General features: G+C 71.1%; 34 protein-coding genes, 2 tRNA genes and 3 pseudogenes. 34 read left to right on the top strand and 5 right to left on the bottom strand.

The features are described from left to right. The 8 genes and pseudogenes from AB0D04_RS27855 to rodA form a co-directional block, all read left to right on the top strand. Nucleotides 1-205, top strand: a pseudogene (locus tag AB0D04_RS27855) (dihydrofolate synthase); the annotation flags it as partial. A 3-nt stretch (nt 206-208) separates the two neighbouring features. After that, complete coding sequence (locus AB0D04_RS27860) at nt 209-556, top strand: DUF4233 domain-containing protein (protein WP_362708575.1); 348 nt, start codon at nt 209-211, stop codon at nt 554-556. Between the two features lie 95 nt (nt 557-651). Next, entirely contained in the window at nt 652-1065 is a 414-nt protein-coding gene (gene ndk / locus AB0D04_RS27865; protein WP_362708578.1) for a nucleoside-diphosphate kinase, read from the top strand. Nucleotides 1066-1359: 294 nt separating this feature from the next. Next, nucleotides 1360-2379: a rod shape-determining protein gene (locus tag AB0D04_RS27870; RefSeq protein WP_003985182.1), complete on the top strand. Its 1020-nt coding sequence runs from the start codon at nt 1360-1362 to the stop codon at nt 2377-2379. A gap of 280 nt (nt 2380-2659) precedes the next feature. Further along, complete coding sequence (gene mreC / locus AB0D04_RS27875; RefSeq protein ID WP_362708580.1) at nt 2660-3592, top strand: rod shape-determining protein MreC; 933 nt, start codon at nt 2660-2662, stop codon at nt 3590-3592. A gap of 3 nt (nt 3593-3595) precedes the next feature. Continuing rightward, nucleotides 3596-4276 (top strand): rod shape-determining protein MreD, encoded by a 681-nt coding sequence (gene mreD, locus AB0D04_RS27880; RefSeq protein WP_362708583.1) that lies wholly within the window; start codon nt 3596-3598, stop codon nt 4274-4276. Nucleotides 4277-4389: 113 nt separating this feature from the next. Continuing rightward, on the top strand, nt 4390-6543 hold the full coding sequence (mrdA, locus tag AB0D04_RS27885) for a penicillin-binding protein 2 (RefSeq protein WP_362708585.1): 2154 nt from the start codon (nt 4390-4392) through the stop codon (nt 6541-6543). Next, on the top strand, nt 6540-7751 hold the full coding sequence (gene rodA / locus AB0D04_RS27890) for a rod shape-determining protein RodA (protein ID WP_362708588.1): 1212 nt from the start codon (nt 6540-6542) through the stop codon (nt 7749-7751). The genes mrdA and rodA overlap by 4 nt, the downstream gene beginning before the upstream one ends. A 15-nt stretch (nt 7752-7766) precedes the next feature. Here rodA and AB0D04_RS27895 read toward each other — a convergent pair whose 3' ends face one another. Next, nucleotides 7767-8228 (bottom strand): ATP-binding protein, encoded by a 462-nt coding sequence (locus AB0D04_RS27895; protein WP_362708589.1) that lies wholly within the window; start codon nt 8226-8228, stop codon nt 7767-7769. Between the two features lie 167 nt (nt 8229-8395). Between AB0D04_RS27895 and AB0D04_RS27900 the strand changes: the two genes are divergently transcribed. From AB0D04_RS27900 to obgE, 8 genes are all read left to right on the top strand, one after another. Further along, nucleotides 8396-9949, top strand: coding sequence for a CYTH and CHAD domain-containing protein (locus AB0D04_RS27900; RefSeq protein ID WP_362708591.1), 1554 nt, complete (start codon nt 8396-8398; stop codon nt 9947-9949). Between the two features lie 79 nt (nt 9950-10028). Then, nucleotides 10029-11954, top strand: a complete 1926-nt coding sequence (locus AB0D04_RS27905; protein WP_362708593.1) for a TIGR03960 family B12-binding radical SAM protein — start codon at nt 10029-10031, stop codon at nt 11952-11954. Nucleotides 11955-12069: 115 nt separating this feature from the next. Further along, nucleotides 12070-13407: a hypothetical protein gene (locus tag AB0D04_RS27910; protein WP_362708596.1), complete on the top strand. Its 1338-nt coding sequence runs from the start codon at nt 12070-12072 to the stop codon at nt 13405-13407. A 48-nt stretch (nt 13408-13455) separates the two neighbouring features. Next, nucleotides 13456-14256: a TIGR03936 family radical SAM-associated protein gene (locus AB0D04_RS27915; RefSeq protein WP_362708599.1), complete on the top strand. Its 801-nt coding sequence runs from the start codon at nt 13456-13458 to the stop codon at nt 14254-14256. A 218-nt stretch (nt 14257-14474) separates the two neighbouring features. Continuing rightward, complete coding sequence (locus tag AB0D04_RS27920; RefSeq protein WP_362708600.1) at nt 14475-18143, top strand: Rne/Rng family ribonuclease; 3669 nt, start codon at nt 14475-14477, stop codon at nt 18141-18143. A 231-nt stretch (nt 18144-18374) separates the two neighbouring features. Next, complete coding sequence (rplU, locus tag AB0D04_RS27925; protein WP_006605648.1) at nt 18375-18695, top strand: 50S ribosomal protein L21; 321 nt, start codon at nt 18375-18377, stop codon at nt 18693-18695. 14 nt (nt 18696-18709) lie between these two features. Next, entirely contained in the window at nt 18710-18964 is a 255-nt protein-coding gene (gene rpmA, locus AB0D04_RS27930; RefSeq protein WP_362708603.1) for a 50S ribosomal protein L27, read from the top strand. A 142-nt stretch (nt 18965-19106) separates the two neighbouring features. Continuing rightward, nucleotides 19107-20543 (top strand): GTPase ObgE, encoded by a 1437-nt coding sequence (gene obgE / locus AB0D04_RS27935; RefSeq protein ID WP_362708605.1) that lies wholly within the window; start codon nt 19107-19109, stop codon nt 20541-20543. Between the two features lie 145 nt (nt 20544-20688). Here the strand turns inward: obgE and AB0D04_RS27940 are convergent, their stop codons facing one another. Then, complete coding sequence (locus AB0D04_RS27940; protein WP_362708608.1) at nt 20689-22785, bottom strand: hypothetical protein; 2097 nt, start codon at nt 22783-22785, stop codon at nt 20689-20691. Nucleotides 22786-23177: 392 nt separating this feature from the next. On the opposite strand from AB0D04_RS27940, the gene proB reads away from it, so the two are divergent. From proB to AB0D04_RS27965, 5 genes are all read left to right on the top strand, one after another. Further along, a complete protein-coding gene (proB, locus tag AB0D04_RS27945) occupies nt 23178-24305 on the top strand; it encodes a glutamate 5-kinase (protein ID WP_362708610.1) in 1128 nt (375 codons plus the stop codon). Between the two features lie 284 nt (nt 24306-24589). After that, nucleotides 24590-25084: a hypothetical protein gene (locus AB0D04_RS27950; RefSeq protein WP_362708612.1), complete on the top strand. Its 495-nt coding sequence runs from the start codon at nt 24590-24592 to the stop codon at nt 25082-25084. Nucleotides 25085-25381: 297 nt separating this feature from the next. Then, nucleotides 25382-26650: a glutamate-5-semialdehyde dehydrogenase gene (locus tag AB0D04_RS27955; protein ID WP_362708615.1), complete on the top strand. Its 1269-nt coding sequence runs from the start codon at nt 25382-25384 to the stop codon at nt 26648-26650. A gap of 114 nt (nt 26651-26764) precedes the next feature. Then, nucleotides 26765-27382: a hypothetical protein gene (locus AB0D04_RS27960; RefSeq protein WP_362708618.1), complete on the top strand. Its 618-nt coding sequence runs from the start codon at nt 26765-26767 to the stop codon at nt 27380-27382. A gap of 125 nt (nt 27383-27507) precedes the next feature. Further along, nucleotides 27508-28641: a hypothetical protein gene (locus AB0D04_RS27965; RefSeq protein WP_362708620.1), complete on the top strand. Its 1134-nt coding sequence runs from the start codon at nt 27508-27510 to the stop codon at nt 28639-28641. On the opposite strand, the gene AB0D04_RS27970 is transcribed toward AB0D04_RS27965, so the two are convergent. Next, entirely contained in the window at nt 28604-29707 is a 1104-nt protein-coding gene (locus AB0D04_RS27970; protein ID WP_362708623.1) for a M48 family metallopeptidase, read from the bottom strand. The two genes, AB0D04_RS27965 and AB0D04_RS27970, sit on opposite strands and share 38 nt — an antisense overlap. A gap of 130 nt (nt 29708-29837) precedes the next feature. Here AB0D04_RS27970 and AB0D04_RS27975 point away from each other — a divergent pair, with 130 nt between their 5' ends. The 7 genes from AB0D04_RS27975 to AB0D04_RS28005 all read left to right on the top strand — a co-directional run bounded on the left by AB0D04_RS27975 (nt 29838) and on the right by AB0D04_RS28005 (nt 34164). Next, nucleotides 29838-29990, top strand: coding sequence for a hypothetical protein (locus tag AB0D04_RS27975; RefSeq protein WP_362708626.1), 153 nt, complete (start codon nt 29838-29840; stop codon nt 29988-29990). Nucleotides 29991-30107: 117 nt separating this feature from the next. Continuing rightward, nucleotides 30108-30269, top strand: coding sequence for a hypothetical protein (locus tag AB0D04_RS27980; protein WP_362708628.1), 162 nt, complete (start codon nt 30108-30110; stop codon nt 30267-30269). 52 nt (nt 30270-30321) lie between these two features. Then, on the top strand, nt 30322-30933 hold the full coding sequence (gene nadD, locus AB0D04_RS27985; protein WP_362708631.1) for a nicotinate-nucleotide adenylyltransferase: 612 nt from the start codon (nt 30322-30324) through the stop codon (nt 30931-30933). Between the two features lie 23 nt (nt 30934-30956). After that, on the top strand, nt 30957-32720 hold the full coding sequence (locus AB0D04_RS27990) for a LytR C-terminal domain-containing protein (RefSeq protein WP_362708634.1): 1764 nt from the start codon (nt 30957-30959) through the stop codon (nt 32718-32720). Between the two features lie 163 nt (nt 32721-32883). Beyond that, entirely contained in the window at nt 32884-33318 is a 435-nt protein-coding gene (gene rsfS, locus AB0D04_RS27995; RefSeq protein WP_362708636.1) for a ribosome silencing factor, read from the top strand. After that, nucleotides 33315-33968, top strand: coding sequence for a histidine phosphatase family protein (locus AB0D04_RS28000; RefSeq protein WP_362708646.1), 654 nt, complete (start codon nt 33315-33317; stop codon nt 33966-33968). Before rsfS ends, AB0D04_RS28000 begins: the two co-directional genes overlap by 4 nt. Nucleotides 33969-34091: 123 nt before the next feature. Beyond that, nucleotides 34092-34164 (top strand) — tRNA-Ala (locus tag AB0D04_RS28005). Here the strand turns inward: AB0D04_RS28005 and AB0D04_RS28010 are convergent. After that, nucleotides 34146-35061 (bottom strand): annotated as a pseudogene (locus AB0D04_RS28010) (helix-turn-helix transcriptional regulator). The gene AB0D04_RS28005 and the pseudogene AB0D04_RS28010 sit on opposite strands and share 19 nt — an antisense overlap. A 267-nt stretch (nt 35062-35328) precedes the next feature. Between AB0D04_RS28010 and AB0D04_RS28015 the strand changes: the two are divergent. From AB0D04_RS28015 to AB0D04_RS28025, 3 genes and pseudogenes are all read left to right on the top strand, one after another. After that, a pseudogene (locus AB0D04_RS28015) lies at nt 35329-36661 on the top strand (MFS transporter). A 55-nt stretch (nt 36662-36716) separates the two neighbouring features. After that, nucleotides 36717-36965, top strand: a complete 249-nt coding sequence (locus tag AB0D04_RS28020; protein ID WP_362708648.1) for a hypothetical protein — start codon at nt 36717-36719, stop codon at nt 36963-36965. 3 nt (nt 36966-36968) lie between these two features. Beyond that, nucleotides 36969-37202 carry a hypothetical protein gene (locus AB0D04_RS28025; RefSeq protein ID WP_004571982.1) on the top strand — a complete coding sequence of 78 codons (234 nt, stop codon included), beginning with the start codon at nt 36969-36971 and terminating at the stop codon, nt 37200-37202. Between the two features lie 248 nt (nt 37203-37450). On the opposite strand, the gene AB0D04_RS28030 is transcribed toward AB0D04_RS28025, so the two are convergent. Next, entirely contained in the window at nt 37451-38809 is a 1359-nt protein-coding gene (locus AB0D04_RS28030; protein ID WP_362708639.1) for a glycosyltransferase 87 family protein, read from the bottom strand. A gap of 152 nt (nt 38810-38961) precedes the next feature. Between AB0D04_RS28030 and AB0D04_RS28035 the strand changes: the two genes are divergently transcribed. From AB0D04_RS28035 to AB0D04_RS28045, 3 genes are all read left to right on the top strand, one after another. Further along, nucleotides 38962-39034 (top strand) — tRNA-Ala (locus AB0D04_RS28035). Between the two features lie 298 nt (nt 39035-39332). Further along, nucleotides 39333-41291, top strand: coding sequence for a S53 family peptidase (locus tag AB0D04_RS28040; protein ID WP_362708641.1), 1959 nt, complete (start codon nt 39333-39335; stop codon nt 41289-41291). Nucleotides 41292-41575: 284 nt separating this feature from the next. After that, entirely contained in the window at nt 41576-44500 is a 2925-nt protein-coding gene (locus AB0D04_RS28045; protein ID WP_362708644.1) for a class I tRNA ligase family protein, read from the top strand. Nucleotides 44501-44572: the final 72 nt, after the last annotated feature.

A 44572-nucleotide genomic window follows, 5' to 3' on the forward strand; every position in this document is an offset into this window, starting at 1 on the left:
TGCGTTGGATGCCGATGAGCTGGCGGCGGTCGCCGTGGAGGTCTTCGGCGCCGAGCGGGTCGTCGTCGAGCCGCGGCTCGACGACGCGCTGGAGGCGGCGATCACCCTCGCCGAGGAAGAGGGCGAGTTCTCGGGCGCGGGTGTGCTGGTGACCGGCTCCGTGATCACGGTCGGCGAGGCCCGACTGCTGCTGGGGAGGGGCTGAGCCATGCGGACCCTGTGTGCCAGTACCTTGATCGGCGAGTTCTTTGTGATCGGGTTCGCCGGGCTGGTTGCCATGCAGCTCAGCGATCTGTCGACGGTCGCCATCTGGACGGTCAGTGGCGTCGCGATGCTGGTCAGCATCCTGCTGTGCGGAATGATCGGCCGACCCGGCGGGGTGCAGATGGGCTGGGCGCTGCAGATCGCCCTCATCGCCAGCGGCTTCGTCGTCCCCACGATGTTCTTCCTGGGCGCGGTGTTCGCGGCGCTGTGGTGGGCGTCGGTGCACTTCGGACGCAAGATCGACGAGGCGAAGGCGCGCTGGTCGGAGACCGGGGCACCGGCGGCCGGTTGAGCCGTACGGTGCCGGGGGCGGGCGTGGTCCGTCGGGCGCGCCCTGTAGCCTCGGTGCACCCGCTGACCGTTGTACGCATTACAGGGAGTCCCTTCGTGAGCCAGCGCACCCTCGTCCTCCTCAAGCCTGATGCCGTGCGCCGCGGCCTGGTCGGGGAGATCATCGGCCGTATCGAGAAGAAGGCCGGCTGGACGATCAGCGCGTTGGAGCTGCGCAGCCTGGACCGCGAGATCCTCGAGCAGCACTACGCCGAGCACGTCGGCAAGCCGTTTTACGAGCCCCTCGTGGAATTCATGTCCTCCGGCCCGGTGGTCTCGCTCGTCGTCGAGGGTGAGCGGGTCATCGAGGGTGTGCGTGCGCTGGCCGGGCCGACTGACCCGATTGCCGCACCGAGTGGGTCCATTCGTGGGGACTTTGGCACGATTACCCGAGAGAATCTGATCCACGCCTCGGATTCCGAAGAGTCCGCCGAGCGCGAGATCAAGATTTTCTTCCCGGGGATTTCCTGACGCATCACCAGGCACGCACCCCTTGTGACCAGGGGCGACCGATGGAATCATCGGTCGCCCCTTGGTATATGCGACTCGATCGGGGGAACGCATCCTCGCGACACGACGTCACCATTAAGGGGGGCGGGTGCGTGTACGGCTGACAATGGCGCTCAAGGCTCCACCGTGTTCGAGTGGGTTGCACGGCGAGACTACGATGGAGCTTCCGCGTCATTCAGCGCATCACCTCCTGCCGACCTCAAGTAAGCATTCGCTCCAGTTGGGAAGGCCAGACGTATCCTCATGGGGAACAACATGTCGTTCATCGGCCGTGACATGGCTGTCGACCTCGGGACCGCCAACACGCTGGTGTACGTCAGGGGCCGCGGCATCGTCCTCAACGAGCCGTCGGTCGTGGCCATCAACACCAACACCGGCGGCATTCTCGCGGTGGGTGCAGAGGCGAAGAAGATGATCGGGCGGACGCCCGGCAACATCGTCGCCGTACGGCCCCTGAAGGACGGCGTCATCGCCGACTTCGAGATCACCGAGCGGATGCTCCGCTACTTCATCCTCAAGATCCATAAGCGGCGCTATCTGGCCCGCCCGAGGGTGGTCGTCTGTGTTCCCTCCGGCATCACCGGAGTTGAGCGCCGCGCCGTCATCGAGGCCTCGACCCAGGCCGGCGCGCGCCAGGTCCACATCATCGAGGAGCCGATGGCCGCGGCGATCGGCTCCGGACTGCCGGTCCATGAGGCCACCGGCAACATGGTCGTGGACATCGGCGGCGGCACGACGGAGGTCGCGGTCATCTCGCTCGGCGGGATCGTCACGGCCCAGTCCATCCGGGTGGCCGGCGACGAGCTCGACAACGCGATCATCCAGCACATCAAGAAGGAGTACAGCCTTCTGCTGGGCGAGCGCACCGCCGAGAGCATCAAGATCACCATCGGTTCGGCCTACGACCTCGAGCAGGACGAGCACACCGAGATCCGCGGCCGCGACCTGGTCTCCGGCCTGCCCAAGACCGTGGTCATCTCGGCCGCCGAGGTCCGCAAGGCCATCGAGGAGCCGGTCAACTCCATCGTCGACGCGGTCAAGACGACCCTCGACAAGTGCCCGCCGGAGCTGTCCGGCGACGTCATGGACCGCGGCATCGTGCTCACCGGAGGCGGCGCCCTGCTGCGCGGCCTCGATGAGCGGCTGCGCCGCGAGACCGGTATGCCCATCCATATCGCCGAGGACCCGCTCGACTCCGTCGCGCTCGGTTCCGGCAAGTGCGTCGAGGAGTTCGAGGCGCTCCAGCAGGTCCTCGACTCCCAGCCGCGCAGGTAGGACGTCCCCGGCGCCGATTCCGCCCGCGGCGCGCCGCACGGCGTGCCGCGGGACCGGGCGCCACTCGCAGTACCCGATTCGTCCGCTGAATCGTTGATGGACAGGCACAACAATTCCGGACAGGTACCACCTCTCCGCAGGCAGTACCTCTCCACAGACACGGTGCGCTGACGCCCCGTCAGCTTGCTCCGCTCATAAAGGCACAACGCTCAACTCCCGAACGAGACCGGCGCGGGCCCGCAGCCGGCCGGTCCTACGAGGAAGGACACGGCCGCCGCACGTGAGGGACACACGAGAGAGCCGGCTGCTGCTGGTGCTGCTGGTCGCGATCGCGTTCGCGCTGATCACGGTCGATATCCGCGGCGGTGAACAGTCCCCGCTCGACGGTGCCCGGCAAGCCGCCGCCTCCGCCTTCGGACCGGTCGAAAGCGGCGTCGCAAGCGTCGTCAGCCCGGTCGGCAACGCCGTCGGCGCCGTACGGGACTCCGGGGAGCGGCACAACCGCATCGCCCGCCTGGAGCACGAGAACGCCGCCCTCAAGGCCAAGCTCGGCTCCTCCGACCGCAACCGCAGCCGCGCCGCCCAGCTCGACAAGATGCTCAAGTCCGCCGGCGCCGGCCAGTACGGCATCAAGGGCGCCGAGGTCATCGCCATCGGTGCCGCCCAGGGCTTCTCCTGGACCGTCACCATCGACGCCGGCAGCCGCGACGGCATCGCCCGCGACATGACCGTCCTCAACGGCGACGGTCTGGTCGGCCGGGTCACCACCGTCGGCGCCGACACCGCCACCGTGCTGCTGGCCAACGACCCCGACTTCACCGTCGGCACCCGTATGGAGAAGACCAACGAGATCGGCTTCGCCAACGGTCAGGGCGGCCGCTCGCTGCGCGTCCAGCTGCTCAACGGCAAGGCCGCCGTCAAGAGGGGCGACCGGCTGGTCACCTTCGGCTCCAGCGCCGACAAGCCGTTTGTGCCCGGCGTTCCGGTCGGCCAGATCGTCAAGGTCGAGCCGTCCACCGGCGATCTGACCCGCACCCTCCAGGTCCGCCCGTACGTCGCCTTCTCCCAGCTCGACGTCGTCGGCGTCGTGGTCCAGCCGCCCCGCGAGGACCCGCGCGACACCGTCCTGCCGCCCAAACCGGCCAAGCCGAAGCCGACGCCGACGGTCACCGTCACGGCCACCCCCACCGCGAGCGCCCCTCCCAGGAGCTGACCGATGCGCATCAACCGGATCCTGCTCGCGACCCCGATGGTCGTCGTCGCCCTCGTCATCCAGGTCAGCGTCCTGGCCCGGCTCCAACTGCCCGGCGCCGTCCCGGACCTGCTGCTGCTGGTCGTCCTCGGCCTCGCGCTGGTCTACGGCCACGTCGGCGGCTGTCTGGTCGGCTTCTTCGCGGGACTGCTCGCCGACCTCGCCCCGCCCTCCGACCACGCCATCGGCCGGTATGCGCTGGTGCTCTGCGTCATCGGCTATATCGCGGGCCTGACCAGGCCCGACTCCGGCCAGCACCGCTCGGCGACCGTCCCTTTGATGGTCGTCATCGGCGCCGCCATCGGCTCGACCCTGATGTACGCGGGCGTCGGCGCGCTGGTCGGCGACACCGCCGCCCGGCACGTCGGCCTCGTCGGGCTGCTGCTCAGCGCCACCCTCTACGACCTGCTGCTCGCCCCGTTCATCGTCCCGCTGGTGATGGCCGTCGCGCGCAGAACGGACAACGACCCGCTGGCCGCCGACGGCTCCGGCGGCTCGAGCGGTTCGGCGGGCGGCCGCGATCCCGCGTACGGCTGGCTGAGCACCGGCACCGGCTTCACGGCGAGCCGCGGCGGAATGAAGAAGGCCGGGCGGATCGGCCGGACGGCCAAGGCGGCCAGGATCAAGGGGGTCAAGCGGCTGTGAGCGGCGGACGTACCGCAGGGGCAGAGCGGTCGGCCAACGGACGGACAGTGGGGGCGCTGTGAGCAAGCCCTCCCGTCGCCCGGCCACCACCCCTCAAGGAGGCGCTTCGCGCCATGAGTAACATTCCAGAGACAGGCCGGACCTCCCGGGTCACCGTCCGTCTCATCGCCATCCAGATCCTGGTCTTCTCCCTGCTGCTCACCCTCGGCGGCCGACTCTGGTATCTGCAGATCCGTAACGGCCAGGAGTACGCCAACGAGGCCAAGTCCAACCACGTCCAGCAGGTCGTCGAGCCCGCCACCCGCGGCTCCATCCTCGATGCGCGCGGTGTGCCGCTGGCCGACAACCAGACCCGTCTCGTCGTCTCCGCCAGCCGCACCGAGCTGCTGAAGATGAAGGACGACGGCAAGGGCGTGCTCGGCCGGCTCTCCAAGGTACTGGGCATGTCCGAGCAGGAGATCCGCAACAAGGTCCGGCTCTGCGACGCCAAGACCCCGCAGCCCTGCTGGAACGGATCCCCGTACCAGCCGATCCCGATCACGGACGAGGCCACCACCCAGCAGGCCCTCCAGATCCGCGAGCGCAGTGAGGACTTCCCCGGCATCAGCGCCGAGCCCACCGCGGTGCGCCGCTACGCCGCCCCGGGCAATGCCAACACCGCCCAGGTCCTCGGCTATCTCTCCCCGGTCACCGACGAGGAGATCCAGAAGGCCAAGAACAGCAACTCGCCGCTGCTGCGGTCCGACCAGGTCGGCCGGTCGGGGCTGGAGCGGACGTACGACAGCGATCTGCGCGGCAAGGCCCAGGTGAACCGCTACGAGGTCGACAACCTGGGACGGGTCATCGGCCAGTCCAAGAGCGAGAAGGGCCAGGCCGGTTCCAGCGTCGTCACCAGCATCGACGCCCGGGTGCAGGCCGTGGCGGAGAAAGAGCTGGACCAGGCCATGAAGGACGCCCGCAAGGAGCGGGACAAGAACACCGGCACCAACTACAAGGCCGACGCGGGCTCCGTGGTCGTCATGGAGGCGAAGACCGGCCGGGTGGTGGCGATGGCCTCCAACCCCAGCTACGACCCCAACGCCTGGGTCGGCGGGATCTCCGGCAAGGACTACGCCAAGCTCACCGGCAAGGGCTCCAACTATCCGCTGCTGAACCGCGGCATCCAGGGGCAGGCGGCCCCCGGCTCGATCTTCAAGGTCATCTCGACCGCCGCCGCGGTCAACGCCGGCTATGACTTCGACGGCCACTACCCCTGCACCAGCTCGTACAGCATCGGCGGCCAGGTCTTCAAGAACTTCGAGTCGCAGAGCCACGGTGCGATCGACCTGGGCCGGGCGCTGGAGGTCTCGTGCGACACCGTCTTCTACCGGCTTTCGCACGACGAGTGGAAGCGGGACGGCGGGCTCAAGCCGAAGGCGGACGCCAAGAACTGGTTCTACAAGACCGCCCACCAGTTCGGGCTCGGTGACAAGACCGGCATCGACCTCCCCAGCGAGGTCACCGGCCGGGTCCCCGACCGCCAGTGGAAGAAGGACTTCTGGAAGGCCAACCAGGTCGGCTGGTGCGAGCAGGCCAAGGCATGGCCGAAGAAGAAGGACTTCGCTACGAAGCTCGCCCGTGAGAACTGCCTCGAGGGCATGAAACTGCACGCCTACGACTCGATCAACTACGCCATCGGACAGGGTGACACCCTCGTCACCCCGATCCAGATGGCCACCATCTACGCCGCGATCAGCAACGGCGGCACGCTCTACGACCCGAGCGTCGGCAAGGCCGTCATCACCCCCAACGGCAAGCACATCAGGAACATCGTGCCCAAGCCGCACGGCAAGCTTCCGGTGACCGCGAAGACCCTCAAGCAGATGGACGGCGCCCTCGCCGGCGTGGCCACCCGAGGAACCGCCGCCTGGCGGTTCGGCGGCTGGCCGCAGGACAAGATCCCGATGCACGCCAAGACCGGTACGGCCGAGGTCTACGGCAAGCAGACGACGTCCTGGTTCGCCACGTACACCAAGGACTACACGATCGTGATGACGATCTCCCAGGGTGGTACGGGCTCCGGCGCCTCCGGTCCGGCCGTACGCAAGATCTACAACGCCCTCTACGGCGTCAGCGAGGACGGCGGCATCGACAACAAGGCCGCACTGCTCCCGAAGCCGCAGGCCCGGCTGCCCAAGATCGAGGACGACGGCACGATCCAGGCCCAGGCCATCAAGCCGCACACCCCGCCCAAGCCGAAGCCGTCCCCATCGGGGAGCCCGCAGTGACGACCAGCCCCACGTCCAAGACGTTCTCCATCCGCCGCTACACCCCCGAACTCAGCGCCTGGGGCAAGCTCACCGCGCGCGACTCGGTGGTCCGCAAGCTCGACTGGATTCTGCTGCTGGCCTGCGTGGCCCTGTCCCTGATGGGCTCGATCCTGGTCTTCTCGGCCACCCGTAACCGCACCGAGCTCAACCACGGCGACGAGTACTACTTCTTCCTGCACCATCTGCTCAACCTCGGCATCGGACTGGCGCTGGCCACCTGCACCATCTGGCTAGGCCACCGCACCCTGCGCGGCGCGATCCCGGTCCTCTACGGCCTGTCGGTCATCCTCGCGCTGCTCGTCCTGACCCCGCTGGGCGCCACCATCAACGGCTCGCGCTCCTGGCTGGCGATCCCCGGCGGCTTCTCCCTCCAGCCCGCCGAGTTCGCGAAGATCACCATCACGCTCGGCATGGCGATGGTCCTCGCCGCACGGGTCGACGCCGGCGACCGCCCGAACCCCGACCACCGCACCGTCGTCCAGGCCCTGGGCCTCGCGGGCGTCCCGGTGGCGGTCATCCTGCTGATGCCGGACCTCGGCTCGGTCATGGTCCTGGGCGCCATCATCCTCGGCGTACTGCTCGCCTCCGGCGCCTCCAACCGCTGGATCCTCGGCCTGCTGGGCACCGGCGTCGTCGGCTGCCTCGCCATCTGGCAGCTCGGCCTGCTCGACGACTACCAGATCGCCCGCTTCGCGGCCTTCGCCAACCCGAGCCTCGACCCCGCCGGCGTCGGCTACAACACCAACCAGGCGCGTATCGCCATCGGCGGCGGCGGGCTGACCGGCTCCGGCCTCTTCCACGGCAGCCAGACCACCGGCCAGTTCGTCCCCGAACAGCAGACGGACTTCATCTTCACCGTCGCCGGCGAGGAACTCGGCTTCCTCGGGGCGGGCCTGATCATCTTCCTGCTCGGCGTCGTCCTGTGGCGCGCCTGCCGGATCGCCCGCGAGACCGGCGAGCTGTACGGCACGATCGTCGCGGCCGGCATCATCGCCTGGTTCGCCTTCCAGGCCTTCGAGAACATCGGGATGACGCTCGGCATCATGCCGGTCACCGGCCTCCCGCTGCCCTTTGTCTCCTACGGCGGCACCTCGATGTTCGCCGTATGGATCGCCATAGGGCTGCTGCAGTCGATCCGGGTGCAGCGGCCGGTGTCGGCCGGCTGAGACGGAGGTCCGGGCCTACTGGTCCGGGCCCCCTTTCACCTTCAGTTCGAACCACAGCGACCCCGACCGGGGCGGCCCCGCGAAGGGGGCCGTGCCCCAGTGCCCGGCGAGGCGGGTGAGCAGCAGCAGCCCGAGGTCGGCCGGCTGCTCCGGACGGGGCGTTCCCGGGACTCGTACGGGCGTGGCGGCCGAGTCATGGACGCTGATGTGCAGGCCGCGCGGAGCGGTCAGCACGCGCAGCAGGATGTCGGCCGTTGCGGGGGTCCTCAGGTGGGAGCGGGTGACCGCTTCCGAGGTGAGCAGGACCGCGGTGTCGCACAGCGGGCTCAGCGCAGTGCGGCGCAGCACGGCGTGCACGAAGTCGCGGGCCAGTTTGGGGGCGGCGGGGCTGCTCGGCATCGTCAGCAGGAAGGGGCGGCCGCCGTCCGGGATGCGGTCGCGCGTCCCGATGACGGCCGGGACGGTGTGGGGGTGCACGGTGGCTCCCTCCCTGAAGGGGCGAGTGATCACCTGACGCCACTCTGTGTGGATGAGCGATGACACACCGTAAGTCACCGCCGGTTGTGCGCGCCAGTGCTCCCGGTGCCTCCGGTGGTCCCGTCCGATGGGTGGTCGCCCGCCGACGGGATGGCTAGATTCGATTCATGGCGGACACCGTGCGGGAGATCGAGCGGAAGTACGAGGCCACCGACGCGACGGAGCTGCCCGACCTGACCGCGGTGCACCGGGTCGCGGCCGTGGTCGAGCGGGGCGTGGTGGAGCTGGACGCCACGTATTACGACACCCCCGACCAGAGACTCGCCGCGGCCGGCATCACGCTGCGCCACCGCACCGGGGGCGACGACGCGGGCTGGCATCTGAAGCTGCCGGTCGCGCTCGGCGTCCGCGACGAGGTGCGGGCGCCGCTCTCCGAAACGCCGCCGCGGGAGCTGACGGCGCTCGTACGGTCGCGCACGCTCGGCCGCGACCTGGTGCCCGTCGTCCGGCTGCGGACCCGGCGTACGGTCCGCCTGCTCCAGGACGCCGACGGCACGGCCCTCGCCGAGCTCGCGGTCGACGCGGTACGGGCGTCCCGCGCCGACGGGGGCGCGGAGGTGCGCTGGCACGAGATCGAGGTGGAGCTGACGGGGGAGGGCGGCGACCCCGGGCTGCTGGACGAGGTCGGCGAGGTGCTGGCCGCGGCGGGGGTGCGCCCGGCCAGGGCGGCGTCGAAGCTGGCGCGGGCGCTGGCCGAGACGGAGCAGGAGGGCGCGTCCGCGCAGACCGGCAAGCGGCCCGGCGGGCCCCGCACCTCCGCCCAGCAGGCCAAGCGGTCCGGCAAGAAGACGCGCACCGCCGGTGACATCGTCCTGCGGTACGTCCGCGAACAGGTCCGGGTGGTCATCGAGCTCGACCCGGCCGTACGCCGCGACCTGCCCGACTCCGTGCACCAGATGCGGGTCGCCACCCGCCGCCTGCGCAGCGCCTTCCGCTCGTACACCAAGGTCCTCGACCGGTCCGTCACCCTGCCCATCGGCCTCGAACTCCAGTGGCTGGCCGCGGAGTTGGGGGTGGACCGGGACCGCGAGGTGCTCACCGCGCGACTGCGGGGCGCGCTGGCGGAGCTGCCCCGGACGCTGCGGCTCGGCCCGGTGTCCGCCCGGCTGCGCATCTGGTCGCAGCGGCGCCGTCAGGGCTCGCGCCGCGAGGTGCTCGCCGTACTGGACGGCGAGCGCTATCTGGAGCTGCTGCGCACCCTGGAGGCGCTGGTGGCCGAGCCGCCGCTGCGCCGGGCCGCCGCGCTGCCCGCGCCGGAGGTGCTGGTGAAGGCCGTACTGAAGGACTACGCCCGGCTGGCCGGCCGCGTCGAGGAGGCGCTGGACGCACCGGCGGGACCCGTCCGGGACGAGGCGCTGCACGGCGCCCGCAAAGCGGCCAAGCGGGTGCGCTACGCGGCGGAGGCGGCCCGCCCGGTGCTCGGCAAACCCGCAAAGAAGTTCACCAGGCGAACGAAGCGGGTGCAGCAGGTGCTCGGCGACCACCAGGACAGCGTGGTCGCCCGCGCGGCCCTGCGCGAGCTGGCCACCCAGGCGGCGCGCGCCGGTGAGAGCGCCTTCACCTTCGGGCTGCTCTACGGGCGCGAGGAGGCCCAGGCGGCCGAGCGGGAGCGGGAGCTGCCGGGGGTGTGGGCGAAGGCGGCGCCGCCGTCGAGCTGGTGAATCCGCTGCCGTACAGGGGGTGGCTCCGTCCGGGTTACGCTTGAGAATCGCCTTGCCCAGCTCACGAAAGTTCGTCGAGATGCCTGCCGAATCGGTCTTCCCACAGCTCGAGGCCCTGCTCCCGCACGTGCAGAAGCCGATCCAGTACGTCGGTGGAGAACTCAACTCCACCGTCAAGCCCTGGGACGAATGCGACGTGCGCTGGGCGCTCATGTACCCCGACGCCTACGAGGTCGGCCTGCCCAACCAGGGCGTCATGATCCTCTACGAGGTCCTCAACGAGCGGCAGGGCGTCCTTGCCGAGCGCACCTACAGCGTGTGGCCGGACCTCGAGGCGCTGATGCGCGAGCACCAGGTGCCGCAGTTCACGGTGGACAGCCACCGCCCCGTCGGCGCGTTCGACGTCCTCGGCCTGAGCTTCTCCACCGAGCTCGGCTACACCAACATGCTCACCGCCCTGGACCTGTCCGGCATCCCGCTGGAGTCCAAGGACCGCACCGAGGACCACCCGATCGTCCTCGCCGGCGGCCACGCCGCCTTCAACCCCGAGCCGATCGCGGACTTCCTGGACTGCGCGGTGATCGGCGACGGCGAGCAGGCCGTGCTGGAGATCACCGAGATCATCCGCGCCTGGAAGAACGAGGGCCGGCCCGGCGGCCGCGACGAGGTCCTCCTGCGCCTGGCGAAGACCGGCAGCGTCTACGTCCCCAGGTTCTACGACGTCGAGTACCTTCCCGACGGCCGGATCTCCCGCGTCGTCCCCAACCGCTCCGGCGTCCCGTGGCGGGTCTCCAAGCACACCGTCATGGACCTCGACGAGTGGCCCTACCCCAAGCAGCCGCTCGTTCCCCTGGCCGAGACCGTCCATGAGCGGATGTCGGTCGAGATCTTCCGTGGCTGCACCCGCGGCTGCCGTTTCTGCCAGGCCGGCATGATCACGCGCCCCGTACGGGAGCGAAGCATCACCGGCATCGGCGACATGGTGGAGAAGGGTCTGAAGGCCACGGGATTCGAGGAGGTCGGCCTGCTGTCGCTGTCCTCCGCGGACCACACCGAGATCGGCGACATCGCGAAGGGGCTCGCCGACCGGTACGAGGAAGACAAGATCGGCCTGTCGCTGCCGTCGACCCGCGTCGACGCCTTCAACATCGATCTTGCCAACGAGCTGACCCGCAACGGCCGCCGCTCAGGTCTGACCTTCGCGCCCGAGGGCGGCTCGGAGCGCATCCGCAAGGTCATCAACAAGATGGTCTCCGAAGAGGACCTGATCCGGACCGTCTCCACGGCCTACGGCAACGGCTGGCGGCAGGTGAAGCTGTACTTCATGTGCGGCCTGCCGACCGAGACCGACGAGGACGTCCTCCAGATCGGCGACATGGCGGTCAAGGTCATCGCCGAGGGCCGCAAGGTCTCCGGCCAGAACGACATCCGCTGCACGGTCTCCATCGGCGGCTTCGTCCCCAAGCCGCACACCCCCTTCCAGTGGGCGCCGCAGCTCTCCGCCGAGGAGACCGACGCGCGCCTGACGAAGCTGCGCGACAAGATCCGCGGCGACAAGAAGTACGGCCGCTCCATCGGCTTCCGCTACCACGACGGCAAGCCCGGCATCGTCGAGGGCCTGCTCTCCCGCGGTGACCGCCGCATCGGCTCGGTCATCCGCGCCGTCTACGAGGGCGGCGGCCGCTTCGACGGCTGGCGCGAGCACTTCTCGTACGACCGCTGGATGAAGGCCGCCGAGGAGACGCTGCCCGCCTTCGACGTGGACGTCGCCTGGTACACCACGCGCGAGCGCACCTACGAGGAGGTCCTGCCCTGGGACCACCTCGACTCCGGCCTCGACAAGGACTGGCTCTGGGAGGACTGGCAGGACGCCCTCGACGAGACCGAGGTCGAGGACTGCCGCTGGACCCCGTGCTTCGACTGCGGCGTCTGCCCGCAGATGGACACCGAGATCCAGATCGGCCCGACGGGCAAGAAGCTGCTGCCACTGACGGTCGTCAAGTAAGCAGCATCCGTACGGTCCACACGGCCCGTACGCGACCTCGGCCCGGCCCCGCACCACGCGGCGTCCGGGCCGAGGCGTATGCGCAGCACCGAGGACAGGACTGGGGGAGGTCCGGATGGAACCCACCGACGGCGACCGGGCGCCGGCCGCGTACGAGCCGGGCGAAGGCTGTCTGACCACGGCGGTACGGCTGCCCGTACGGATCGTGGTGCTGGTGCTCGTGGTGCCGGTGCGGCTGGTGTGGGACGCGCTGGTGGCCTGCGCCAAGGCCGTGGACCGCATGGCGCTGCGCCCCTTGGGCCGCGCGCTGGCCTGGCTGGGGCGGCATCTCGTCGTGATCCCGGCCGGCTGGATCTGGCGGACGCTCGTCGTTGCCCCGGTGGCGTGGCTGGTGCGCTGCCTGGTGGTGGTCCCCGCCCAGTGGCTGTACGCGTATGTGCTCATGCCCGTCGGGCGCGGCATCGCCTGGCTGGCGCGGGGCGTCGGTGTGGCGCTGGTGTGGCTGGGCAAGGCGCTGTTCGTGTGGCCGTGGGTGGCGCTGTGGCGGCATGTGGTGGTGCCCGTCGCGCGGGGGGCCGGTGCCGCGCTGGCGTGGCTGGTGCGGTATCTGGTCGTGGTTCCTGCCCAGTGGCTGTACGCGTATGTGCTCATGCCCGTCGGGCGCGGCATCGCCTGGCTGGCGCGGGGCGTCGGTGTGGCGCTGGTGTGGCTGGGCAAGGCGCTGTTCGTGTGGCCGTGGGTGGCGCTGTGGCGGCATGTGGTGGTGCCCGTCGCGCGGGGGGCCGGTGCCGCGCTGGCGTGGCTGGTGCGGTATCTGGTCGTGGTTCCCGCCCAGTGGCTGTACGCGTATGTGCTCACGCCCGTCGGGCACGGCATCGCCTGGCTGGTCCGCGGTGTGGTGACCGTCATCGCGGCGGTCTTCACGGCCCTCGCGACGGCCCTCGCGACGGGCGTCGCGGCGGTGGTCCGATGGATCGTCGTCGTCCCGGCCGTCGCACTGTGGCGGTACGTGCTGGCGCCGGCCGGGCGGGCGGTGGCCGTCGTGGTGACCGTCGTCGTCCGTGAGGTCGCGGCGGCGCTCGGACTCTGCTGGCGGGCCGCGGGGTTCGTCTCCCGGGCCGTCTGGCGCTTCCTCGGGACGGTGCTGCGGTGGACGCTCGTCGAGCCGGTCCGCTGGGTCTACCGGACCCTGCTCACCCCGCTCGGGCACGGCATCCGGGACGGCATCTGGCGCCCGGTCCGGCAGGGCCTGGCAAGCGCCGGCCGGGCCGCCCGGAGCGCACTGGGCGCCGCCCGTCAGAGCGTGCGGCAGACCCGTCAGGAGATCCGCCGCGCCCTGTTCGGCACGCCCAGGGAAGGGGCGCGGAGCGCGGCCGTACCGCCCCGGCGGGAACCGGGTGCCCCCGAGGCACGTACTCTAGGTAGCAGTACGACCGCACTCACGAAGGACTGAGCGACACTGGGCAAGCGACAGCCCGAAGGCCCGCCGCCTGCACCGGCGGTGCAGCGCATCCGACTGCGCTACACCAAGCGCGGCCGCCTCCGGTTCACCAGCCACCGCGACTTCCAGCGCGCTTTCGAGCGGGCGCTGCGCCGCGCCGAGGTCCCCATGGCCTATTCGGCGGGCTTCACCCCGCACCCCAAGGTGTCGTACGCCAACGCCGCCCCGACGGGTACGGGCAGTGAGGCCGAGTATCTGGAGATCGCGCTCACCGAGCGCTGCGACCCGGCCAGGCTCCGCGAGCTGCTGGACGAGTCGCTGCCGGCCGGGCTCGATGTGACGGATGCCGTTGAGGCGCACACCAGCGGTCTCGCCGACCGCCTCGAGGCCTCGGTGTGGGAGATCCGGCTCGACGAGGTCGCGGCCGATACGGCCCGGACCGCCGTCGAGGCGTTCCTCGCCGCCGACGAGGTGAAGGTCGAGCGCCGTACGAAGAACGGCATGCGCAGCTTCGACGCACGCGGCGCGGTGGTGCGTCTGGAGGCCGCCGGAGACGAGGGCGATAGGCCCGACGGCAAAGCCTGTGCGATACTGCGGCTGGTTGTTCGGCATCTGACACCTGCCGTGCGACCCGACGACGTCCTGTCCGGCCTCCGAGCTGCGGCCGACCTGGCGCCGCCGGTCCCCGCTGCGGTGACCAGGCTGGCGCAGGGGCCGCTCGATGAGGAGTCCGGCGCGGTGACCGACCCGCTGGCGCCCGACCGCGATGCTGCCACGGCCGCCCCATCCACGGCCGCCGGGCCACGTGCCGCGAAGGCGCCGAGCGGGGCCTCCCCGACAGCCGGGGAAGGCACTGCGTAGGACCGCCGTCGTCGCGTCGCCGATCAGCCAGGGAGCCACCCCGGCCCGGCAGACGCACTGACCAGGAGACTTTCGCCGGTCCCGACCTACGGGCCCGGCGAGCGAGACGACAGCTCCCGTGCGGCGCCCGCGCCCCGGACGGCGGAACCGCGCTCATCACGCGGACCGCAGCCGGAATCAGGCGTGGCGCCCGGGAGCGTGACGGGAGAACCGCCCGCATGCTCGAAACAACTGAGCCCACCGATTCCACCGAACCCACGCAGTCCGCGGACCGTGGTGTGGACGACAACAATTCGCCCGGCGACGTCCTGCCGCCGCGCCGCAGGCGCCGTGCGGCGTCCCGGCCGGCCGGCCCGCCCGTGGGCGGCGCTGCGGCCGAGGCCGCGGTGGTGAGCACCGAGAGCCCGGCGGCGCAGCCCGCCGTCGAGGAGCCCGCCGCATCGGCGGTCACCACCGGGGACGAGGCCAAGCCGGCCCGTACGCGTCGCCGTGCCACCCGTAAGGTGACCGCGCCCGCCGGGGCCCCGCAGGTCAGCGAGGCCGCACCGGCCGAGGCCGCACCGGCCGAGGCCGTTGCCGAGGTCCCCGAGGCCGAGGAAGAGGCCAAGCCGGCCCGTACGCGTCGCCGTGCCACCCGTAAGGTGACCGCGCCCGCCGGAGCGCCGCAGGTGAGCGAGGCCGCCCCGGCCCCGGTTGCCGCCGAGGTGCCCGAGCCGGTGGCCGAGGTCGCCCCGGCACCCGCCGAGGACGAGGCCAAACCGGCCCGTACCCGCCGCCGCGCCACCCGCAAGGTGACCGCCCCGGCCGGAGCCCCGCAGGTCAGCGAGGTCGAGGAGACCGCCGCTCCCGTCGCCGAGGCCGCCGCTCCGGCCGCCCCCGCGGCGGAGGCGCCCGCCGAGGACGAGGCCAAGCCGGCCCGTACCCGCCGTCGTGCCACCCGCAAGGTGACCGCGCCCGAGGGCGCGCCGCAGGCCGTCGAGGAAGCCGCCCCCGCCGCCCCCGAGGCCGAGCCTGCCGAGCCCAAGCGCCGGCGCCGCCGTGGTGAGCCCGTCGCCGAGGCGCCGCGCGCCGAGGAGGAGGCCGCGCCGGAGGCTCCGGTGCGCGGCCGTCGCCGGGCGCAGCGCCCGCCGACCGCCGTCTTCCAGGCGCCGGTCTTCGCCGAGCCGATGTTCCAGACCCCGGAGAGCGCGGCCGCCGCGCACGCCGCGGCCCGCCAGGAGGAGGCCGCCCCCGAGCAGGCCGCCGAGGAGCAGCCCGCCGCCGGCGGCCCGCGCCGTCGCCGCCGCCGTGGTGCCCCGGTCGAGCCGCAGGCCGCCGTGCCCGTCGAGGAGCCGGTGGCCGAGGAGGCCGCCGAGCCCGAGGAGGCCGAGGAGCAGGAGGCCGCGCACGACGAGGAGTCGGGCGACCGCCCCTCGCGCCGTCGTCGTCGTGGTGGCCGTCGCCGCCGCCGTGGTGAGGCCGCCGAGGAGCTGCCCGAGGAGTCGGAGGCCGAGGCGCCCGCCGAGCCCGAGGAGCAGGCCGCCGAGGAGCTGGAGGAGGAGGCCGAGGAGCAGCCCGGCGGCGGCTCCAGCAGCAGCCGCCGTCGCCGTCGCCGCCGTCGCCGCAGCGGTGAGACCGCCGAGGCCGAGGCCGGTCAGGTCGACGACCCCGAGCGCACCGTCGTCAAGGTCCGCGAGCCCCGTAAGAAGGACGAGGGGACCAGCGCCGACGAGGTGCAGTCGATCAAGGGGTCGACGCGCCTTGAGGCCAAGAAGCAGCGCCGCCGTGAGGGGCGCGAGCAGGGCCGCCGCCGGGTGCCGATCATCACCGAGGCGGAGTTCCTGGCGCGGCGCGAGGCCGTCGAGCGGGTGATGGTCGTCCGCCAGAGCGGCGAGCGCACCCAGATCGGCGTGCTGGAGGACGACGTCCTCGTCGAGCACTTCGTCAACAAGGAGCAGGCGACCAGCTACGTCGGCAACGTCTACCTGGGCAAGGTGCAGAACGTTCTGCCGTCCATGGAGGCCGCCTTCGTCGACATCGGCAAGGGCCGCAACGCCGTCCTGTACGCCGGCGAGGTCAACTTCGAGGCGCTGGGCATGGCCAACGGGCCGCGCCGCATCGAGTCCGCGCTCAAGTCCGGCCAGTCCGTGCTGGTGCAGGTCACCAAGGACCCGATCGGCCACAAGGGCGCCCGCCTGACCAGCCAGGTCTCGCTGCCCGGCCGCTACCTGGTGTACGTGCCCGAGGGCTCGATGACCGGTATCAGCCGCAAGCTCCCCGACACCGAGCGGGCACGTCTGAAGCAGATCCTCAAGAAGATCGTCCCCGAGGACGCGGGCGTCATCGTCCGTACCGCCGCGGAGGGCGCGAGCGAGGACGAGCTGGCGCGCGACGTCCAGCGGCTGCAGGCGCAGTGGGAGGAGATCCAGAAGAAGGCGAAGGCCGCTTCCACGAGCTCTCCGTCGCTGCTCTACGGCGAGCCGGACATGACCGTCCGCGTCGTCCGCGACATCTTCAACGAGGACTTCTCCAAGGTCATCGTCAGCGGTGACGAGGCGTGGGAGACCATCCACGGCTATGTCGCGCACGTTGCCCCGGACCTCACCGACCGGCTGCAGAAGTGGACCTCGGACGTCGACGTCTTTGCGACGTACCGCATCGACGAGCAGCTGATGAAGGCCCTGGACCGCAAGGTCTGGCTGCCCAGCGGCGGTTCGCTGGTGATCGACAAGACCGAGGCCATGGTCGTGATCGATGTCAACACCGGCAAGTTCACCGGCCAGGGCGGCAACCTCGAAGAGACCGTGACGAGGAACAACCTCGAAGCGGCCGAGGAGATCGTGCGCCAGCTGCGGCTGCGCGACCTCGGCGGCATCGTCGTCATCGACTTCATCGACATGGTGCTGGAGTCCAACCGGGACCTGGTGCTGCGGCGGATGCTGGAGTGCCTGGGCCGCGACCGTACGAAGCACCAGGTGGCCGAGGTCACCTCGCTGGGCCTGGTCCAGATGACCCGTAAGCGGGTCGGCCAGGGCCTGCTGGAGGCCTTCTCCGAGTCGTGTGTGCACTGCAACGGCCGCGGTGTCATCGTCCACATGGACCAGCCGGCGGCGGTCGGCGGTGGCGGCAAGCGCAAGAAGAAGGGCAAGGCGGCACCCGCCGAGGCCGTCGAGCCGCACGTCCATGAGGTCGAGGCCGTCGAGCCCACGCCGGACGGCGCGCCGGAGCTGGAGCCCGCCCCGGTGACGGAGGCCGAGCTGCAGCCTGCGGTGGCCGACACCGACGAGTGGTTCAGCAGCCCGGCGGAGGCCGAGGCGGCCGCCGGACGGACGCGTGGCCGCCGCCGGGTGAGCCGGAAGGTGTCCGCTCCGGCGGGCGCCCCCAAGGCCGCCCAGGAGGTTGCCGCGATCGTCGTCCCGGTCGAGCCGGTGACCGAGCCCGTCGCCGAGCCGGAGCCCGTCGTGGAGACGGCCGCCGAGGCTGCGGTGGCGGAGCCCGCGCCGCCGCGTGCGCGCCGCCGGGCGACCCGCCGGGTGAGCGCTCCGGCCGGGGCGCCCGAGGCGGCCGGTGAGTCCGCGGCGACCGTCGTGATCACGGCGCCGGCGGCGGAGCCCGTCGCCGAGCCGGCCGCGGAAGCCGCCGAGGCCGAGGCCGAGGCCGCGCCCGCCGCCAAGAAGCCGGCGAAGAAGGCGACGGCCAAGAAGGCAGCGGCCAAGAAGACGGCCGCGAAGAAGACCACGGTCAAGAAGACGGCGGCGAAGAAGACCACCACCGCCAAGAAGGCCACGGCGAAGAAGACCACCGCGAAGAAGGCGGCTACGAAGAAGACGACGCAGGCGGCGGCCAAGAAGACCGCTGCCGCCGAGCAGCCCTCGGTGGCGTCGGTGTCCGCTTCGACGGAGGACTAGCAGTACCTGCCGCGCCCCGGGCCGTTACGGCGGTCCGGGGCCGGTTTGACCCCCTGGTCAAGGCCCCGTAACCTTGACCGTCGGTGTCTGTGTGACACCAAACCCCTGAGCAAACACCTCTCGGCCCTGCCGAGGGAGGCCGCTCGTCCACTCGGATTCCACGGGCCGTATCCCAGGCCCGTGTGAGCGGCTGGCATCAGAGGATCCGTTCCTAGCGAAAGAGAGTTCCGCGTGTACGCGATCGTGCGCACCGGCGGGCGCCAGCAGAAGGTTGCTGTCGGCGACGTCATCGAGGTTGACCGCATTTCCACCAGCAAGGTCGGCGACACCGTCGAGCTCTCGACGCTGCTGGTTGTCGACGGCGACTCGGTCACCAGTGACCCGTGGGTCCTGGCCGGCGTGAAGGTCCAGGGCGAGGTCGTCGACCACCACAAGGGCGACAAGATCCGGATCCAGAAGTACAAGAACAAGACCGGTTACAAGAAGCGGATCGGCCACCGCCAGCTCCACACGGCGCTGAAGATCACCGGCATCGACGCTCCGGCGAAGTAAGGGACTGAGGAGACATGGCACATAAGAAGGGCGCATCGTCCACTCGGAACGGTCGCGATTCCAATGCTCAGCGGCTCGGCGTGAAGCGCTTCGGCGGTCAGGCCGTCCTCGCCGGTGAGATCCTGGTCCGCCAGCGTGGCACCCACTTCCACCCGGGCACGGGCGTCGGCCGCGGCGGCGACGACACCCTGTTCGCCCTTGAGGCCGGCGCGGTGCAGTTCGGCACCCACCGTGGCCGCAAGGTCGTGAACATCGTCCCGGTCGCCTGATCACGGCACGGACGTAGCACAGCACACACCAGGGGCGGACCGCCTCCCGCGAGAGCGGGAAGGCCGGTCCGCCCTTGGCGTGTTACGACAGAGACATTCCGCAGTACGCAGACAATCCCGTTTATCTGGAGGCACCCCCACCATGACCACCTTCGTGGACCGCGTCGAGCTGCATGTCGCCGCGGGTAACGGAGGCCACGGCGTGGCCTCCGTTATGCGGGAGAAGTTCAAACCGCTGGGCGGCCCCGACGGCGGCAACGGCGGCCGCGGCGGCGATGTGATCCTGGTCGTCGACCAGGCCGTCACCACGCTCCTCGAATACCACCACCATCCGCACCGCAAGGCCACCAACGGTGCGCCGGGCGCGGGCGACAACCGTTCCGGCAAGAACGGCCAGGACCTGGTGCTGCCGGTTCCCGACGGCACCGTGGTCCTGGACGGCAACGGCGAGGTGCTGGCCGACCTCGTCGGCCAGGGCACCACCTTCATCGCCGGCCAGGGCGGCCGCGGCGGCCTCGGCAACGCCGCACTGGCCTCGGCCCGCCGCAAGGCCCCCGGCTTTGCGCTGCTCGGCGAGCCCGGCGAGGCCCGCGACATCGTCCTCGAGCTGAAGACCGTCGCGGACGTGGCCCTGGTCGGCTACCCCAGCGCCGGAAAGTCCTCCCTCATCTCGGTCCTCTCGGCCGCCAAGCCGAAAATCGCGGACTACCCCTTCACCACCCTGGTGCCCAACCTCGGTGTGGTGACCGCCGGTTCGACCGTCTACACCATCGCGGACGTCCCCGGTCTGATCCCCGGCGCCAGCCAGGGCAAGGGCCTGGGCCTGGAGTTCCTGCGGCACGTCGAGCGCTGCGAGGTGCTCGTCCACGTTCTGGACACCGCGACCCTGGAGTCCGACCGCGACCCGGTCTCCGACCTCGACACCATCGAGGAGGAGCTCACCCAGTACGGCGGTCTCGACAACCGTCCCCGGGTGGTCGTCCTCAACAAGATCGATGTGCCGGACGGCAAGGACCTCGCCGACCTGATTCGCCCCGACCTGGAGGAGCGCGGCTACCGCGTGTTCGAGGTCTCGGCGGTCGCCCACATGGGCCTCAAGGAGCTGTCGTACGCGCTGGCCGGCATCGTCGCCGAGGCCCGTGCGGCCAAGCCCGTACAGGAAGCCACCCGTATCGTCATCCGGCCCAAGGCCGTGGACGACGCGGGCTTCACGGTCACGGCCGAGGGCGAGAACTTCTTCCGCGTACGGGGCGAGAAGCCCGAGCGCTGGATCACGCAGACCGACTTCAACAACGACGAGGCCGTCGGCTACCTCGCCGACCGCCTGAACCGCCTGGGTGTGGAGGACGCGCTGCGCAAGGCGGGCGCCCACGCCGGCGACGGCATCGCCATCGGTGCCGAGGACAACGCCGTCGTGTTCGACTGGGAGCCGATGATGGCGGCCGGGGCGGAGATGCTGGGCCGCCGTGGCGAGGACCACCGTCTGGAGGCGCCCCGGCCGGCCACGCAGCGCCGCAGGGACCGGGACGCGCAGCGGGACGAGTCCGACGAGGAGTACGACGGCTTCCGGCCGTTCTGACGGTGCCCCCGACGGCATCTGCGGGCGGGCAGGAAACGCACGACAACGGGGAAGGCCCCGGGAGGAGATCCTCCCGGGGCCTTCCCCGTTGTCGTGCAGCGTGTCGCAAAGCCGCTGTGCGGGGCCGTGGGCGCCCCGCTGCGGGCTAGACGGCCGCCGGTTCGTCCGTGGCGCCGTCGGACTCGTGATCGGCCGTCTCGGCGGCGTCTGCGGCGTTCACGGCATCCTGCGAGCGCTGCCCGGGGATACCGGCCAGCCGGCTCTCCATCCGTACCCGCCGCTCGTCGGCCTTGGTGCCCAGCGCCAGCGCGGCCTGGTTGAAGCGCACCGCGGACGGCGGGTCCGACGGGCCGAGCAGATGCTCCTTGAGCTCGGCGCGCTCGGCAGCGAGGGTGTCCTGCTCCGGGTTGCGTACGGCCTCCAGGAGCGCGGCCACGCCGTCCGCCTCGGGCGTGAGGATCGTCGCGGCCCGGACGGTCGGGAAGTTGGCCCGGAAGTCGGCCTCGGCCATCCCGGAGGTGTTGGCCACCGCGTACGGCTTCTCGCTGGTCAGGTAGTCCGAGACGACGCTGGAGACATCGCTGATCAGCACATCGGCCTGGTTGAAGCAGGGGAAGATGGCCGGCTTGGCGGTGGTGATGATCAGGTGCTGCCACTCCGGGAAGGAGTTCCAGTAGGCCTCCTCCCAGGCGGACAGGGCGGCCGACACGGCGGCCGCGCGGCCCTCCTCCGGGGTGCCCTGCAGCCGCATCCGCTCCAGCTCGTCCGCGCTCTTGCGGAAGCCGGAGGTGGTGAGCTGCTTCAGCTCCTCGGCGCAGCGGTCCAGCTCGGCGGCGGCCTCCGGGGCGGGCTGCGCACCGCTGCGCCGGCCGTTGGCCTCGGTGATCATCGCCTGGATACGGGCGTTGGCGGCCTTGGCCCGCGGGTCGACGGAGCCGGTCATCGGGTGCGGCTTGTACACCAGCCGAACGTTCTCGTCGGCGAGCAGCTCGCGGACGATGTTCTCGCCCGCCAGGATCACCGAGGTGTTGCCCGGATTGCCGTCCCAGCCCTCCCAGGTCGGGGCGTACAGCACGGTGGTCGGACGGCCGGCCGGGGCGCCCTCGTACGGCCGGATCGGGGACAGCTGGGGGCGGCCGACCTCCACGACGTCCTTGTCCTCGACGCCGATGTCGGCGAGCTGGTAGCGGTCACGGGCCGCCGGGCCCGCCACCCAGACCTCGTCGTACGCCTTCGCGTACGGGTTGCACGAGGACAGCTTGTCGCTCTCCCCGTGGTTGATGAAGGCGTGCTTGATGGAGGGGATGCGCAGGATCTGCGAGGTCTTGCCGGAGTTCGCCGGGTGCAGCAGGACCTTGAGCGCGGAGTGCTCCAGGCGCATCAGGTTGGCGACCTTGGGGATACAGACGATCGGGATGTCCGTGGCCTCGATCTTCTGCACCATGAAGCGCTCGCGGAGCACGATGATCGGGTTGCCGTCCAGGTCGGCGAGGGTGCTCAGCCACATGTTGGCCTGGTAGGCGGAGGAGGCGCCGCCGGAGAAGTACATGCCGACGGTGGGCTTGTACTCGGCGAGCCAGTTGTCCAGCCACTCCAGGGCGCGCTGCTCGGACAGCACCCGCTTCTTGGGCAGCAGCCAGGTACCCAGGTAGACGGTGCCGCCGGCGGACAGGACCAGGGAGACGGCCAGGCCGATGCCGCCCCAGTACGCGTCGGTGGTGATCGAGGTCAGCATCATGCCCGTCGTGCTGGGCACCGAGAAGCGCAGCAGCCGCCGGCCGGTCTGGCGGGAGAGGATGCGCGGCGGGGCATCGGACAGCCGCAGCGCACCGGCGTCGATGTTCCGCGTCACGAACGGCAGGCTGCGGGTCCGCCGGACCAGCACCGCGACCGCCTGGCACACGAAGTGGGTGCCGTAGAAGAGCAGCAGCGTGATGGTGAGCGGCGCCTGCTCCTCGAGCGGATTGATGCCGTCGATGTGCAGCAGGCCGACCAGTATCAGCATGTCGCGCAGCAACTGGCGCACCGTGACGTCGAAGCGGATCCGGCCGAGCACGGACAGCAGGCCGGGCTGCTTGTGCTGGAGGATCAGGTCGAGTCCCAGGTTGACCACGGATGCGGCGATGAACAGCGGAATGACGGGCAGCAGCGCACCGAGTAGCTGAGCGGTGAACGCGAGCATCATCGCGAAGAGGGCCGCGAGCTGTACGGCTCGGCGGGGGACGATTCCGGCGGAAGGCACGGGGGAGGGCTCCTGGCAGCAATAAAGGTCAGGGGGAGGCCGAGGGGGGCGGCCGGGTCCCGCGCTGCGACGCCGCCGGAGCGGCGAAACGGGACCGATGGACACCCGACCGTATGACCTTGTTGGCCTTGGTGACAATCTGCTGTGGCTCTCATCACCGCGAAAGCGGACCAATCGAACGCAACCCGTTGGCGACCGCCGTCGTCTTAAGAAATTCCCACGAAGGCCGGGGCGAACACCGCCAGGAGACCGGGTGAAGGCGGCGCCGCGGCGAACCCCGGTGTCCGCGGGGGCGTCCGTCAGGCGATATCCGGGCGCACCGGTGGCGCGACCTGCCGTAGATTGCGCCCGTAGGGCCGTTTTACGGGGCGAGCGATAACAGGGGTATGCAGGTGGCAGGCGCAAGGGGCGCACGGCAGGACGTTACGGACGCCCGCCGGATCGTGGTGAAAATCGGTTCCTCCTCGCTGACCACGGCAGCCGGCGGGCTGGACGCGGACCGCGTCGATGCGCTGGTGGATGTGCTGGCCAAGCACCAGGACAAGGAGATCGTCCTGGTCTCCTCCGGTGCCATTGCGGCCGGACTCGCACCGCTGGGCCTGGAGCGGCGCCCCCGCGACCTGGCCCGGCAGCAGGCGGCCGCCAGCGTCGGCCAGGGCCTGCTGGTCGCCCGCTACACCGCCTCCTTCGCCCGCTACGGCCGGCGGGTCGGGCAGGTCCTGCTGACCACCGACGACACCAGCCGCCGCGCCCACTACCGCAATGCCTACCGCACCCTGGACCAGCTGCTGGCCATGGGCGCCGTACCGATCGTCAACGAGAACGACACCGTCGCCACCGACGAGATCCGCTTCGGCGACAACGACCGGCTGGCCGCGCTCGTCGCCCACCTGGTCCGCGCCGACCTGCTGATCCTCCTCTCCGACGTGGACGGCCTCTACGACGGCGACCCCGCCACCCCCGGCACGTCCCGGATAGCGGAGGTCACCGGTCCCCGGGACCTGGAGGGCGTCTCCATCGGGAGCGCGGGCAAGGCCGGGGTCGGCACCGGTGGCATGGTCACCAAGGTCGAGGCGGCCCGGATCGCGGCCGCGGCGGGTGTCCCCGTCGTCCTGACCTCGGCCGTGCACGCCGCGGACGCGCTGGCCGGCGGCCCGACCGGCACCCATTTCCTGCGCACCGGCCGCCGCTCCGCCGACCGGCTGCTGTGGCTGGCGCACGCCTCCACGCCGCAGGGTGCGCTCGTCCTGGACGACGGCGCCGTTGCGGCCGTCGTCGACCGGCACTCCTCGCTGCTGCCCGCCGGCATCGCCTCCGTCGAAGGTGAGTTCTCCGCCGGGGACCCGGTCGAGCTGCGGGACGCCGGCGGCCGCGCGGTGGCCCGCGGGCTCGTCAATTTCGATGCCCGGGAAATCCCACGTTTGATGGGCCGTTCGACCCGGGATCTCGCCCGTGAGCTGGGCCCCGCCTATGAGCGCGAGGTCATCCACCGCGACGATCTGGTGTTGCTGCACCACTGAGCACCTGACGGGCCACTGACGGCCGTCACGACGGGGAAACATCGCAGGCAAACGCCGCGGGACCACCGGGAAACACCCTCCACGGGCCGGTGTGAAGTCCGGCCTTTCCACGGGGACCTTCGCGAAAACGGCCCCGCGAGGGCCCGCGGGCTGGTCAACTTTGTTGCGGGGGCGCCGTAGGGGAGCGGCGCCCGCAGCGCGCGAGCGCACACGCCGAAGTACGACCGCACCAATCGGCTCCGCACTCCCGAGGGCGGAGCGATTCGCATCACAGGAGGCCGCCGGTGAGACGAGGGCGCCCGGGGGCTCTGCCCCGAGGGACGGCGGAGCGCACACTGACCAGCGTCCGGGCCGGCGACGATGCCGGCCGCCCGGACGACGAGCGTACGGAGCGGAACGGGACGGCACCGGCGACGCCGCAGGGCGAGCGCCGGGAGGCGTCCCGGCTGTGGCACATCACCCTGAGTGTCTCGGGGGCCGAGGCTCCCCTGAAGGAGGTCCGGCGCTCGCTCGAACAGCTCGCCCACGACCATCCCTTCCTGCTGACCAGCCGTTATGCCAACGACCACGCCGAGATCCGCTACTGGGAGGAGGCGCGGGACCTGCACGACGCCGCGGCGGTCGCGCTGCGGCTGTGGGGCGAACACCGCTCGACGGCCAAGCTGCCGCCGTGGGAGATCGTCGGCCTGGAGGTCATCGACCGCGAGACCTACCACCAGCGGATCGCAGAAGGCTACGGCCCGCCACCGGCGGCACCGGTGGGGGTGCATCCGTACTAGGCCGACATGCATCCGTACCGGCCCGCGGCGGGCGGCACGGAATCCCTCCCGGCCCCGCCACGTTGTGGTCTGCAAGGGGCGCCCTCGTCCCGTAGGGCATCTGTTCGACCAACCCCTAGGGAACCCGGGCGCCCCTTGCAGACCCGGCCCACCTACCGCAATCGACGACGGCTCCTGCCCGGCCCACCCCGCCGCACGGTGCCGGCTGGGCCCCCACGGATCCGGCCCACCTACCGCAACCGACAACGGCTCCTGCCCCGGCCCACCCCGCCGCACGGTGCCAGCTACGCTTCGGCCATGACCAGCAGCGCATCGCAGACCTCGCCCGTCCTCGACACCGCCCGCCGTGCGAAGGAGGCGGCCGCCGTCCTGGCGCCGCTGCCGCGCACGGCCCGCGACGGGGCGCTGCTCGCCATCGCCGAGGCCCTGGTGGAGCGTACGGACGCCATCGTCGCCGCCAACGCCGAGGACGTCGCCAAGGCGCGGGCCGCCGGCACCTCCGAGTCGATCGTGGACCGGCTCACCCTCACCCCCGAGCGGATCGCGGCGATCGCCGCGGACGTCCGCGACGTGGTGGCCCTGCCCGACCCGGTGGGCGAGGTGGTGCGCGGCTCGACCCTGCCCAACGGCCTGGACCTGCGCCAGGTCCGCGTCCCGCTCGGCGTGATCGGCATCATCTACGAGGCCCGCCCCAATGTGACCGTGGACGCCGCGGCCCTGTGCCTGAAGTCCGGCAACGCCGTGCTGCTGCGCGGCTCGTCCTCCGCGTACGCCTCCAACACCGCCCTGGTGCAGGTGCTGCGGGACGCCGTCGAGGGCGCCGGGCTGCCCGCCGACGTGGTGCAGCTGGTCCCCGGCGAGAGCCGCGACTCGGTACGGGAGCTGATGCGCGCCCGCGGCCTGGTGGACGTGCTGATCCCGCGCGGCGGCGCCGCCCTGATCCGTACGGTCGTCGAGGAGTCCACCGTCCCGGTGATCGAGACCGGCACCGGGAACTGCCATGTGTACGTCGACGAGGCCGCCGACATCGACATGGCCATCGACATCCTGATCAATTCCAAGGCACAGCGCCCCAGCGTCTGCAACGCCGCCGAGACGGTGCTGGTGCACGCCGGGATCGCGGAGAAGTTCCTGCCGCGCGCCCTGGAGGCGCTGACCGAGGCCGGGGTGATCGTGCACGGTGACGCCGCCTGGCAGCAGGCCGGCCCCGGGCTGGTCGCCCCCGCCACCGACGAGGACTGGGCATCGGAGTACCTCTCGTACGACATCGCGGCCGCCGTGGTGCCCGACCTGGACGCGGCCGTCGCGCACATCCGGCGCTGGACCTCCGGCCACACCGAGGCCATCGTCACGACCTCGCAGGCCGCTGCCCGCCGGTTCACCCAGCTGGTGGATTCCACCACCGTCGCGGTCAATGCCTCCACCCGCTTCACCGACGGCGGCCAGTTCGGCTTCGGCGCCGAGATCGGCATCTCCACCCAGAAGCTGCACGCCCGTGGCCCCATGGGCCTGCCGGAGCTCACGTCCACCAAGTACATCGTCACCGGCGACGGGCACACACGCTAGCGGCGGCACCGTACGGCGTGGTGGGCCGGGGCGGGAGCCGTGGTGGGTTGCGGTCGGTGGTTCTGCCCGGCCGGATCCCTGCCCAAAATGCGCGGGCGAGGCTACCCTGGACGGGTGCCGGACGACGTGGGGGGCAAGCCGTTCCCGGACGGCGAAGAGCCCGACGAGCACCACCACGGGAGCCACGGAAGAGCGGATGAGGAATTCGCTGCCGTGGTCTTCGACGAGGAATTCGTCCGCTCCGCGCGGATCCATGAGCCCTCGGCGGTCGAGCGGATGCTGGCCGCCGCCGAGGCGCGCGCCGAGGCCGAGGCGGCCCGCTCGGTGCCCGGCTTCGGCCCGGAGGCTGCGGACGGCCGCGCCGCCCGGGACGAGGCGGCCCGGCGAGCCGACGACCACGACCTGTACGGCGACTACGGGGATTACGGCGAGTACGGCCCGTACGGCCCTTATGGCGGGTCGCTGCGGCCGTACCGCGGCGGGCCCCGCTGGCACCGGCCGATGGCCTGGGTGCTGGCCATCGTGATGGGCATAGGGCTGGTCGCGCTGGCCTTCAGCGCGGTCTACCGCGGGGCCTCCGGCAAGAACCAGAGCCCGGCGCCACGGCCCGCCTCCAGCGAGCCGTCCTCCAGCGGTCCCAAGGGCGTCCGTACGATGCGGCCCGGCCTGGTGCCCTCCGCGTCCGCGGAATCCGCGCCGCCGGCGGCGTCCGCGGCGCCCCGGGCGCACTGATCGCGTGGCCGCGGGCGTACGGCGTGCCGGGCGTCCGCCCGGCCAGTAGGCGGAACGGAGCGCTCCGGTGAAGTTGGCGTCCGTCCCGGCGTTTACCTTCGCCTTGGCGGACCTACCCTAGTTGTATGACCGGGCCTGGTGACCCTCCCGAAGGGACGCCCAACGGCGCCCCGGGAGGCGGTGAGGACGAATACCGATCCGTTGTCTTCGACGAATCGTTCGTGCGCGCAGCGCGGCTGCAGGAATTCTCCGCCGACGAGCGGCTCGGCGAGCAGCACTCGCCCGCTGTCAAGCCGCGCCACCGCTGGCTGCTGCGTGCCGCCGGCGGCTCCCGGCAGGCGATCTTGCTGGTGCTGCTGATCGTGCTGGCCTTCGGCACCGCCGTCTACATGGGCATCCGGCACCCCTACAAGACCCCTGACACGGCGCAAGTGCAGCCGCTGCGCTCCGCGGTCGTACCGCTCGCACCGGCCGGTGCCGTGCCGGGCGCGACGCCCGAGGACCTCTTCGCGCACAGTCCGGCGAAAGATTTCCGGATCGGCGCCGCGGGCATCAATCTGCCCGTCGTCTCCCGCACCGAGCATTTCTCCGGCGGCCAGATCGTCTCCGCCCTGACCATCGCCAAGGACTACCTCGTCCGCTCCTCGGTGGACCCGGCCACGCTCACCGGCGCCTCCGTACGGCCGGTGCGGCTGCTGCTGGACACCGGCCAACTCGACCAGTTCGACCGGAGCATGACGCGCCCCGACGACAACGGCCGCTATGCGGCGGCCGGCTGGCTGGTCCGTTTCGACCCCAAGGAGACCCGCCTCGCCGACCGGAACGTGCGGGTCAACGGCACGCTCCAGGCGGCGGAGTTGAGTCCGGACACGCTCGATGTCACCGCCGACTACACCTTTGTCTACGCCGTACGGCCCACCGCCCAGGCACTGAAGAACGGCCCCGCCGATCATGGCGTGGGCAAGGTCACGCCGGGCGCCGCCTCGCTGTTCACCGTCCGGCGCGAGGTCCACGTCCGTATCGACCGCGACGACCTGACCGACCACCGCCTGGAAGTCGTGCAGAGCAACCTCCAGGCGGGGCCGCTGGCCTGTTCCTCGAAGCCGGCCGACACCCTGCGCCCGCTGCTTGCCGGGCAGCACGCCGGGAACGACCGGCCGACGAGCACCGACCCGTACGCCAGGAGCCGGGCCAATCCCTCGCTCTGCGGTGAACTGGCGCCTAGTGCCCAGCCGAGTCCGAGCCGTCCGATCCGCTAGCACCGCCCGAGCCGTTGGCACCGCCGTCGGGCCGCGAGCCGCCACGGAAGACTGTGTCGCGCAGCTTGCCGCCCAAGTCACCCGCGCCGCCCGCGATGTCGCGCACCAGGCCCATCAGCGGGTCCTTGCTGTTGCGCACCGAGTCGGCGTAGTGGGCCGCGGAGTCCCGGAAGGAGTCGGACACCGAGGTGTCCTTGTCCTCGTCCCGGCGCGGGTAGTGACCGTCCATGATCCGCTGGTGGTCGCGGCTGGCCGCCCACTTCTTCAGCTCGGCCGCCCGTACGGTGGTGAACGGGTGGCTGCGCGGCAGCAGGTTGAGGATCTTCAGCACGGAGTCGCGCAGATCGCCGCCCGCCTCGTACTCCTCCGCCTGCTTGAGGAAGGCGTCGACATTCATCTCGTGCAGATGATTGCCGCCGGCCAGCTTCATCAGACCGCGCATCGAGGCCTGCAGATCCTGCCCGACCAGCAGCCCGGCCCGGTCTGCCGACAGCTCCGACTTGCGGAACCATTCGCGCAGTGCCGTCACGATCGCCATGATCGCGACATTGCCCAGCGGGATCCAGGAGACCTTCAGGGCCAGGTTCGTCAGGAACAGCAGAATCGTGCGGTATACGGCGTGACCGGACAGCGCATGGCCGACCTCGTGGCCGACGACCGCCCGCATCTCCTCCTCGTCCAGGAGCTCGACCAGGCCGGTCGTCACCACGATGATCGGCTCGTCCAGGCCGATACACATGGCATTCGGGTTCGGGTCCTGGTTGACGTACATCGGCGGGACCTTCTCGAGGTCCAGGATGTAGCAGGCGTCGCGCAGCATGTCGTTGAGGTGCGGGAACTGCTGGTCGCCGACCCGGACCGAGTCCGACAGGAACATCAGCCGCAGGCTGCGCTCCGGAAGCAGACCGCTGAGCGTCTTGAAGACGGTGTCGAATCCGCTCAGCTTGCGCAGCGCCACCAGCGCCGAGCGGTCCGCGGGGTGTTCGTATGCGCGGGACGAGATTCCGGGAAACCGCCTGCGGTCCCGGCTGGGTACGTTGTCGCTGCCGCCTGGGCTCTCCGTCATTGGGGCCTCCCCCTGTTCGACTTCGTGTGTTTCAGACTAGAGGACGCCGCTGACAGCGGATTGGATGCTCGGGCGTAGGCTGGCGATCGCACCAATGCCCGTACACACTCGTACAAAAGGGAGCGCATTCATGCTGCATTCGAGCATGCTGCTCGCCGCCGTCCAGCAGACCCCTGGGGCGGACGGTCCCGGCTGGATCCTGCGCACCGTGATCATCGTCGGCGTCCTGGGTGCGGTGTTCCTCGCATGGCTCCTGCTGCGCGGCTACGGCAACCAGGACTGACCTGCGCAGGTGCCCCCCGGCGGCTGCGGGTGGAGTCGCCGTGGGCCCGCGGTGAGCTGACGCTTACGATGTGGCGGACGTAACTGCCCGACCCCACCCGGATTGGTTCTGCCGACGATGAGCCTGCACACCACCGCACAGTCCCTGGTCTCCCTTGCCGCCGAACCCGGACACGAGGGCGGTCACGCCAGCCTCAGCCCGTTCCTGACCGGCGGCGGCGCCCTGTTCATCCTGCTTCTCCTGCTGTGGATCACGACCCGGTTCAACCGCGACCGCTGAGCCCCGGCACCGGCCCCCCACCATCGCGCGGCGCCCAGTAGGGTCTGCACGCATGGGAGAGCACACAGGGCCCGTGAAGCGGCGGCTCGGAGTGATGGGCGGGACGTTCGACCCGATCCATCACGGACACCTTGTCGCCGCCAGCGAGGTGGCCAGCCAGTTCCACCTCGACGAGGTCATTTTCGTGCCCACGGGGCAGCCGTGGCAGAAGAGCCACAAGACGGTGTCCCCGGCCGAGGACCGGTATCTGATGACGGTCATCGCGACCGCGTCGAACCCGCAGTTCTCCGTCAGCCGCATCGACATCGACCGCGGCGGCAAGACGTACACGATAGACACGCTGCGTGATCTGCGCGCCGAGCACCGGGACGCGGATCTGTTCTTCATCACCGGCGCCGATGCGCTCAGCCAGATCCTGACCTGGCACGATGCCGCGGAGCTGGTCTCGCTGGCGCACTTCATCGGGGTGACCAGGCCCGGCCATGTCCTGGCCGACCCGGGGCTGCCCGAAGGGGCGGTGTCGTTGATCGAGGTGCCCGCGCTGGCCATCTCGTCGACCGACTGCCGAGAGCGCGTCGCCCAGGGAGAGCCGGTCTGGTACCTGGTGCCCGACGGAGTGGTGCGCTACATCGACAAGAAACAGCTGTACCGCAGCGACCGCTGACGCACCTGACGGAAGGGGCACCGGTGAGCGACCGACACGATCCGTACGGGCCGCAGGACCCGTATGCCCAGGACCCGTATGCCCAGGAGCGGCAGGGTCAGCCGGGCTATACCTACGACGCCTACGGGCAGCCGGTGTACCGCGACGCCTCCCAGGGGCCGTACGAGCAGGCGTACGACCAGTACGGACAGCCGGTGGCACCCGCCGCCGGGGCGTACGACGGCTATGACGGCTACGGCCAGTACGGCGGGCAGCAGGGCCAACAGGGCGGGCAGCAGTACCAGGCGCAGCAGGAGTACGGCTACGACGCCTACGGCCACCAGCAGGTACGGCAGCAGGGCTATGCGCAGCAGTACGACCCGTATGCGCAGCCCCCGCAGCAGCCGGGCGGGCAGCAGGCCCAGCAGGAGTGGATCCCGCAGCAGGCGCCGCGGCCCCCGTACGAGCAGCCGTACGACGAGGAGCCCCGGACCGCCGCTCCCGCGGAACCGGCGGCGCCCTCGGGCAAGCCCTCCTCGGCGGCCCCGGAAGGCGGCTACCACACCGAACAGTTCTCCTTCATCGAGGAGCCGGACGAGGACTCCGAAGACGTCATCGACTGGCTGAAGTTCACCGAGAGCCGCACCGAGCGGCGCGAGGAGGCCAAGCGGCGCGGCCGCAGCCGGATCGTCGCGCTGTCCGTCGTGCTCGCGCTCCTGGTGGCCGGCGGTGTCGGCTATCTGTGGTGGGCGGGCAAGCTGCCGGGACTGGCCGGGCCGGGCACCGACGGGCCGGCCGCCGTCGGCGGGCAGAAGCGGGACGTCCTGGTGGTCCACCTGCGGGACACCAAGACCGGCAACAGCTCGACGGCGCTCCTGGTGGACAACACGACCACCCACAAGGGCACCACCGTCCTCCTGCCCAACAGCCTTGTCCTCCCCAAGGACGACGGGACCCCCACCACGCTCGCCAAGTCCGTCAAGGAGGACGGCGCCGACGCCACCAAGGACTCCCTCAACACCCTCCTGGGCACCGACCTCAAGGCCAGCTGGCGACTGGACACCCCGTATCTGGAGAACCTCGTCGAGACGGTCGGCGGCATCACCCTGGACACCGACGCCACCGTGCCCGGCGCCAAGAAGGGTGACTCCCCGGTGGTCAAACAGGGCCGTGGCCAGGACCTCAACGGCCAGGCAGCCGTCGCCTACGCCACCTACCTGGGGCCCCGTGAGACCCAGACCAGGCAGCTGCAGCGGTTCGGGCAGGTCATGCAGGCCACCTTGAAGAAGATCTCCACCGACGCGGACGGCGCCACCGCCACGGTCAAGACGCTGCTGCAGGTCCTCGACCCGCCGCTGACCGAGGCCGAGCTGGGCAGCTCGCTGGCGCAGCGGGCGGAGCTGGCGAAGACCGGCGCCTACCGCACCACCCTGCTGCCGGTCCAGGCGAACGGCACGCTCGGCCAGGCCGCCTCGGCCGCCGTCGTCAAGGACGTGCTGGGCGGCACGGTCAAGAAGGCCGCCCCGGACGCGGTCGCCCGGGTCGCGGTCCGCAACGCCGGCGGGGTCAAGAGCGCCACCGGAAAGGCACAGGTCGCGCTGGTCAACGGCGGCTACACCTTCGTCGACGACGGCAGCGAGACGGTGGCCAGGGCCAGGTCCCAGGTGACCTACGCGGACGCCGGCAAGAAGGCCCAGGCGACAGAGGTCGCCAAGACGCTGGGGCTGCCGACCGGTGCGGTCAAACAGGGCAAGGGCGCCTCGAACGCCGACATCACCGTTGTGCTGGGTCAGGACTACAAGGGCTGACCAGCGGGTTCGGGCGGCCCGCGGGCAGTGGCGGGGCGCCCGAACGGAGGGTTCGAAAAGGCTTCCGGGAGTGTCGGCGGTCCGTGAGACCCTTGAGGGGTACTCGAACGCCTCGCCTGCCGCACCCGGCCGGCGGGGCAGCCCCCGACCCGGAAAGCCGCTTGTGACCGCCACGGACCGCTCCATCGAGCTCATCAACGCCGCCGCTCAGGCGGCAGCCGACAAGCTCGCGCACGACATCATCGCGTACGACGTCAGCGACGTCCTCTCGATCACCGACGCCTTCCTGCTGGCGTCGGCGCCCAGCGACCGCCAGGTCAAGTCGATCGTCGACGAGATCGAGGAGCGGCTCTCCAAGGACCTCGGCGCCAAGCCGGTGCGCCGTGAGGGCGACCGCGAGGCCCGCTGGGTGCTGCTCGACTACGTCGACATCGTGGTGCACGTCCAGCACAGCGAGGAGCGTGTCTTCTACGCGCTCGAGCGCCTGTGGAAGGACTGCCCCGAGATCGACCTCCCCGAGGAGGCCAAGGCCACCCGTGGCAAGGCCGCGGCCCACGCCGAGGCCACGGCGGGCGCGCAGGACGGAGAGCTGCACTGAACGGCACGAAAACCGACCGCGGCCGTCGCGTCGTCCTGTGGCGCCACGGCCAGACGGCCTGGAACCTCGAACGCCGCTTCCAGGGCTCGACGGACATCGAACTGACCGAGATGGGCATCGGGCAGGCGCGCCGCGCCGCCCGGCTGCTCGCCGCCCTCAAGCCGGATGCGATCATCGCCTCCGACCTGCGGCGCGCTGCCGCCACGGCCAATGAGCTGGCCGCGCTCACCCAGCTCGATGTGACGCACGATGCGGCTCTCCAGGAGACCTACGCGGGCGCCTGGCAGGGTCTGACGCACGACGAGATCCTCGCGCGGTACGGCGACCAGTACACCGCCTGGAAGCGGGGCGAGGCGGTGCGCCGCGGCGGCGGTGAACTGGAGACCGAGGTCGCCGACCGCGCCGCCCCCGTGGTGCTCAACCACGCCGACAAGCTGCCCGTGGGCGGCACCCTGGTCGTCGTCAGCCACGGCGGCACCATACGCACCACCATCGGCCGGCTCCTCGGCCTCGACGCCCACCACTGGGAGGGCCTGGGCGGCCTGTCCAACTGCTGCTGGTCCGTCCTGGGCGAAGGCGCCCGCGGCTGGCGCCTCCTGGAGCACAACGCCGGCACCCTCCCCGAGCCGGTCCTCGGCGACGACGACTGACTCCAGGACCGGCCCCACCTGCCGGCCTCCGGGGCCGGATTTCACATCTGGGCAGGTCGCAGGCTAAAGTTCTTCTTGTTCGCGGCGCCGCCGGGGGAGACCCGGGGGAGCGGAACAAGACCCGGGGCTATAGCTCAGTTGGTAGAGCGCCTGCATGGCATGCAGGAGGTCAGGAGTTCAATTCTCCTTAGCTCCACAGCCCGGATGATCCCGTCCCCTCCAGCGAGGGGGCGGGATCTCTGCGTTGCCGGGGCAGTACGCGTCACCGGGCCTCCGGCTGCGCGTTGCCGGTCGCCTTCTGTGCATTGCCGCCGCTGCGCTCCCACCCCGTGCCTGCTCCGCGCCGGCCTGTGAGGCGGGCTGCAGATGGTCCGGGCAGCCGATCAGCGGGTCGTGGTGGCCGCGCAGCGCCGCCGTCCGCTCGCGGCTCTCCTCATCGGCCGGCGTCGGCGCTGGTCCGCGACAGCCGGTGGATCAGCGTCTCCCCCGCCGGCTCGCCCACATGTCGCCCGTATGCCCCACGTAACTGCGCCACCAGAGCGGGGAACTCCTCGTCCCGGTTGCGGATCGCGCAGCAGCCCGGCGGCATCGTGAACAGCTGCCAGAGCACATTGCGGGCCGGGCCGCGGGCCGGCGCGATGGTGGGAAAGACCTCTTGGGAGGCGGTATTGCACGCCAGCACGTCATAGCGGGCGTTGTAGACCACCGCGGGCAGCGGTACCAGGGCGTCGATGATGCCGCGCACCTCCGGGCCGACCGTCTGCACGTCGGCCTCACGGGCGGGGGCGTACGCCACCTCCGCCAGGTGGTAGAGATGTTCGCGCTCGGCGTCGTCCAGCCGCGGCGTGCGGGCGACGGCGTCCAGCACCTGGCCGCCGGCGTTGATCGGGCGGCCCTGCTCGAGCCAGGTGTACCAGGTCACACCGACCCCGGGGAGCTGGGCGACCTCCTCGCGGCGCAGGCCGGGCGGGCGGCGGCGCAACCCTGGTGGCATACCGACGTCCTGAGGAGTCACCCGGGCGCGGCGGCCCCGCAGGAAGGCCGCGAGCTCCGGGCGCCGTCGCTGGGCCGGCTGCCGGGCCGAGGTCGTCATGCTGCACACACCCCCATCGTCAGGGCAGGCACAGGGGCCTGCCAGGTGCTGTCGGTACCAGCATCGGCGGGCTCTCGTTACGGGTATCGGTCAGCCGCCAGGCTCCCTGCCATGGCAGACACCAATTGCTCCGCGATGTCCTCTGCAGCGCCGCCGACGCTGGTCATCGCTCCGTCAACTCCACCGGCCATTAAAGGCGGTGGCACTGACAACGGGCCGGGAAGCGGTTCCCGGCGGCTGCTGGCAGTCGTCCTGACCGGGCAGTTCATGGCCTTGCTGGACCTCTTGATCGTCAACGTTGCCGCCCCTTCGATCGGCGCGGATCTGCGGGCCTCGGGCGCCGCGCTCCAGCTGGTCGTCGCGGGCTACACGATCGCGTACGCGGCGCTGCTGATCACCGGGTGCGCGGCTGGGGGAACCGGTCGGCCCGTGGCGGACGTTCCTGGCCGGGCTCGCTGTGTTCACCGGTGCCTCGCCGGCCTGTGGACTGGCCGCGGGCACCGGCCAGTTGATCGCCTTCCGGGTCGTCCAGGGGGCGGGCGCCGCGGTGATCATTCCCCAGGTACTCGGGCTCATCCAGCGGTCGTACACCGGTGAGGCGCGCACGCGGGCCCTCGGTGCGTACACCGCGGTGATGGCGGTCGGCGCGGCCCGCGGGCAGATCGCGGGCGGTGTACTGGTCAGCGCGGACCTCTTCGGCGCGGGCCGGCGGCCGGTGTTCCTGGTCAATGTGCCCCTCGGCGCCGTCCTGTTGGCGGCCGGCGCGCGGCTCATCCCGAAGGACCGCCCGGCCGGGCCGGCCCATGGGCTGGATCTGCCGGAGCTGGTGCTGCTGGCAGGGGCGCTGACGCTGGTCACGGTGCCGCTGGTGCTCGGCCAGGAGGCGGGCCGGCCGCGATGGTCCTGGTGGTCGCTCGGGGCCGGTGCGGTGCTGCCGGCGGCGTTCGTGGCGTACGAGTCGGTGCGGGCGCGGCGCGGTGGTGCGCCGTTGATCGCGCCGCGGGTGGTGCGGGCCCCGGGGATGCCGCCGGCGGTGGTCCGGATCGCCCTGGTGATGGCCGTCAACGCGGGCTGTGTCTTCGCGCTGACGCTGCATCTCCAGAATGCGCTCCACTACAGCTCGCCGCGGACCGGGCAGTCCTTTGTACCGACCGCGCTCGCCTACGGGGCGGTGGGGCTGGGGTGGCAGCGGCTGCCCAGGTGGCTGCACCCGGTGCTGGTTCCGGGCGGCTTCGGGCTGGTGTGCGTCGCGGTGCTGGGGGTCGGGCCGGCGCTCAAGGACGGCGGGGACGGCGGGGTCTGGGTATTTGCCGCGTATGTCGCGGTCGGGGCCGGGATGGGGTTCGCCCACAGCCCCAATCTCTCCGGTGCGCTGGGGTCCGTCCGCACGGAGCACGCGGCGGATGCGAGTGGTCTGGTGGTGACCGTCAACCAGGTCGGGCTGCTGATGGGGACCGCCCTTTTCGGGACGCTCTTCCTGAATCGGCTCGATGTGCCGGGGGCGGGCGCAGCGCCGCGGGCACTATGGGTGACGGTGCTCGCCCTGGCGGGCGCGGCGGCCGTCGGTGTGTTCGTCGGGTCGGCGAAAAGGCGGACCTGACCCCGTCGGCGGTCCGTGGCAGAATCGGACGGCGCCCAGGGGAGGAGTGATCGTGATGCCGCCGAGCATCCTTGAGGAGGTCAATGACCTGCTCGAACTGGCCGAGGCGCAGGGATATGACTGGCTTCCGGAATACGCGCTCCGTTTCACCTGCCCTGTCGACGGTCCCTGGGCCGCAGGCCGCGGCGGCGTCGCCTGCGCTTTGCAGTGTCCCTCGTGCGGTTCCTCCCATGTCGCCCAGGTGCTGGGCGACAACGGCGGTATTTCTTTCGTCTGTACGGCCTGCGGCCACAGTTGGAGCTGACTGATGGGCGCTCACAGCAGGAAATGCGACTGGTGCGGCAGCGGCACGCCCATCGTCCGTGACATGGAGCCGGTCAATGCCGACTACCAGTACTGGTGCGAGGAATGCGCCCGCGCCCTGGTCATAAAGGGCGACCCGATCGAGACCTACCGTGAACTCGACGGAGAGCCGATCTACGGCCGACTGCTGGACGAGCACTGCACGCTGAAACGCTTCTACTCGTTCGCCACGGCCTGATCTCACCGCCCCGCCAAGATTCTTTCCGCCGGATCCGGGCAGAGCGGAACTCCCTGGCATTTGCGGGACGTTGTGGGACCAAGAGTTGCCGCCGGAGACGGCCGGCGGCACGGGGGAGGCGACACGGGGGTCGCGTCATGACCGGTACGGCGATCACACACGCGAGGGCCCGGCCGGGGCGGGTGGCTGACGGGGCGTCTGCTGCACAAGGCCCGATCGCCGGCACCGGCCGGCGAGGGGCGCCCGGATCAAGGGTGGCGACGGGGCCGTACGGGCCTGTCGGCGCGGCGCACACCGAGCCTCCGCAGCCGGGCCGCGGTCAGTGCGAGCAGCGCCAGGCCGGCGAGCGGATAGCTGCCGGAGAGCAGCATCTGGATGCCGTTCTGGTGCAGTTCCTGGTGGTGATGCCAGCGGTGCGGCACCCACCACAGCGCGAACGAGCAGAACAGAAGGCCCGCCGCCAAGGTCGCCGCCCACCAGCGCCGGGCGGCACGGCCGCTGCGTCCCAGCGCCTCGGAGCCGAGCAGGATCAGCATCGGTACGGCCCACACCCAGTGGTGCGACCAGGAGATCGGGCTGACCAGCAGGGCGGTCGCGGCGCATGCGACGGCCGCCCAGGCGCTCCCCCGGCCGACGGCCGGGGAAGCCCCTGGTCCGCGCAGCAGCGACCCGGCCGCCAGCGCCAGTCCGAACAGGGCCGTCAGCCCTGCCGCCACCAGATAGGCCGTGCCCGGGTCATGGGTGTGCAGCAGCCGGGCGAGGGCGCCGCGCAGCGACTGGTTCGCGGTGATCTCCACCTCGCCGACCCGGTCGGCGGCGAAGACGATCTCGGTCCAGAAGCGGTGTGAGTCGCGCGGCAGGACGAGCGCCGCGAGAAGGGCGGTGACGAGGAAGGTGACGGTGGCGACGCAGGCCTGGCGCAGCCAGGGGTTCCAGGCGGCCCGGGCGCCCGCGCCGGAGCGCAGCAGCTGCCCGGCGCGGACGGCTCCCGCCAGCGCGAGGAAGACGGCGAACAGTGCCGGGGTGAGTTTGATGCCGGCCGCGATGCCGATGCCGATGCCCGCCCAGCGGTTGGTGTCTTTGCGGGTGAGGTCCCACAGCACCAGCACCGCGAGAAGGAGGTTTATCTGCCCGTAGCGCAGCGTCGTCCAGACCGGTTCCACCCAGACCAGCAGCGCGGAGACCGCCAGCGTCGCCGCGGGCCGGGGGAGCCGTCGCGGCCGGCCGGCCAGCCGGAGGGAGAGGTGCACGACACAGACGAACAGGGCGAGGTTGCCGGCCGTGGCCAGGGTGCGCATCGCCGGGACGCCGACGAGCGTGAGCGGGGTGAAGAGCAGCGCGGCGAAGGGGGGATAGGTGTTGGGCAGGTGAGCCGAGGTGGCCACCATGTCGTAGAGGTCCTCGCCGTTGCGGGCGGTCCAGCCCTCGGCGCGGTAGACCATGAGGTCGATCATGGTCACCTGGGCGAGCCGCTGCGCGACCCAGAAGGCGGTGAAGGAAAGGGCGCAGGCCAGCGCCGCCATCAGAGTCGGGTGCCGGCGCAGGAGGCCCCTGACGGAGGTGGAGCCGCGGGGGTCGGTGGGCTGTTCCAGCTCCAGCGCGGTCACGGCGTACGGCTCCCCAGGACGAATCGGGCACGGACCGTCGACAGTATCGCGGGTCCCCCTGGAGGGCCGGGGCAGAACGATTTGGCGAAAGCCCAGGAGGGCCGTGTAATGTAGGCGATGCCGCAGCGGGGAACCGGGCGGAAATACAGCAAGGGGCTATAGCTCAGTTGGTAGAGCGCCTGCATGGCATGCAGGAGGTCAGGAGTTCAATTCTCCTTAGCTCCACAGAAGACAAGCGGGTCGTCCGATACAGACGGCCCGCTTTGTTGTGCATTGCCGATGTGCCTTTCTTGATGGCCTGTCAGTGAGCTTCCCTGGCAGGGAGGGTTGACCGCCCCTCGTGTCACATCCGGCTCCCCTGTCTCTCCCCTGCTCAATCCTTGCCATTCCTTGAGTCCTTCTTGGCGATCACTTGTCCCTGACATGGACAGTTCACCGAAAGAGTGGCGGATCGCCCGAGCGTGACCAACGTCTTCACCGCTTGTGCGGTGACGCGTGCCGCATCGCCACAGCAGGGGGTTACATGAGATCAAGCCGTACCAGAGCACTGCGCGCCCGCACCGGTCTGGCCTGGGTGGCGGCGCTGCCGCTGGTCGCGGGTGCGCTTGCGCTCGGCGCGCCGGCGGCCGACGCCGCGGGCCATGACGGCGGCCGGCACGCGCTGCAGGGCACCAAGCCCCTGTGGGCCACCAGCAGGACCGACCGGGGCGCCACTTCCGGCTCCACCGGCATCACCGCGCGCGTCTACCTGGCCGGCCGCGACGCCAAGGGCCTGGCGAGCTACGCCAGGGCGGTGTCCGACCCGCACTCCGCCGCGTACGGCGCATACCTGAGCGCCGCCCAGGTGCGCGCCCGCTACGGCGCCACGCACGACCAGATAGCCAAGGTGACCGACTGGCTGACCAAGTCCGGCCTGAAGGTCACCGGAACCACCAACCGCTATGTGACGGTCAAGGGCGACGCGTCCGCCGCCGAGCGAGCCTTCGCCACCGACCTGCACAACTACCTCAAGAGCGGCCACACTTACCACGCACCGTCGGCCACCGCCTCCGCGCCCGCCTCTCTGGCCGACGCCGTCCTGACGGTCACCGGCCTGGACAACGCGCCGCGGCTCGCCAGGCATCACTCCGCCGAACTGCCGCCGCCGTCCCCGGTCTTCCGCAACTCCGGCCCGTTCTCCTCGTACTACGGCTCCAGGACCGACCGCAGCCTGCCGTCGGCGTACGGGAGCAAGGCGCCGTACGCGATCAAGGGCTACACCGGGAAGCAGCTGCGCGCCGCTTACGGGGCGAAGAAGTGGACCGGCAAGGGCGTCACCGTGGCGATCACCGACGCCTATGCCTCGCCGACCATCGCCCAGGACGCGGCCAAGTACGCCGCCCGCAACGGTGACCGGCCCTACCGCGCCGGCCAGCTCTCCCAGGTGCTGCCCAAGAAGTACTCGCACATCGACGAGTGCGGCGCGGCCGGCTGGTACGGCGAGGAGACCCTCGACGTCGAGGCCGTCCACGCGGTCGCTCCCGACTCCGACATCGTCTATGTCGGCGGCGCCTCCTGCGCGGACGACGATCTGCTCGACTCGCTCGGCAAGATCGTCGACGGGCACCTCGCCGACATCGTCTCCAACTCCTGGGGCGACATCGAGGCCAACGAGACACCGGACGTGGCCGCCGCCTACGACCAGATCTTCCAGCAGGGCGCCGTACAGGGCATCGGCTTCTACTTCTCCTCCGGCGACAACGGCGACGAGGTCGCCAACACCGGCAGCAAGCAGGTGGACACCCCGGCGAACTCCGCCTGGGTGACCGCGGTCGGCGGCACCTCTCTGGCCGTCGGCAAGCGCGACACGTACAAGTGGGAGACCGGCTGGGGCACCCTGAAGGCGACGCTGTCCAAGGACGGCAAGAACTGGACCGGCTTCCCCGGTGCCTTCAACGGCGGCGCGGGCGGCGGTGTCAGCAAGACCGTCCCGCAGCCCTTCTACCAGCGCGGAGTCGTCCCGGACGGGCTTTCCGGCGTTGCCCTCAAGGGGGCCATGCGCACCGTTCCGGACATCGCGGCGGTCGCCGATCCCAACACCGGATTCCTGGTCGGCCAGACCCAGACCCTGCCGGACGGAAAGCTCGGCTACGACGAGTACCGCATCGGCGGCACCTCGCTGGCCGCGCCGGTGATCGCCGGTGTCCAGGCGCTGGCCCAGCAGGCCCGGCACGGCGTCGCCATCGGCTTCGCCAACCCCGGCATCTACCAGCGCTACGGCACCGCCGCCTACCACGACGTCACCGACCACCCGCTGGGTGCCGGCCGGGACCTCGCGGTCGTCCGGGTCGACTACGTCAACGGCGCCGACGACAGCAAGGGCACCACGACCTCGCTGCGCACCCTGGGCAAGGACAGCTCGCTGAAGGCGACCGTCGGCTACGACGAGGTCACCGGCGTGGGCACGCCCGGTGCCGGATATGTGAGCTCCTACCGCCCCTGAGGCGCTCCGTACGCCTCTGGGACCGGGGCGTACGGGGGAGGGGCCCGCGCCGGGGGGAACACCCGGCGCGGGCCCCTTACGCCCTGCGGTACCCTGACGCCATGCGTGCCGTACGCCTTCTGCTTAGCGGGCCGCGCTGATCAGTCCCGACCGGGCCATCCGCTGTGGCCGCCCGGGTCGGCATCGGCGCGGCGTCCCCTCCTGTGCGAGGGGCATTTTTGTTTCCGCAGAAACCGTGTCGCAGCAAGCCGCAGGCAGAGACGATCGATGGAGCTTTGAGGACGATGAGCGAGACGACCAACTCCCCCGCTGCTAATGGCGCGGGTGGGGGTGCCCCCACCGAGGTGGCAGCGCCGCACCGCTATACGGCTGCGCTGGCCGCCGACATCGAGGCACGCTGGCAGGACGTCTGGGAGGCGGACGGGACCTACGAGGCCCCGAACCCGAGCGGCGATCTGGCCGGCGACGCCGCTCGGGCGGCACGCCCCGAGAAGTTCATCATGGACATGTTCCCCTACCCCTCGGGCGCGGGCCTGCACGTCGGCCACCCGCTGGGCTTCATCGCCACCGACGTCTACGCCCGCCACCTGCGGATGACGGGCCACAACGTCCTGCACACCCTGGGCTTCGACGCCTTCGGCCTGCCCGCCGAGCAGTACGCCGTCCAGACCGGCACCCACCCGCGGGTCTCCACCGAGGCCAACATCGTCAACATGCGGCGCCAGCTGCGCCGCCTGGGCCTGGGCCACGACCAGCGCCGTTCGATCGAGACGATCGACCCGGCGTACTACAAGTGGACCCAGTGGATCTTCCTGCAGATCTTCAACTCCTGGTACGACCCGGAGGCGGACGCGGCGCGCCCGATCGACACCCTGGTCGCCCAGTTCGAGTCCGGCGCCCGCCGGACCCCCGACGGGCGGGCCTGGAGCGACCTGAGCCCCCTGGAGCGGGCCAACATCCTGGGCGAGTACCGCCTGGCATACGCCTCCGACGCGCCGGTCAACTGGTGCCCCGGCCTGGGCACGGTGCTGGCCAACGAGGAGGTCACCGCCGAGGGCCGCTCCGAGCGCGGGAACTACCCGGTCTTCAAGTCCAAGCTGCGCCAGTGGAACATGCGCATCACCGCCTACGCCGACCGGCTGCTGAACGACCTGGACGCGCTGGACTGGCCGGACGCCATCAAACTGCAGCAGCGCAACTGGATCGGCCGCTCCGAGGGCGCCCGGGTCGACTTCCCGGTGGGCGACAACAAGATCACCGTCTTCACCACCCGCCAGGACACCCTGTTCGGCGCCACCTACATGGTGCTGGCGCCGGAGCACGACCTGATCTCGGGCGCCGACGGCACGCCCTCCATCGTCCCGGACACCTGGCCCGAGGGCACCCACGACGTATGGACCGGCGGCCACGCCACCCCCGCCGACGCGGTCGCCGCCTACCGCAAGCAGGCCGCTGCCAAGTCGGACGTCGAGCGGCAGGCCGAGGCCAAGGACAAGACCGGCGTCTTCACCGGTGTCTACGCGACCAACCCGGTCAGCGGCGAGCGGGTCCCGGTCTTCATCGCCGACTACGTCCTGATGGGCTACGGCACCGGCGCGATCATGGCCGTCCCGGCACACGACAGCCGTGACTTCGCCTTCGCCCGCGCCTTCGAGCTGCCGATGCGCTGCGTCGTCGAGCCGTCGGACGGCCGCGGCACGGACCCCGCCACCTGGGACGACGCCTTCTCCTCGTACGACGCCAAGATCGTCAACTCGTCCGACACGACGATTTCGCTGGACGGCCTGGGCGTGACCGAGGCCAAGGCCAAGATCACCGAGTGGCTGGCCGGCCGGGGCATCGGCGAGGGCACCGTCAACTTCCGGCTGCGCGACTGGCTGTTCAGCCGCCAGCGCTACTGGGGCGAGCCGTTCCCGATCGTCTACGACGAGGACGGTGTGGCACACCCGCTGCCCGAGTCGATGCTGCCGCTGGAACTGCCGGAGGTCGAGGACTACTCGCCGCGCACCTTCGACCCGGACGACGCCGACACCCAGCCCGAGACCCCGCTGTCCCGTAACGAGGACTGGGTCGACGTCGAGCTGGACCTGGGTGACGGCAAGGGCGTACGGCGCTTCCGCCGCGAGACCAACACCATGCCCAACTGGGCGGGTTCGTGCTGGTACGAGATGCGCTACCTGGACCCGCACAACGACGACGCGCTGGTCGACCCGGCCGTCGAGCAGTACTGGATGGGGCCGCGCGAGGGCAAGCCGCACGGCGGCGTCGACCTGTACGTGGGCGGCGCCGAGCACGCCGTACTGCACCTGCTGTACGCCCGCTTCTGGTCCAAGGTGCTGCACGACCTGGGGCACATCTCGTCGCGCGAGCCGTTCCACAAGCTGTACAACCAGGGCATGATCCAGGCATACGTCTACCGGGACGCCCGCGGCATCGCCGTCCCGGCGACGGAGGTCGAGGAGCATGACGGCGGTGTGTACTACTACGAGGGCGGCAAGGTCTCCCGGCTGCTGGGCAAGATGGGCAAGTCCCTGAAGAACGCCGTCACCCCGGACGAGATCTGCGCCGAATACGGCGCGGACACGCTGCGGCTGTACGAGATGGCGATGGGGCCGCTGGATGTGTCCCGCCCCTGGGACACCCGCGCGGTCGTCGGTCAGTACCGCCTGCTGCAGCGCCTGTGGCGCAATGTCGTGGACGAGGCGACCGGCGAGGTCACCGTCGTCGACGCGGAGCCGGACGAGGCCACCCTGCGGGCCCTGCACAAGGCCATCGACGGCGTCACCCAGGACATGGCGAACCTGCGCTTCAACACCGCCATCGCCAAGGTCACCGAGCTGAACAACCACCTGACCAAGACCGGCGGGCCTCTCTCGCGCACGGTCGCGGAGCGGCTGGTGCTGCTGGTCGCCCCGCTGGCCCCGCACATCGCCGAGGAGCTGTGGCGCAAGCTGGGCCACACCGACTCCGTGGTGTACGCCGACTTCCCCGTCGCGGACCCGGCGTATGTCGTGGACGAGACCGTGACCTGCGTCGTTCAGGTCAAGGGCAAGGTCAAGGCCCGGCTGGAGGTCGCCCCGACGATCTCCGACGCGGACCTGGAGGCGGCGGCTCTGGCCGACGCGGGAGTGGTCGCGGCGCTGGGCGGCGCGGGCATCCGGAAGGTGATCGTCCGGGCGCCGAAGCTGGTGAACATCGTCCCTGCGTAGCGCGTCGGGGGGGGGGGGGGGGGGGCGCCCGCCCCGCGGGCGGCCCCCCAACATCCCAGGGGTGGGCAGCGG

This window comes from Streptomyces sp. NPDC048483, assembly GCF_040651455.1.
In the GTDB taxonomy this organism is placed as follows: Bacteria; Actinomycetota; Actinomycetes; order Streptomycetales; family Streptomycetaceae; genus Streptomyces.

Excerpts from the sequence above, each read along its gene's own strand:
- nadD (WP_362708631.1), top strand. The coding sequence starts at position 30,322 with ATGGGAGAGCACACAGGGCCCGTGAAGCGGCGGCTCGGAGTGATGGGC.
- mreD (WP_362708583.1), top strand. The coding sequence starts at position 3,596 with ATGCGCATCAACCGGATCCTGCTCGCGACCCCGATGGTCGTCGTCGCC.
- AB0D04_RS27970 (WP_362708623.1), bottom strand. The coding sequence starts at position 29,707 with ATGACGGAGAGCCCAGGCGGCAGCGACAACGTACCCAGCCGGGACCGC.
- AB0D04_RS28020 (WP_362708648.1), top strand. The coding sequence starts at position 36,717 with ATGCCGCCGAGCATCCTTGAGGAGGTCAATGACCTGCTCGAACTGGCC.
- mrdA (WP_362708585.1), top strand. The coding sequence starts at position 4,390 with ATGAGTAACATTCCAGAGACAGGCCGGACCTCCCGGGTCACCGTCCGT.
- AB0D04_RS27920 (WP_362708600.1), top strand. The coding sequence starts at position 14,475 with ATGCTCGAAACAACTGAGCCCACCGATTCCACCGAACCCACGCAGTCC.
- AB0D04_RS27870 (WP_003985182.1), top strand. The coding sequence starts at position 1,360 with ATGTCGTTCATCGGCCGTGACATGGCTGTCGACCTCGGGACCGCCAAC.
- AB0D04_RS28045 (WP_362708644.1), top strand. The coding sequence starts at position 41,576 with ATGAGCGAGACGACCAACTCCCCCGCTGCTAATGGCGCGGGTGGGGGT.
- AB0D04_RS27975 (WP_362708626.1), top strand. The coding sequence starts at position 29,838 with ATGCTGCATTCGAGCATGCTGCTCGCCGCCGTCCAGCAGACCCCTGGG.
- obgE (WP_362708605.1), top strand. The coding sequence starts at position 19,107 with ATGACCACCTTCGTGGACCGCGTCGAGCTGCATGTCGCCGCGGGTAAC.
- AB0D04_RS27905 (WP_362708593.1), top strand. The coding sequence starts at position 10,029 with ATGCCTGCCGAATCGGTCTTCCCACAGCTCGAGGCCCTGCTCCCGCAC.
- AB0D04_RS28025 (WP_004571982.1), top strand. The coding sequence starts at position 36,969 with ATGGGCGCTCACAGCAGGAAATGCGACTGGTGCGGCAGCGGCACGCCC.
- AB0D04_RS28040 (WP_362708641.1), top strand. The coding sequence starts at position 39,333 with ATGAGATCAAGCCGTACCAGAGCACTGCGCGCCCGCACCGGTCTGGCC.
- AB0D04_RS27910 (WP_362708596.1), top strand. The coding sequence starts at position 12,070 with ATGGAACCCACCGACGGCGACCGGGCGCCGGCCGCGTACGAGCCGGGC.
- AB0D04_RS27965 (WP_362708620.1), top strand. The coding sequence starts at position 27,508 with ATGACCGGGCCTGGTGACCCTCCCGAAGGGACGCCCAACGGCGCCCCG.
- AB0D04_RS27980 (WP_362708628.1), top strand. The coding sequence starts at position 30,108 with ATGAGCCTGCACACCACCGCACAGTCCCTGGTCTCCCTTGCCGCCGAA.
- rpmA (WP_362708603.1), top strand. The coding sequence starts at position 18,710 with ATGGCACATAAGAAGGGCGCATCGTCCACTCGGAACGGTCGCGATTCC.
- AB0D04_RS27955 (WP_362708615.1), top strand. The coding sequence starts at position 25,382 with ATGACCAGCAGCGCATCGCAGACCTCGCCCGTCCTCGACACCGCCCGC.
- AB0D04_RS27900 (WP_362708591.1), top strand. The coding sequence starts at position 8,396 with ATGGCGGACACCGTGCGGGAGATCGAGCGGAAGTACGAGGCCACCGAC.
- AB0D04_RS27860 (WP_362708575.1), top strand. The coding sequence starts at position 209 with ATGCGGACCCTGTGTGCCAGTACCTTGATCGGCGAGTTCTTTGTGATC.